Origin of the sequence: Roseibium marinum (genome assembly GCF_002906165.1) — a bacterium.
In the GTDB taxonomy this organism is placed as follows: domain Bacteria; phylum Pseudomonadota; class Alphaproteobacteria; order Rhizobiales; family Stappiaceae; genus Roseibium; species Roseibium marinum.
The window spans coordinates 346,029-400,076 of the sequence record NZ_PPCN01000003.1; the positions used below are offsets into that span (position 1 = coordinate 346,029).

The 54,048-nt window shown below is 60.0% G+C and carries 53 protein-coding genes and 1 tRNA gene (1 of these 54 cut by a window edge); 21 read left to right on the top strand and 33 right to left on the bottom strand.

Annotated features, from left to right (window positions below):
- Positions 1-573 carry the 5' portion of a nitrile hydratase subunit beta gene (gene nthB / locus CLV41_RS10650; protein ID WP_103222295.1) on the bottom strand. 87 nt of this gene lie to the left of the window's left edge, so only the first 573 of its 660 coding nucleotides appear in the window; it begins with the start codon at positions 571-573; the stop codon falls past the left edge of the window.
- Positions 570-1,190 (bottom strand): nitrile hydratase subunit alpha, encoded by a 621-nt coding sequence (nthA, locus tag CLV41_RS10655; RefSeq protein WP_103222296.1) that lies wholly within the window; start codon positions 1,188-1,190, stop codon positions 570-572. The genes nthB and nthA overlap by 4 nt, the downstream gene beginning before the upstream one ends.
- Before the next feature lie 156 nt (positions 1,191-1,346).
- Between nthA and CLV41_RS10660 the strand changes: the two genes are divergently transcribed.
- The gene (locus tag CLV41_RS10660; RefSeq protein WP_103222297.1) at positions 1,347-1,862 is read left to right on the top strand and encodes a peptide-methionine (S)-S-oxide reductase; all 516 of its coding nucleotides are present in this window, start codon (positions 1,347-1,349) and stop codon (positions 1,860-1,862) included.
- 231 nt (positions 1,863-2,093) lie between these two features.
- Here the strand turns inward: CLV41_RS10660 and CLV41_RS10665 are convergent, their stop codons facing one another.
- Genes CLV41_RS10665 through CLV41_RS10690 form a run of 6 tightly spaced genes read right to left on the bottom strand, consistent with a single transcriptional unit; the run spans position 2,094 to position 8,003 of the window.
- Positions 2,094-2,402 (bottom strand): DUF3088 domain-containing protein, encoded by a 309-nt coding sequence (locus CLV41_RS10665; RefSeq protein WP_103222298.1) that lies wholly within the window; start codon positions 2,400-2,402, stop codon positions 2,094-2,096.
- Positions 2,403-2,437: 35 nt separating this feature from the next.
- Positions 2,438-3,205, bottom strand: a complete 768-nt coding sequence (locus tag CLV41_RS10670) for a polysaccharide deacetylase family protein (protein WP_103222299.1) — start codon at positions 3,203-3,205, stop codon at positions 2,438-2,440.
- Positions 3,202-4,356: a glycosyltransferase family protein gene (locus CLV41_RS10675; RefSeq protein ID WP_103222300.1), complete on the bottom strand. Its 1,155-nt coding sequence runs from the start codon at positions 4,354-4,356 to the stop codon at positions 3,202-3,204. Before CLV41_RS10675 ends, CLV41_RS10670 begins: the two co-directional genes overlap by 4 nt.
- The gene (locus tag CLV41_RS10680; protein WP_103222301.1) at positions 4,353-5,480 is read right to left on the bottom strand and encodes a glycosyltransferase family 4 protein; all 1,128 of its coding nucleotides are present in this window, start codon (positions 5,478-5,480) and stop codon (positions 4,353-4,355) included. The genes CLV41_RS10675 and CLV41_RS10680 overlap by 4 nt, the downstream gene beginning before the upstream one ends.
- A 39-nt stretch (positions 5,481-5,519) precedes the next feature.
- The gene (locus CLV41_RS10685; protein WP_103222302.1) at positions 5,520-6,740 is read right to left on the bottom strand and encodes a glycosyltransferase family 4 protein; all 1,221 of its coding nucleotides are present in this window, start codon (positions 6,738-6,740) and stop codon (positions 5,520-5,522) included.
- A 45-nt stretch (positions 6,741-6,785) separates the two neighbouring features.
- Positions 6,786-8,003: a glycosyltransferase family protein gene (locus CLV41_RS10690; protein WP_103222303.1), complete on the bottom strand. Its 1,218-nt coding sequence runs from the start codon at positions 8,001-8,003 to the stop codon at positions 6,786-6,788.
- Between the two features lie 555 nt (positions 8,004-8,558).
- Between CLV41_RS10690 and CLV41_RS10695 the strand changes: the two genes are divergently transcribed.
- From CLV41_RS10695 to CLV41_RS10705, 3 genes are all read left to right on the top strand, one after another.
- Complete coding sequence (locus CLV41_RS10695; protein WP_208987430.1) at positions 8,559-11,078, top strand: ATP-binding cassette domain-containing protein; 2,520 nt, start codon at positions 8,559-8,561, stop codon at positions 11,076-11,078.
- Between the two features lie 102 nt (positions 11,079-11,180).
- Complete coding sequence (locus CLV41_RS10700) at positions 11,181-11,639, top strand: cyclic nucleotide-binding domain-containing protein (protein ID WP_068419492.1); 459 nt, start codon at positions 11,181-11,183, stop codon at positions 11,637-11,639.
- A 10-nt stretch (positions 11,640-11,649) separates the two neighbouring features.
- Positions 11,650-12,474, top strand: a complete 825-nt coding sequence (locus CLV41_RS10705; protein ID WP_235867106.1) for an MBL fold metallo-hydrolase — start codon at positions 11,650-11,652, stop codon at positions 12,472-12,474.
- A 38-nt stretch (positions 12,475-12,512) separates the two neighbouring features.
- On the opposite strand, the gene CLV41_RS10710 is transcribed toward CLV41_RS10705, so the two are convergent.
- The 3 genes from CLV41_RS10710 to CLV41_RS10720 are packed head-to-tail and all read right to left on the bottom strand — an operon-like array spanning position 12,513 to position 16,869.
- Positions 12,513-14,432 carry a GMC oxidoreductase gene (locus CLV41_RS10710; RefSeq protein ID WP_103222305.1) on the bottom strand — a complete coding sequence of 640 codons (1,920 nt, stop codon included), beginning with the start codon at positions 14,430-14,432 and terminating at the stop codon, positions 12,513-12,515.
- 36 nt (positions 14,433-14,468) lie between these two features.
- The gene (locus CLV41_RS10715; protein ID WP_103222306.1) at positions 14,469-15,092 is read right to left on the bottom strand and encodes a hypothetical protein; all 624 of its coding nucleotides are present in this window, start codon (positions 15,090-15,092) and stop codon (positions 14,469-14,471) included.
- Positions 15,093-15,138: 46 nt separating this feature from the next.
- Complete coding sequence (locus tag CLV41_RS10720) at positions 15,139-16,869, bottom strand: hypothetical protein (RefSeq protein ID WP_103222307.1); 1,731 nt, start codon at positions 16,867-16,869, stop codon at positions 15,139-15,141.
- Between the two features lie 295 nt (positions 16,870-17,164).
- On the opposite strand from CLV41_RS10720, the gene fdxA reads away from it, so the two are divergent.
- Positions 17,165-17,512 carry a ferredoxin gene (gene fdxA / locus CLV41_RS10725; RefSeq protein ID WP_103222378.1) on the top strand — a complete coding sequence of 116 codons (348 nt, stop codon included), beginning with the start codon at positions 17,165-17,167 and terminating at the stop codon, positions 17,510-17,512.
- Between the two features lie 13 nt (positions 17,513-17,525).
- A complete protein-coding gene (locus tag CLV41_RS10730; RefSeq protein ID WP_103222308.1) occupies positions 17,526-18,392 on the top strand; it encodes a dihydrodipicolinate synthase family protein in 867 nt (288 codons plus the stop codon).
- A gap of 86 nt (positions 18,393-18,478) precedes the next feature.
- On the opposite strand, the gene CLV41_RS10735 is transcribed toward CLV41_RS10730, so the two are convergent.
- Genes CLV41_RS10735 through CLV41_RS10770 form a run of 8 tightly spaced genes read right to left on the bottom strand, consistent with a single transcriptional unit; the run spans position 18,479 to position 26,841 of the window.
- On the bottom strand, positions 18,479-19,882 hold the full coding sequence (locus CLV41_RS10735) for an amidohydrolase family protein (protein ID WP_103222309.1): 1,404 nt from the start codon (positions 19,880-19,882) through the stop codon (positions 18,479-18,481).
- Positions 19,867-20,808: a LysR family transcriptional regulator gene (locus CLV41_RS10740; protein ID WP_103222310.1), complete on the bottom strand. Its 942-nt coding sequence runs from the start codon at positions 20,806-20,808 to the stop codon at positions 19,867-19,869. The genes CLV41_RS10735 and CLV41_RS10740 overlap by 16 nt, the downstream gene beginning before the upstream one ends.
- A gap of 43 nt (positions 20,809-20,851) precedes the next feature.
- Positions 20,852-21,625 carry an enoyl-CoA hydratase-related protein gene (locus CLV41_RS10745; RefSeq protein WP_103222311.1) on the bottom strand — a complete coding sequence of 258 codons (774 nt, stop codon included), beginning with the start codon at positions 21,623-21,625 and terminating at the stop codon, positions 20,852-20,854.
- Positions 21,622-22,782, bottom strand: coding sequence for a CaiB/BaiF CoA transferase family protein (locus CLV41_RS10750; RefSeq protein WP_103222312.1), 1,161 nt, complete (start codon positions 22,780-22,782; stop codon positions 21,622-21,624). Before CLV41_RS10750 ends, CLV41_RS10745 begins: the two co-directional genes overlap by 4 nt.
- Entirely contained in the window at positions 22,779-24,140 is a 1,362-nt protein-coding gene (locus tag CLV41_RS10755; protein WP_103222313.1) for an FAD-dependent oxidoreductase, read from the bottom strand. The genes CLV41_RS10750 and CLV41_RS10755 overlap by 4 nt, the downstream gene beginning before the upstream one ends.
- A 30-nt stretch (positions 24,141-24,170) precedes the next feature.
- Positions 24,171-24,986 (bottom strand): ABC transporter permease, encoded by an 816-nt coding sequence (locus CLV41_RS10760; protein ID WP_408013773.1) that lies wholly within the window; start codon positions 24,984-24,986, stop codon positions 24,171-24,173.
- A complete protein-coding gene (locus tag CLV41_RS10765) occupies positions 24,983-25,756 on the bottom strand; it encodes an ABC transporter ATP-binding protein (RefSeq protein WP_235867109.1) in 774 nt (257 codons plus the stop codon). Before CLV41_RS10765 ends, CLV41_RS10760 begins: the two co-directional genes overlap by 4 nt.
- Before the next feature lie 47 nt (positions 25,757-25,803).
- Positions 25,804-26,841: an ABC transporter substrate-binding protein gene (locus CLV41_RS10770; protein ID WP_103222316.1), complete on the bottom strand. Its 1,038-nt coding sequence runs from the start codon at positions 26,839-26,841 to the stop codon at positions 25,804-25,806.
- Between the two features lie 635 nt (positions 26,842-27,476).
- On the opposite strand from CLV41_RS10770, the gene CLV41_RS10775 reads away from it, so the two are divergent.
- From CLV41_RS10775 to CLV41_RS10785, 3 genes are all read left to right on the top strand, one after another.
- Positions 27,477-28,571 carry a helix-turn-helix transcriptional regulator gene (locus CLV41_RS10775; protein ID WP_103222317.1) on the top strand — a complete coding sequence of 365 codons (1,095 nt, stop codon included), beginning with the start codon at positions 27,477-27,479 and terminating at the stop codon, positions 28,569-28,571.
- 183 nt (positions 28,572-28,754) lie between these two features.
- Positions 28,755-30,110 (top strand): adenylate/guanylate cyclase domain-containing protein, encoded by a 1,356-nt coding sequence (locus CLV41_RS10780; RefSeq protein WP_103222318.1) that lies wholly within the window; start codon positions 28,755-28,757, stop codon positions 30,108-30,110.
- A 157-nt stretch (positions 30,111-30,267) separates the two neighbouring features.
- A complete protein-coding gene (locus CLV41_RS10785) occupies positions 30,268-31,035 on the top strand; it encodes an SDR family NAD(P)-dependent oxidoreductase (protein WP_103222319.1) in 768 nt (255 codons plus the stop codon).
- Between the two features lie 66 nt (positions 31,036-31,101).
- Here CLV41_RS10785 and CLV41_RS10790 read toward each other — a convergent pair whose 3' ends face one another.
- Positions 31,102-31,491: a VOC family protein gene (locus CLV41_RS10790; protein ID WP_103222320.1), complete on the bottom strand. Its 390-nt coding sequence runs from the start codon at positions 31,489-31,491 to the stop codon at positions 31,102-31,104.
- A gap of 86 nt (positions 31,492-31,577) precedes the next feature.
- Here CLV41_RS10790 and soxR point away from each other — a divergent pair, with 86 nt between their 5' ends.
- The gene (gene soxR / locus CLV41_RS10795; protein WP_208987431.1) at positions 31,578-32,105 is read left to right on the top strand and encodes a redox-sensitive transcriptional activator SoxR; all 528 of its coding nucleotides are present in this window, start codon (positions 31,578-31,580) and stop codon (positions 32,103-32,105) included.
- 64 nt (positions 32,106-32,169) lie between these two features.
- On the opposite strand, the gene CLV41_RS10800 is transcribed toward soxR, so the two are convergent.
- The gene (locus CLV41_RS10800) at positions 32,170-32,427 is read right to left on the bottom strand and encodes a YjhX family toxin (RefSeq protein ID WP_103222321.1); all 258 of its coding nucleotides are present in this window, start codon (positions 32,425-32,427) and stop codon (positions 32,170-32,172) included.
- 234 nt (positions 32,428-32,661) lie between these two features.
- Positions 32,662-32,916 carry a hypothetical protein gene (locus CLV41_RS27525; RefSeq protein WP_146048551.1) on the bottom strand — a complete coding sequence of 85 codons (255 nt, stop codon included), beginning with the start codon at positions 32,914-32,916 and terminating at the stop codon, positions 32,662-32,664.
- A gap of 303 nt (positions 32,917-33,219) precedes the next feature.
- Here CLV41_RS27525 and CLV41_RS10805 point away from each other — a divergent pair, with 303 nt between their 5' ends.
- A complete protein-coding gene (locus CLV41_RS10805) occupies positions 33,220-33,531 on the top strand; it encodes a hypothetical protein (protein WP_208987432.1) in 312 nt (103 codons plus the stop codon).
- Positions 33,532-33,564: 33 nt separating this feature from the next.
- On the opposite strand, the gene CLV41_RS10810 is transcribed toward CLV41_RS10805, so the two are convergent.
- Positions 33,565-33,807, bottom strand: coding sequence for a DUF6455 family protein (locus CLV41_RS10810; protein ID WP_103222323.1), 243 nt, complete (start codon positions 33,805-33,807; stop codon positions 33,565-33,567).
- Positions 33,808-34,079: 272 nt separating this feature from the next.
- On the opposite strand from CLV41_RS10810, the gene CLV41_RS10815 reads away from it, so the two are divergent.
- The 6 genes from CLV41_RS10815 to CLV41_RS10840 all read left to right on the top strand — a co-directional run bounded on the left by CLV41_RS10815 (position 34,080) and on the right by CLV41_RS10840 (position 41,178).
- A complete protein-coding gene (locus tag CLV41_RS10815; protein WP_103222324.1) occupies positions 34,080-36,290 on the top strand; it encodes a flagellar hook-length control protein FliK in 2,211 nt (736 codons plus the stop codon).
- Between the two features lie 13 nt (positions 36,291-36,303).
- On the top strand, positions 36,304-36,609 hold the full coding sequence (locus CLV41_RS10820) for an EscU/YscU/HrcU family type III secretion system export apparatus switch protein (protein ID WP_103222325.1): 306 nt from the start codon (positions 36,304-36,306) through the stop codon (positions 36,607-36,609).
- Between the two features lie 261 nt (positions 36,610-36,870).
- Positions 36,871-38,352, top strand: coding sequence for an Asp-tRNA(Asn)/Glu-tRNA(Gln) amidotransferase subunit GatB (gene gatB, locus CLV41_RS10825; RefSeq protein WP_103222326.1), 1,482 nt, complete (start codon positions 36,871-36,873; stop codon positions 38,350-38,352).
- Between the two features lie 77 nt (positions 38,353-38,429).
- Positions 38,430-39,050: a LysE family translocator gene (locus tag CLV41_RS10830; RefSeq protein WP_103222327.1), complete on the top strand. Its 621-nt coding sequence runs from the start codon at positions 38,430-38,432 to the stop codon at positions 39,048-39,050.
- Positions 39,051-39,114: 64 nt separating this feature from the next.
- Positions 39,115-40,656 carry an ArnT family glycosyltransferase gene (locus CLV41_RS10835; RefSeq protein ID WP_103222328.1) on the top strand — a complete coding sequence of 514 codons (1,542 nt, stop codon included), beginning with the start codon at positions 39,115-39,117 and terminating at the stop codon, positions 40,654-40,656.
- Positions 40,657-40,713: 57 nt separating this feature from the next.
- On the top strand, positions 40,714-41,178 hold the full coding sequence (locus CLV41_RS10840) for a GNAT family N-acetyltransferase (protein WP_103222329.1): 465 nt from the start codon (positions 40,714-40,716) through the stop codon (positions 41,176-41,178).
- A 43-nt stretch (positions 41,179-41,221) separates the two neighbouring features.
- Here CLV41_RS10840 and CLV41_RS10845 read toward each other — a convergent pair whose 3' ends face one another.
- The 4 genes from CLV41_RS10845 to CLV41_RS10860 all read right to left on the bottom strand — a co-directional run bounded on the left by CLV41_RS10845 (position 41,222) and on the right by CLV41_RS10860 (position 44,909).
- Complete coding sequence (locus CLV41_RS10845; RefSeq protein ID WP_103222330.1) at positions 41,222-41,782, bottom strand: OsmC family protein; 561 nt, start codon at positions 41,780-41,782, stop codon at positions 41,222-41,224.
- 14 nt (positions 41,783-41,796) lie between these two features.
- Positions 41,797-43,035 (bottom strand): NAD(P)-binding domain-containing protein, encoded by a 1,239-nt coding sequence (locus CLV41_RS10850; RefSeq protein ID WP_103222331.1) that lies wholly within the window; start codon positions 43,033-43,035, stop codon positions 41,797-41,799.
- Between the two features lie 30 nt (positions 43,036-43,065).
- The gene (locus tag CLV41_RS10855) at positions 43,066-43,632 is read right to left on the bottom strand and encodes an OsmC family protein (protein WP_103222332.1); all 567 of its coding nucleotides are present in this window, start codon (positions 43,630-43,632) and stop codon (positions 43,066-43,068) included.
- A gap of 377 nt (positions 43,633-44,009) precedes the next feature.
- A complete protein-coding gene (locus CLV41_RS10860; RefSeq protein ID WP_103222380.1) occupies positions 44,010-44,909 on the bottom strand; it encodes a class I SAM-dependent methyltransferase in 900 nt (299 codons plus the stop codon).
- A gap of 184 nt (positions 44,910-45,093) precedes the next feature.
- On the opposite strand from CLV41_RS10860, the gene CLV41_RS10865 reads away from it, so the two are divergent.
- Complete coding sequence (locus CLV41_RS10865; protein WP_103222333.1) at positions 45,094-45,780, top strand: winged helix-turn-helix transcriptional regulator; 687 nt, start codon at positions 45,094-45,096, stop codon at positions 45,778-45,780.
- A 65-nt stretch (positions 45,781-45,845) separates the two neighbouring features.
- On the opposite strand, the gene CLV41_RS10870 is transcribed toward CLV41_RS10865, so the two are convergent.
- Positions 45,846-46,319: a DUF2147 domain-containing protein gene (locus tag CLV41_RS10870; protein WP_103222334.1), complete on the bottom strand. Its 474-nt coding sequence runs from the start codon at positions 46,317-46,319 to the stop codon at positions 45,846-45,848.
- A 553-nt stretch (positions 46,320-46,872) separates the two neighbouring features.
- Between CLV41_RS10870 and CLV41_RS10875 the strand changes: the two genes are divergently transcribed.
- Positions 46,873-47,112: a hypothetical protein gene (locus CLV41_RS10875; RefSeq protein ID WP_103222381.1), complete on the top strand. Its 240-nt coding sequence runs from the start codon at positions 46,873-46,875 to the stop codon at positions 47,110-47,112.
- Between the two features lie 129 nt (positions 47,113-47,241).
- On the opposite strand, the gene CLV41_RS10880 is transcribed toward CLV41_RS10875, so the two are convergent.
- A complete protein-coding gene (locus CLV41_RS10880) occupies positions 47,242-47,961 on the bottom strand; it encodes a DUF930 domain-containing protein (RefSeq protein WP_103222335.1) in 720 nt (239 codons plus the stop codon).
- A gap of 438 nt (positions 47,962-48,399) precedes the next feature.
- On the opposite strand from CLV41_RS10880, the gene CLV41_RS10885 reads away from it, so the two are divergent.
- Complete coding sequence (locus CLV41_RS10885; RefSeq protein ID WP_146048552.1) at positions 48,400-49,110, top strand: hypothetical protein; 711 nt, start codon at positions 48,400-48,402, stop codon at positions 49,108-49,110.
- Here the strand turns inward: CLV41_RS10885 and CLV41_RS27530 are convergent.
- Together CLV41_RS27530 and CLV41_RS10895 are read right to left on the bottom strand one after the other, a co-directional pair.
- Positions 49,031-49,543, bottom strand: a complete 513-nt coding sequence (locus CLV41_RS27530) for a hypothetical protein (protein WP_146048553.1) — start codon at positions 49,541-49,543, stop codon at positions 49,031-49,033. The two genes, CLV41_RS10885 and CLV41_RS27530, sit on opposite strands and share 80 nt — an antisense overlap.
- Positions 49,544-50,207: 664 nt before the next feature.
- Positions 50,208-51,011, bottom strand: coding sequence for a DNA/RNA non-specific endonuclease (locus CLV41_RS10895; protein ID WP_103222338.1), 804 nt, complete (start codon positions 51,009-51,011; stop codon positions 50,208-50,210).
- Positions 51,012-51,532: 521 nt separating this feature from the next.
- Between CLV41_RS10895 and CLV41_RS10900 the strand changes: the two genes are divergently transcribed.
- Positions 51,533-51,622 (top strand) — tRNA-Ser (locus tag CLV41_RS10900).
- A 164-nt stretch (positions 51,623-51,786) separates the two neighbouring features.
- Here CLV41_RS10900 and CLV41_RS10905 read toward each other — a convergent pair.
- The gene (locus CLV41_RS10905) at positions 51,787-53,058 is read right to left on the bottom strand and encodes a Hint domain-containing protein (protein ID WP_146048554.1); all 1,272 of its coding nucleotides are present in this window, start codon (positions 53,056-53,058) and stop codon (positions 51,787-51,789) included.
- Positions 53,059-53,197: 139 nt separating this feature from the next.
- On the bottom strand, positions 53,198-53,737 hold the full coding sequence (locus tag CLV41_RS10910) for a hypothetical protein (RefSeq protein ID WP_170107162.1): 540 nt from the start codon (positions 53,735-53,737) through the stop codon (positions 53,198-53,200).
- Between the last annotated feature and the right edge of the window lie 311 nt (positions 53,738-54,048).

The following is a 54,048-nucleotide window of genomic DNA, read 5'->3' on the forward strand; positions in this document are numbered from 1 at the left end:
GAAGGCGATGCCGTAGAGCCAGGCGGGCTGTTCGCCCTTGTCGTGGGCGTTGGCGTCGGGAAAGACATGGACGCCGTGGATGACTTCGATCCGCCCGGCAACGTCGCGGGCATAGCGGGGCAGACGGGTATGCGTTACCGGATGCATGCGCTTGGTGTGCACCCTGTCGCCCACCCGGTATCTGGCCGCCTGCTGCCTGGGCCGGTCAACCGGCGCACCTTTCGCCAGTACATCTGCAACGTCTTCCACCTTCAGCACCCGCTTGATGGGTTTGGCCGGCACCAGGACCTTTGCCTGCTTCAACTCCTCGTCGGTCGCCAGGCCGTGGGTAACCACCAGCCTCTCCAGGCCTTTGGTCCAGATCTCGTAATAGCTTGAGGACAGATAGTCGGCCGGATGCAGCGCTTCGCGGGCATGGCGCGAGGCATCGAGTGTCCATGTGCCCGTCGCGCCCATGGCAAGGGTGATGGCAAAGGCGCGTTCTTCCCATCCGGCGTGGAAATTCAGCTCGTCCTTTTCCGTTTCGATCGGCCCGAAGCCCATCTGGCCGCCAAGATCCTGGGCACCGTTCATGCGGTCGGCTCCTTGTGCAGCGGATCTATCGCCAGACCCGTGCCGATCATGCTGTCGCGGGTGACAAGCGCGGCAAGGCCGTCTTCGCTCCAGCCGTCGGTTCCAAGCGGCCTTTGCGGGATGACCAGATAGCGGACCTCCGCGGTCGAGTCCCACACCCGGATATGCTTGCCTTGCGGCAGACGGACGCCGAATTCCTCCAGAACCCCGCGCGGATCGCTCACGGCGCGCGACCGGTAGGGCGCGGATTTGTACCACACCGGCGGAAGGCCAAGCACGGACCACGGGTAGCAGGAGCACAGCGTGCAGACGACCATGTTGTGGGTTTCGTCGGTGTTCTCGACCGCCACCATATGTTCGCCCTGGCGCCCGGTGAAGCCGAACTCGGCAATCGCCGCCGTGGCATCCTCCAGCAGCCTGTCCCGGTACTCCGGGTCCACCCAGGTCCTGGCGACGACCGTCGCGCCGTTCTTCGGGCCGATCTTCGTCTCGTAGGTCTCGATCAGCGCCTCCAGAGCGGGCGGATCGATATAGCCCTTCTCGGTGAGCAGCGTCTCCAGTGCCCTGACCCGCAGCTCGATATCGGAAAGGTCTGAATGGTCGTGATCGTGTGACATGGGAACTCCATTGGCGATCCTGTAGTTGATCCTAGAATGACATGGAGACAGCGCCAAGGGGCGTGTGGCCGCAATCGGAAAATTTGCTCTGGGGGAATCTCCGCCAAGGCATTTTGCAATCGGCGCGGACACCGGCACACTTGCAAGAGAAGAAGAATGACCTCGGAGGCAATGGTGAAAATCGGGCTGGGCGGCGGGTGCCATTGGTGCACCGAAGCCGTCTTTCAGGCAGTTGCGGGCATTTCCAGGGTGGAACAGGGCTTCATCAGCTCCGATCCGCCTGAAGACAGCTGGTCGGAAGCCGTCATCGTCACCTTCGATCCGGCGGCGCTGCCTCTCGAGGTGCTGATCGAGATCCACCTGCGCACCCATTCCAGCACCTCTCACCACAAGATGCGCGGCAAGTACCGCAGCGCGGTCTATGTCTATGACGCTGGAACCGGCGTGAAAGTCGGTCGTGTGCTGCGCGCCCTGCAACGCGGCTTCGACGCCCCGCTGGCGACGAAGGTCCTGACCCTGACGGCCTTCAAGTCCTCCGACGAGCGTTTCCGCAATTACTACCTGAACGGCCCGGAGCGGCCTTTCTGCAAGACCTATATCGATCCCAAGCTGGCGCTGCTGAGGAAGGATTATTGCAGGGTTTTGCGGCATCAGGTCGAGGCGGCGGAATAACGCGTGATGCGGGGATGTTTGTTTCTTTGGCGTCGTTCTGACCTCGACGTCATTCCGGACCAGTGAGGCCGAGCCGAACGCAGATCCGGAATCCAGACATATTTCGCGCTGAAAGCGCGGCTTGTTGAAAGAATTGAGTTCGCTGCGCTCACGCCGACATCTGGATTCCGGATTTGCGTGCACCTTGGGTGCACTTGTCAGGAATGACGGGGGTCATTTATGCGCGGCGGCTCACGGATGCGGGTGGGGAAAGCCGTGGCGCGTGCTCAGGGCCTCCAGGATACCGTCCTTGTCATCGATGAACCCGCCCTCGGCCAAGACAAGGACCGGCAGGGACTGGTTTTCCTCGCCAAGAAGGTCGGCGATTTCGCGACGCGGTCTCGGCCAGGAGATCCGCCGGACTTCGATCCCGGCGGCAAGGCCAGGGAAGGAGGCGAGCACCCCTTCCAGCAGGGCGCAATGCCAGCAGTAGAAAGACTTGCCGGGATATGCCGGATCCTCGAAACCCGGCGCGAGGAGATAGAGTGTATCTTTCATTATGCTCCCAACTCCCCGTAAATAGCTGCGATATGCGATCAGGCCAGACCGGCAAACAACCCTCTCACTCCCGGCCAGTCCGCCCCTTCATGATGCGCGGCGATGGCCAGAAACTCTTCCAGGAATTCAAAACAGCCCTCGTCATGGGCGAGATGATGCGTCAGCAGCCCCAGCGGCTCAGGCCCCGTGTTGCGGCGGCGGGTGAGCTGCAGGTCGAAGCGCAGGCGGGCGCTTTCCCAACCGATGAAACGCACGTTCTTTTTCCATTTCAGAATGTCGACATGCGACTGGACCTGATGGGCACGCGGAAAATTGTGCCAGGTGAAGGTGGAAAGACCCGGCAGGCCGATCTCCGGCAGACGGCGGGAGATTTCCGCATCGATCCAGTTCCACGGCGGAACCATGGCGGGAATGAACTTGTCGCCGAACAGGGCTCCCAGCCGCGCCTTGCCATCTTTCAACTGTTCCATCAGCTCCTGTGGATCGCGGCGCGAACCGAGTTCGGCGGCCTTTTCACCGAGGTCCTTGCGCTGAAAGTTCCTGTGCTGCCAGCCGTGCTGCAGAACATGGGCATGCGGCTCGTTGCAAAGCCGGTCGGCCAGCGCTTGGGTGGCGTCCTTCGGGATGACCGCAAGGGCGATATCGACACCGTGCCGGCTGGCAAGGCCGAGCATGCGCTCAAGCGCCGGGGTCGGCTCAACCGCATCGTCGTCCCGCCACCAGAAGCGGACCTTGCGGTTTCGGTCCGCGAACCAGTCCAGATGGGCGGTCAGCTCGTCCCTGAAGCGTTCCAGTTCAATCGTCATCCCTTGCGGGCCTCCAGATCTTCCAGAAGGATATCGGCGCTCTTTTCCGCCCCGCCAAGCATCACCCGGTGGTGGCTGCGAGGCAGGGCGAGCGCGTCGTCGATGGCGGCCGCCAGCCTCTCCGGGGTGAGGCCCGCTTCCGGCACGACGATAGCGCGGCCATGGCTTGCCAGCGCCTGCGCCCGCTGGCTCTGTTCCGTCTCGTTGGCCTGGGCAAACGGCACGAACACTGCCGGAACACCGGCAATCAGGATATCGAGCACGGTATTGTAGCCGGCCTGGCTCACAGAAAGCCGCGCGCGTTTCAGCAGCTCGGGAAAATCCCCGCGGGCACGCTGCACGATCACGCCTTCGCCGGCGCTTCGTTGATAGATCGCAAAGGCGTCCGGCGACACATCGTGACCGATCAGGACCCGCCAGGGTGTGTCCTCCGCGCGTCTTGACAGCGGACGGGCGTCCAGGGCGGCCGACAGCAATCCTTCGGCGACCGCGCCTCCGCCGCAGGAGATGATCACCTCATCCTCGCCATCGCTTCCCTCCACAGCGGGGCGGGCGCCGCCGCCGACATAGCCGGTGTAGCGCACGAGAGGCGCGACCCGGTCCGCGAAGGGAAAACTATCGGCGAGCTGAATGAAATCCGGATCGGAATGGATCAGGATGCGGTCGTAGTATTTGAGCGCCTGATCCGCCATCCAGGCCTCTTTCCACAGTTCCTTCTTGCGCACGAGAATGTCGCGGATGGAGGTGGAGATATGCGGCGGCCTCGCACGGGCCCTGGCGCTTTCCAGAAGGGGTGTCAGCTCGAAATCCAGCTGGCGGCGGCCGAAGGGGTAGGTCTCCGTCAGCAGCAGATCGAAGTCCTTTGCTTCGAACGCTTGAATCGATGCTTTAACGCGGGCGGATTTCCAAGTTGCGTCAATAACTTCATTGTCCAAAGTAACAAGACGCTTGAAGGCCGCGTCCGGGCTCTTGCAGGCCGGAAGCTCGACGATTGCAAGTGGCCCCGTATCCAGCGTGGGCGGGATCCTGTTGCCGCTGGCGAGCGTCACCTCGACGCCTCTGGCGGCAAGCGCCTTGCCGATGCTTGCCGCCCGGACCACATGGCCGGTGCCCAGGAGATGCTGCACATGGATGAAGGCCTTGAAGCTCATGGAACGGCAGTCTCCGCGCGCGCTTCGTAGGTTTGCACGGCCTTGCGGACAAAGGCATCGAGCCGCGCGGCACCGGCCTCAAGCGAATGGCGGCTCTCGATATGCCGGCTGGCGGCATGCCCCAGGCGGTCGGCCAGGGAGGGGTCGTCAAGCACCCGCTCCAGATTGGCCGCGAAGCCGTCCGCATCGCCTTCCGCCGACAGGAGGCTGGTTTCTCCGTCGATGACGATATCGGGCACGCCGAACGTGTTCCCGGCGACAATGCCGATACCCGCGGCCTGGGCTTCCAGAAGGACAAGACCGTAGGCCTCGCGGATGGCGGGCCAGACGAGCAGGTCATGGCGGGCGTAGTGGACGGCAATCCGGTCCTCGGGCAGAGCGCCCAGCCAGGCGACCTTTTCCGGCGGGAACAGCTTCAGAACATGATCGCTGTTGGGCCCGTCGCCGATGATCGTCAATTGCCAGGACCTGTCCCGCAATTGCGCCAGCGCCTCGGCCAGAACTTCGTAGGATCTGGTCTTGTCACCTTCGCGCATCATGCCGACAGCCAGCAGCTTCAAGGGGAGTGCCGCCAGCGGCTTGGCGACCTCGGAGGCACGCCGGTAAGGAGCCGTATCCAGAAACGGCAGAAGCACCTCCAGACGATCGTCCGGAACGGCCGCGCTCAGGCACTGCGCGTCCGCGTTGTGGATCGCCGCAACCGCGTCGGCCCGCCGCAGCGCGGCATCGGCGGCGGCGAAACCGAAGGCCCAGTCGCCTTTTTTGCGCTTCGGGGCGCGGCTTGCCTCGACAATCGCATAGGGCAGGCCGAACCGGTCGGCCAGGGCAGGGCCGATCCAGTCCGGCGCCTTGTGATAGAGGTGATAGGTCAGAAACAGGTCCGGCCTGTAGCCGGTCCGTTGCCAGTCGCCGGCGATCCGCTCCGCGTCCCGCAGGGCGTCCGCCTTCACGGCTCCCTGAATGTCGTCGCTCCCGTCCTTGCGCCAGGAGCGGAAAGTGCTGGCGACGGTGACCTCATGCCCGGCCGCCTCCAGCGCCTTGACCATCAGGCGTCCCATCGTCCGGTCCCCGGAGGGCACGGGATGGTCCAGCGGTTTCATCGGAGCGGTAAAGGCGATCTTCATGAGGATCCTTGTTGGAGCTTAACGTGTTAAAACGGCACCTCAGAGCACCTTACGGAATTTTTCCGCCAGACGGTCAAGCCCGGGATCGGTGGCAAAATCCTCACGGACCAGCCGGGAGGCCGCAAGGCCGAGCGCGTTGCGGCGCGCCGGGTCGCGGATGAGGCCCTCCATGGCCGCCGCAAGTTCCCCCGGCGCACCGGGGGCCACAAGCACGCCGGTCTCACCGTCCCTGATGAGTTCCGGAATGGCCGATACGCGTGTCGACAGACAGCAAAGGCCCATGGACTGGGCTTCCATCAGGACGTTGGGCAGCCCGTCCCGGTCACCTGATTTTGCCAGTTTGGACGGCAGGACGAAGAGATCGGCCCCCTGGCAGGTGGATATCACTTCCTCGCGCGGCTGCGCGCCGCGCCATGAGATGTTTTCAGACAGGCCCAGTCTGTCGGCTTCGGCTTTCAGGATATCCGACAGTTCACCACCGCCGATATGGGTGAAGTGCCAGTTGAGTTCGCCCGGCAGACGGGCGAGCGCTGCGAGAAGATCGTCATAGCCTTTCTTTTCCACCGCCCGGCCGACGGAAACGAGCCGGACCGGCTCCCCCGTGCCGTCCCGGCGGGACGGCGTTTGGGCGGGAAGCGGAAAGCCCGAAAAATCAAGGCCATGATAAAGCAGCTCGACCTTTTCCGGGTCGTCCGACAGGCTGTTCAGATGTTCGACGTTGACGCGCGTGCAGGTGACGCCCCAGGCCGCATCGTTGATCTTCGTTTTCAGATCCCATTCCGGACTGGTCCAGATATCCTTCGCATGCGCGGAAAAGGACCAGCCGCGCCCGGAAAGATGGGCCGCATAACGGGCGGCCGAGCAGGGTGTGTGCAGGTAATGGGTATAGATCCAGGAAATGTCGTCCGGAAGTTCGTGAGCGAAAACGCAGCCCTGCGCCCAGCGGCGGCGGCGGTCCGCGTTGGGCTGACGGGCAAGGTCCGCATCGAACAGCGTCCTGGCGGCTTCATAGGTCGGCTGTCTTTCGGCCCAGCGCCGGGCCCGCGCGACACGGGCCGGATCGTCCTTCACATATTCCGGCAGATACATTACCTCGGCGGAAATCTGCCGGTGCAACTCGTGAATGAAAGGGTCGTAGGGCTTGCGCAGGGCGACGATCAGAATGCCGATGCCCCGCCGTTCCAGGCCGAGGATCTCCTGGGCAATGAAGGTCTCGGACAGGCGCGGGTAGCCTTTGACCACAACGGCGATACGGGACATCGATGGGCTCTTGACGCGGGAGTGTGAAGCGGCTGGTGCCGCCGGTTAGAAATTAACCAGTTTGCGGCCGTCAACGGCCAACTGTTCTTCGAAAATCTCGCCCACACGGGTGGTGATGACCTCAAGCCCGCCGAGAAGATTGTCGACGCCGGCGGAGGAGGGGGCTGCCATTCCGGGCAGTTCCGACAATGCCGTCGCCATCAGATCCGGTTCCGGGTAGCGATCGATCGGCAGGACCTTGAGCAGGCCGCTTTTTTCGGCCCGTTCGGCGCGGATAGCCTGTTCCCTGCGCGGGATCACGCGGGGCACCATCAGCGTCGGCTTGTCGAAGGACAGGATCTCGCAGAAGGTATTGTAGCCCCCCATGCCGACAATCGCTGTGGCATGGGCGAGGTACGGTTCGATCTGCGGCGTGAAGCGGATGATCTCGACGTCGCGCAAATGTTCCGCCCGCTCGCTGAACTGGGCCGTCGCGGCCGCCGGCATGAACGGACCGAGCACGATCAGAGCCGGAAACAGCGGTCTTTGCCGGGTTTCATAGGCGCGCATCACCCAGTCCACCATTTCAACGCCGTCGCCCCCTCCACCGGGGGTGACCAGAACATAGGGCTCTTCTCCGAAAGGCGTCGGCGGCGGGTCGTTCTTGACCGCATTCGGCAGGTCGCGCCGCAGGTAACCTGTGTAGCGCAGCTTGTCCGCGACGTTGTCGGGCAGGCTTATGCCTTCCAGTGGATTGCAAATGTCTTGCGGCCCGTAGATCCAGATATCGTCGTAAAGATCCTTGAGCGCGGGGTAGACGTTCTTGCGGTCCCATTCTTCCTTGAGAACCGCGGGGTCGTCCATCACGTCGCGCAGACCGAGCACCAGCCGCGTGTCGGTCTCCTTGAGCGCCTCGAGCGTGCGCAGCACCTCGCCGCGCAGGCCAAGCGGCTCCTTGTCGACGATGAAGATGTCGGGCTCGAAGACTTTTGCCGTGTGTTCGATAATCGACGAGCGGATCGCCAGCGTCTGATCGATGTTGATATGCAGGGAAAGCGGCGTGTATTCGCCGTTGCGCAGCTTGATGACGCCGGGAATGCGGACGAAATCGACGCGGGACCGGAACTCGAAACTGCCGATGATCGGCGAGCCTGAAAGGATCAGCACGGACAGCGTATCGAAATCCCCGACAAGGGAATGAGCAATCGCGCGGCATCGCCGGAGATGGCCAAGTCCGAAGGAATCGTGGCTGTAGATCAGGATCTTCGGCGTCTTGGAACTCATACTGCCCCTGGAATTGTAAAGCTTCCCCAAGCCACATACTTATTAGACAGGTCGAAAAGGTGCAACAAACGACGACGCGCCGTCTGAACCGGAGCGCCATGCGGGCTCTTTTCGCTCAGGCGCAATGAGCTCGCGGGCCACGATGGTTTCCGCGCTTTGACGGAGGGGAGGTATCGCCCGGCGGGGATGCGGTAATGTTTCGGAATCCGCAAGGTACCCTGCCTTCTTGCGCTTCTTGTCCGGACGAAATCATTCATGTCGATTCAGCCTGCATTCGTAGGGATTGGCCGAAGGCCTTATGTCTCAAGTGATTGGCCTTTGTCACGTCCCGTTATGGCTTGACACGAAACTTTCGACAGGGAACGGTCTAATGACACTATCAAAGTGCTTGTGGCAAATGCTAATCCAGGCTGGCACATCGAATTGGGATCGTTAATATACCGGATATGATCTGCTTGCACATATTTGATCCATGTCTGTTTGGATGACCTGATGGAAAAAAGCCTTTTTAGCTTTATTTGGAAGTATAGCGCCCGGCAACAGATCTTTATCCTCATGGTCACCGTTCTGTCCTATCCGGTGGTCTATGTTTTGCTGGAACTGCCGAAACTGATCGTGAATGACGCGGTTCAGGGGGATAATTTTCCGCGGACGATACTGGGTCTTGACTTCGATCAGGTGCCATATCTGCTTCTGCTGTGTTTTGCTTTTCTCGGTCTCGTGGTCGTCTCCAACGGGCTGAAATTCTATCTGAACGTTTTCAAGGGACGTTTGGGCGAGCGCATGCTGCGGCGCCTGCGCTTCGAACTCTTCCAGCGCGTGCTGCGCTTCCAGCTGCCGCATTTTCGCAAAGTCAGCTCCGGCGAAATCATTCCGATGATCACGTCGGAAGTGGAGGATGTCGGCGGTTTTATCGGTGAAGCCTTCGCGCTTCCCGCCTATCAGGGCGGCATGCTGGTGGTTCAGATCGGGTTTATCTTCATGCAGGACCCGCTGCTGGGCCTGGCCGCGATCAGCTCCTATCCCATTCAGGGGTATGTCATTCCTTATCTGCAAAAGCGGGTCGTCATTCTGTCGCGCCAGCGGGTCCGCAATATCCGCGTGATCGCCGACAAGGTGGGCGAGAGCATTACCGGTGTGGCGGAGATCCACGCCAACGACGCGGCCGCCTGGCATTCGGCTGATATTTCCGAACGTCTGTATGAGAATTTCAGGATCCGCTACGAAATCTTCAACCGGAAATTCCTGATCAAGTTCCTGAACAACTTCATGAACCAGCTGACGCCGTTCTTCTTCTATCTGATCGGCGGCTATCTGGTGATCGAGGGCAACTTGAGCATCGGCGCGCTGCTGGCGGTGGTCGCGGCCTACAAGGATCTGGCCGGCCCGTGGAAGGAACTTTTGTCCTACTACCAGATGACGGCCGATGTCAGCGTCAAGTATCAGACGGTTGTCGAGAATTTCGATCCGCCGGACATTCACGATATCGAACGGCTGACGAGGGATGAGAAGGCCGAGCTGAGCGGTGATCTGAAGTTCGACAATGTGAGTTTCTCGGGAGGCGCCGCCGGCCAGGAGGTCATGGAAATATCCTTGACCGTGCCCGCGGGAACTGCCTGCGCGATTGCCGGGCCCGACGGCTCCGGCCGCTCGGAAGTGCTGCAACTGGCGGCTGGGCTGGTGTCGCCTTCGTCGGGCAAGATCTGCATTGGAGATCACGATCTGGACAAGCTGACGGATTCGACGCTTGGACGTGAGATCGCCTATGTCGGCGGAGCCGTCCATGTATGGACCGGCACCATCCGCGACAATCTTTATTACGGTCTGCGCCACAGGCCGCTGATTCTGCCGGAACGCGAAGGCGAAGCCCTCAAGGAGTATAAACGGCGGGTCAGTGAAGCGAAGGAAACCCGCAACCCGCTCTACGATATCGAGGCCGTCTGGGACGATCTGGAAGCGGCGGGTGCCGACAGCATCCATACGCTCGACGAGAAGGCGCTGCAGCTTCTGGAAGCCGTTGGGCTCGACAAGGACATCTACCGCCTCGGGCTGCAGTCGCGGTTCGATCCATCGATGGATGACACATTCGCCGGCAAGATCCTGAACGTGCGCAAGAATCTCGCGGACCGCATCGTGCATGAACCCGCTTTGGAAGGCCTCGTCGAGCTCTGGCATCCCGATCGCTTCAATGCCAGTGCGAACCTTGCGGACAACCTTTTCTTCGCCGTTCCGGCCGATCCTGAAATTACCATGGATCAGGTGCCGGAAATGGAGGAGGTGAGAGCCTTTCTTACCGAGACCGGGCTTGACGAAAAGTTGCAGAAAGTCGGCTTGAAGATCGCCGAAACCATGCTGGAACTGTTTTCGAACGTCTCCGGCGACAGCGGACTTCTGGGCGCTTATTCCTTCATCACCCAGGATGAAATCCCCGAGTTCGAGAGGATCGTGCGGATCGGCAAATCCGAACAGCAGCGGCCCGGGCTGAGCGACGCGGACAGGTCCAGGCTCAGGGGCCTGGCCTTCAAGCTGGTGCCTGCCCGCCATCGTCTGGGAATCATGACCGATGAGCTTCGCGATAAGGTCATCGCGGCCCGCAAGACGTTCCTGGACACCGTGGTCAAGGACAATCCGGGCTTCGTCGCCTTCGACCCGGACGTTTATCTGCCGCCGCTGACGATCGAGGACAACCTTCTTTTCGGTCGGGCTAGGGTCGACCGGCGGGATGCGCGCCGGCGCATCGACGACGTTATCCGCACGATCGTGGAAGAGACCGGCTTGCGGCGTCCGATCATCTATGCGGGCTTCGGATATCATGTCGGCGTGTCCGGGTCCCGGCTGTCGGCGGGCCAGCGGCGGCGTATTGCACTTGTCAGAGGTCTTCTGAAAAATGCAAAAATCACCATATTGGATGATATCGCCACAGGAACGACCGAAGACGACAAAGCATTGCGCCGTGGTCTTCAGGAAATATTGTCTGGAAAGACTTTCCTGTTCGGGACGTCCAATGCCGATATAGCGGCCGAATTCGATCAGCGGTTCGTTCTGGACCAGGGGCGTATTTCAGATAAAGGGTAGCGATATGGCGGCGAATACTGGAGCGCGGCGGGTCTACAGACCCCTGTCTGATGCCAAAATGCGAATAGGCCGGGATATGTACGATCTGTCCGGGAGAAGAAAATGACACTGGAAACCGAAGTAGAAGCCCTGCGCAAGGTTCCGCTGTTCCACGGTATCGATGAAACCAAATTGCGTCTTCTGGCATTTATCAGTGACAGGACGGAATATCCGGCGGGCGAACGCCTTTGTTCCCAGGGAGAAGAGGGCGACTGCGCGTTTATCATTCTCGCGGGCGATGCGGATGTTCTGGTTCACACGCCGGAAGGGGAGAAGAAAGTCGCCCAGGTCTCGGAGAATTCCATTGTCGGCGAAATAGCCATTCTTTGCGATGTCCCGAGGACCGCCACACTGGTTGCCGCGAATAACATGGACGTTCTAACGGTTTCGAAAGATGATTTTCTGAAACTGCTGAAAGAATTTCCGGATATTTCGCTGGAAGTCATGCGGACCCTGGCGCTGAGGCTTGAGCGGACGACCCGTGATCTGGCCGATGCGCGCCGGGGAGCGGCCGGCGGTTAGGGAGTTACACGTGTCTGATGAATTTTCGCTTCGCTGTTGGGGCGTCAGGGGCTCGACCCCGACACCCGGGTCGAGCACATTGCGGTACGGAGGAGAAACCGCCTGTTTCGAGATTCGGGCAGGCGACGCACTCGTACTTGTCGATTGCGGCTCCGGCGCGCGAAATCTCGGCATGGAACTGTGTGGATGCAGGCCTCGTTCGTTCGATCTGCTGTTCACCCACACGCACCTCGATCACATTTGCGGACTGCCTTTCTTCAAGCCGGCTTACGATCCGAATTTCGAGGTTACCGCCTGGGCGGGACACTTTCAGGACGATACCAGTCTGGTCGATATCGTCAGCCGCATCATGTCGCCGCCGATCTTTCCGGTCGCGGCCAAAACCCTGAAAGCGGTCGAGTTCAAATCCTTCACCGCGGGCGAACTCATTCCCCGCACGGACGATCTGGTGATCAGGACAACCCGCCTCAATCATCCCGGTGGAGCCTGCGGCTACCGCTTCGACTATCACGGCAAGTCGATCTGCATCATTACCGACCATGAACACGGAGACCCGGAGATCGATGCCGCCCTGCCGGAATTCGTCAGGGATGCGGATGTGATGATCTACGACGCCATGTTCACGGACGAGGAATATAGGATCTTCAAGGGGTGGGGACATTCCACCTGGCAAAAGGCCGTAGAGCTCTCCAAAGCCGGAAACGTCAAGACCCCTGTTCTCTTCCATCACGACCCGCGCCGCTCGGACGATGAGCTTGATGAAATCGGCCTTGCCGCCCAGAAAGCCTATCCGGGCATGCTGGTCGCAAAAGAGGGCATGATCCTGCGGCCCTGAGCGCGAAGGCTTGCCGATCGATTTTAGGTGACCTAGCCCTACGCCGTCCCGATCTGCGTCACCGAACGGCAGGCGAGCGCCAGCATGGTCAGGGTCGGGTTTTCCGTTCCGATCGAGGGCATCGATCCGCAGCCGCACAGATAGAGATTGTTGTGGTCCCAGGACTTCTGGAAGGAATCGACCACGGAATCCGCCGGGCTTGTTCCCATGACATGTGTGCCGCAGATATGGCCCGCTCCCTGATAGTTGTAGTCCAGGCCGCCATAGTTGAACTGTGCCGCGGACGTGTTGTCGAACGCGGTGTATTCCGTGCCGCCGAGCAGGGTTTCAATCAATTTGGTTGCCGCCAGTCTGGCTTCATTAAATCCCGCCATGGTGTAATCGTCGAGAACGTAAGTCAGCTCGGGCCTGGGGATGCCGAGATTGTCGGTATAGGTCTCCGACAGGACCATGCGGTTCTGTGCGGAGGCGGGCTGTTCGACCAGGAAGGCAACCCGGAACTGCCGGGTCAGTATGTCGTTGAGGCGCGTCAGATATTGAGCGTTGCCCATCACCGTATCCGGGCCGGTATTGGTTCCGGCCTTGTTGATCCCGTAGAGATAATCCATGCCGGACGTGTAGGGGTCGCCGGTTGGCCAGTTCCAGGCCTCGTTGCCGATCTCTATACGCCAGGGCGCCCGCGTGGACCGGAAGACACCCGTCCGCAGGTTTTCAATGCCGGAGGTGGAAAGCGGGCCACGATACCCATAGGCCGGTTTGCCCTGCGCCATCAGCCCCCAGGCCAGATAGGTCGGGTGGTCCATCAGGTTGCACCCGACGAGACCCGACGAATTGGCGATCGGCTTGCCGGTCACACGGCTTGAATTGAGCAGGATTTTAGCCGATTCGATCGCATGGGCGGCGATCACCACACTGGTCGAAGCATCGATTGACAAGGTGTAATCGCCCGTCGCGCCTGATGTTGCCGGGACGGCATTGGACTCATAGGTGATGTAATGGATGGTGTTGACGTTTCCATCCGCGTCGACATCGATCCAGTCGACAACCGATTGCGAGATCATGTCGACATTGCCCGTATCCATCGCCAGGCTGAGCGTGAACTGCGGGTCGTATTTCGCCTGGATCGGGCAGATCGGCGTGCAGTTGGTGTTCCCGTGGCAGACCCGCCGGTTCATATAGGGTTCGGAATTCCGCCCGGCCGGCGTCTGGGAGACGAGCGCGGTGTTCGGGTTGTCGTCGGTCAGCGTCTGTCCGGTCACCGCATCGGCGATCATGCCGTCGAGATGGCTCGGGGTGATCGGCCGCATGGGATAGGCGTAACCTGAAGTGAACTGCGAGTCGTCGGGCCATTCGGATCCGACCGCCGTGTCCTGCTGGCTCACATCGGCGGAAACACCGATCAGCCCCTCGGCCTGATTGTAGAAATCCGTCAGATCGTTGTAGTCGATCGGCCAGTCGCGCCCGACACCGTATTCCGTCTGGATTTTCAGGTCCTCCGGCGACATGCGAAGGCAGGTCCCCATCCAGTGGTTGCCGGTGCCGCCCGCGACCCGTTCATAGGTGCTTGCGAACGGCATCGAATTGGCGGTGTAGGTCAGATAGGACTTTTCCGGCAGGTTCTGGTACTTGCCGACGGTATCGACCGCCCAGCCGTTGACGAGGTCCTGGACCGTCGCGCGCGGTGTGTTCACCTGCTCCGGCGGCACGTCCATAAAGGTGGCGTTGTTGTTGGGCGGATAGGGGGAGGAGGGCGACTTGAAGGTGTTCAGGTAGAAGTTCTCCATATAGTCTTCGCGGCTGCGCTGGATGCCCTGGCCCGATTCGATGATCAGCACCTTCTTGTTGTAAGGAGACGAGCCGAGCAGATACGCCATGTTCGCGCCGGCAAACCCCGATCCGACAATGATGACGTCATATGTGGTGGCTGCGACTTTTTCGTGTGGAATGTCATACCCCATGGCAGGTCTCCGGAATTGAACGGGCGAGGTGGCGGATTAACTCTGCACGGTGAGATAATCGGACAGCTCCGGAGGTTCTGAGCCCCAGGAACCGTAGTTGAAATGGCTGAAGCCCATCGGGTGGGCCTGGGCGATGCGCCAGATCCAGCCATTCTTGTAGGCACGCGATGAAACGATGAAGTCGGCCTGATAGTCCGCCGCGATATAGCTGGCTGACCCGGGAATGTTGGTTATCTCGGTGCCGCCATACCAGACGCCGAAAAGCCACATCATCATTGTCAGTCGCGAGGCAACGCCGTAATCGGCTATCTGCGGTTCTGTGGTGCTTTTGTCCATTCGCAAAAGCGTGTTGGCGATGGTTTGCGGCGGGTTCGAACTCAGTGAGCTGTATTGCGACAACATGCTCGCAACGGCGCCCGGCATTCCGGCTTCGGCGACGGAATAATAAAGATCGCCAAGCGAGATGCCGTCCTGCTTGAGTGGCGGCGTGAGCGCTGTGGCGCTGATACCGACAAGCGCGGAGGACGCCGCCACGAAATCCGGTGGTGCGGCGGCCTGCGGTGTCTCGTGGGCAAGGGCCCACATCGGCAGGTTGGGAGCAAGCAATCCTGCGCCCAGGGCTCCGGCGCTCTTGATCACGAATCGTCTGGTCTGCGTCATTCCCGGCTCTCCCGTTCGAGGAACTGCATGGACAGTGGGTGTGTGATTACTGGGTCGCCGCGCCTTTCAGGCGCGATTGTCCGGTGTCGGCGGGCGATTTGGCGCGGCTGAGCGAGAAGACGAAGCTGGACGAGGTCCCGTTGGTCATCGCCGCGTCGCCGTGACAGCCGAGACAGCTTGAAGTGTTGCGCTGCGCGCCGCCGCTTACGCCGTATCCTCCCCAGTAGGACCAGGGGTCGACGTTACTGCCCTGCGTGGTGGTGTTGACCCGCTGCATCGTGTCTGACAGGGGAACGTCGTTGCCATTGGACGTCACGTCGCCTTCCATGAAGCCCTGGATATAGGTTTCGATCAGCGAATTGGAGAGGAAGGTCGGCGTGGGCAGGCCGTCGGGATAGGCGGGATTGATCTCCCGGATGTCGCTGGTGCCAGCGAGCGTATTGGTGGGAAACTGCACATCGACCAGAAAGTAATTCTCCCAGACCGTGTTGCCGCTGCCATATCCGTTATAAAGCGCAACCCGCGTGTTGTAGTTGGACAGAAGGGCATGGAAGCCCGGCACGCCGAGGCGAACCACTTGCGTGGGATCGAGACCGGTGCGTCCCGGATCCCAGGGATGATCGGGCAGCATGTTGATCTCGCAACCCGGTTTTCCGCCGCTGGCCGGACAGGTCGCAGGGTCGAAGAAACTGTAGGATCCAGACGGCGTGCCCTGCTGGAAATCGGTATACCAGGGAGCATTGTCGATATGCTCGAAGGTGGACCAGATCCATTGGGGCCCGCTGTTGGAGCGGTGGACGATGTGGAACCCGACCAGTGCGACCGTTTCCAGGCTGCAGCTTTCCTCGACCGTCGGCTCCTGTCCGAATGCTCCGCCCGCGGCGTTGTGGACATAAGCCGAAATGCGGTGGAAACGGGTGGGATCGTCGGTGCCGCCAAGGATCTTCCAAGCCGCCTTGACCATGATCGAGCCGATATCGTCTTCCACGACATCCTCGCTATAGGCGCCGCGCGGCCACTGCAGCGGTGATCCGCTATGGTCGGGGTCATTGGTGTCGAAGGCCTCCTGGCCTTCCGGCGTATAGAGGGTGTTGTCGACCACATAGTCGTACATTGTTTCGTTGAAATTGAGCGCGAAGCGGGCATATTGGCCGTTCTGATCGACCACGGGTCCCATGCGGTTTGCCTGAATATATTCGTCAAGCACATCGCTGCCGCTTGTCGTCCGCCCCTTCGCGATGGGCGAAACCATGACTTTCACGCCCTCCTTGCCCTCTTTCCTGGCCTGTTCGAGGCAGATATCGGGCACGCTATGGCCTGAGCCGAAGGCCGGAGGCGCGGAACCGTCATCCTGAAAGAGGTCGCGCGCCTCGATATAGGTTTCCCAGACAGTAGTGTATTCGCCGCCATTGTAGTTGAGCCCGTTGGTGCTGCTCGGCTCGGGCGTGGGAGCGCCGTCGGAACCGATTGCGGCCGGGAAATTGAGGGCAAGAAAGTCCTGCCAGGCATAGGCGGCATAGGCGTAGTACATTGAATCCATCCCGGTCCCGATAAGGGAAGGATCGATGTCGCCGATGGAATAGCAGTTGTAAGGCGCCGGACCGAAGCAGTTCTGCGGTTGGCCATCCTCGGCGGCGCCTGGCCCGGCAGCCAGAAGGAGGCCTGAAATGACAGCCAGGAGAAAATGGAGGATCTTCAAGTGGATGTAGAAGAATTTACCAGACGCGATGTTGCTTTTCTTTTCGCGAGACCGCCGCGTCCGCAGAAATTCAATCATGCCCTTGTCTCCCGAAGGTGATTTGAATTCCGTGGAAGTCTGACAGTTGAGGGAATGAAGTCAACTTCAGAAATTCGATTTGCGTAGTGTATTTTTGGCAACGGCTGGTTGTGAAAATAATTCACAGAATCGGTTTTCATCGATTGGAGGTGGTGGGGCTGGTTTGAAAAACTGTGACCGCTGGGTATTCGAAGAGGTATGCCGAATTGGCAACGCGTTGCCCGAAAATCGCTTCTTCTTTGCAACGCTGCCGGTGGGCTATCTATCGTTATGCTGAGGAGGGATGGTCGGCACCGTGACTTACGTGATCACAGAACCCTGTATCGACGTCAAGGATGGCGACTGCACGCTCGCCTGTCCGGCCGACTGCATCTACGAAGGCGGAAGGATGTTTTACATCCATCCCGAAGAATGCATAAACTGTGGATTGTGCCTGTCCATCTGCCCTGTCGATGCCATCTTCTGGGACGGCGAGATCACTCAGGAGCAGAAACCGTTCGAGACGATCAACCGGGAGTATTTCGGCGCAGCGGTGACGGGGCTCGGGTCTCCGGGCGGATGGGACGAGAAGAGCACGACGGACAAGGATCACCCCGCAATCGCCGCCTATCCGAAACGGGCGGGCGCGGGGGACGCGGGATAAGGAAGGTCCGACATTGGCCAATTTGCAACTCACCGGCATACTTGCCGCCGTACCCACTCCCATTGATGGCAGCGGCAGTCCGGATGCGGAGCGTTTTCTCGTGCATGCGCGCTGGGCGCTGGACAATGGCTGCGACGGGCTCAACGTGCTGGGCACGACGGGGGAGGCCAATTCGTTCTCCTTCGCGCAGCGTGTGCGGCTCATGGAAGCGGCGGCCGGCGGTCTTGAAAGCTCCCGCCTTATGGTCGGTACGGGAACGCCCGACGCGCCCACGACCATCGACCTGACGCGGGCGGCGGAAGATCTCGGTTTCGCGGCGGTGCTTGTTCTGCCGCCTTATTATTACAAGGGCGTCACCGATGAGGGGTTGTTCCGCTGGTTTGCGGACGTGTTGGATGCGACAGGATCGATTGCGACCTATCTCTATAATTTCCCCCAGATGTCGGGCATCAGCCTCTCACCCGAGCTTGTCCGCCGGCTGGCGGAAAGCTATCCGGAGCGGATCTCCGGCGCCAAGGACAGCTCCGGCGATCTTGCCTATGCCAGGGAACTCGCCGCCATCGGCGGTCTGAACGTTTTCCCGAGCGATGAAACCGCGTTGGCTGCCGCGGACCGGGACGGCTTTGCCGGCTGCATTTCGGGATCCGTCAACGTCACCGCCCCGCTTGCCGCTGCGCTCTGGCAGAATCAGTCCGATCAGGCGCTGGCGGAAAAGGTTCGCGCCGCACGGCAGAAAATCACCGCGCTGCCGATTATCCCGGCCGTCAAATACCTCGTCAGCCGCCTGCATTCGGATATCGGATTTGAACGGCTGCTGCCGCCGCACCTGCCGTTGAACAAGGATCAGAAGGCGATGCTGGCGGACTTCGAAGCCTTTTGACGCCGCTTACAGGTTCCGCTGTAAAACGGCATGAGCACTGGAACAACTTCGGTGAACCGGACACCGTCCTGTCAGGCAAAACAGCGTCACGGCCCCCCGTCGCGGTAAAACCGGCGGACCGCCTCGCCAAGACGGCGGGCGAATTGGCGTTCCTCTTGCTTTTCGGGTGCGGAGGCGCGGGCCTGGCCGACCAGTTCCTTTAGCGCCGCTTCGAAATCGAAACCCGTGAGACGGCCGTCCGCAACGACGGTTTTGCCTGAAATGACGAGATCCTTCACATAGCGCCCGCTCATGCGGGTGAGGATTGCTTCCGCTTCGTCGACATCATCGAACATCCGCTCGGACATCATGGCGCCGTAGTCGATAACCACAAGGTCGCCATCCGTGCGCTGGTTGATGACGGCGGCGCCGTTGATCGTCGCCGCATCGAAGATTTCACCGGCCTGGATGGCTGGGTCGATCGACGTGCCGCCCTGAAGCAGCCGCAGCAGCCGCATCTCCTGCCAGATGTCCTGATCGTCGGAAAATCCGGTGCCGTCGAGACCAAGCGCAAACCGCAAACCGGCTGATCTGTAAGCCGAAACGGGCGCGACCCCCGAGCGCAGACGCAGGTTGGCGGCCGGATTGGACGCAACGACGACGCCCCTTTCAGCCAGCAGTTCGCATTCCCCGGGTGTCAGGTGTACCCCGTGGGCGACGGCCAGGCGCGGCGACAGGAACCCGATGCTGTCCAGATACCGCACGATGCCGTCCGGGAAGCGTTTATCCAGCCAGTGCCTTTGGCGCCTGGTTTCCAGCAGATGCATGTGGATCCGGCAATCGAGGGTCCTGGAGGTTTCCGCAATCGCCTCCAGCAACGCGTCACTGCACCATTGCGGCCCGATCGGACCGAACTGGACATCGACCATCGGGCCGGACTGGGTCCTGACGATGTCGCTGACAACAGCGATCTGTTCCTCGATCGATGCATAGGCCGGCCGTCTTTTTTCGAACGCTTGCCAATCGTCCTTACCCACATGGGCGCGCAACGCATCGGCGCCCGCATAGGTCCATGGCGCCGTATCGAGCAGCGGGCAGGAGAGCGCGAGCCTGATGCCGCAGTCGCGGGCCGCCCGGATGACCATAGCGGCTTCATCGGCCAACCCGTCGATCCTGAGCGAGTTGTGGCAGTGCATCGTCGCGCCGCAACCGTTCAGCGCCAGGCGGCCGAAGGCGACCAGCGCCTCCAGGTAGGGATCCGTGGGGGGACGCAGGCGAAGGCCCGCGATCCAGGGTTCGAGGGCATCGTCCGGACAGCCGAAATCCAGAGTGCGGATGCCGTAACCATGGTCATGCGCGTTAACGGGGGCGGGCATGGCAAGCCGGCCGTCCGCATCCGGCGGAGCACCTTCCGTGACGGCGACACCATGCGGCCCGGCGGTAAGCCGGACATCGCGGATTGCCGGCCCGCGCCCCGGATGCGGCAGATACCGCCCTACGCTGATTTCCATCGCGCTTTCCAGGAAGGAGAGTTCCAGGTGACATCGAGGTCTTTCAGCGCCTGGCCAAGCTGGTCGATCATCGCTTCGGCCGCATGGGTCAGGCGGCGGCGGCGCGGCACGAGAATTCCGAGCCGCAGCGAATCGAGCTTGGAGCCCCGCAAGGGAATGCCGACGATGGTTCCCGCCCGCATCTCGTCGATCATGCCGATGGGTGTGTAGAAGGCGATGCCCGCGTCCATCAGCACCATCGATCGCAGCATGTTGAGGCTGTTCGACGTGACCAGCGTGCGCCCGGTGCGCTCGAACACCGACAGTTCAACATCGATGAGGAACCGCGTGGGCGTGCTGTCCATATGCAGGAGCAGATTGTAATCGGCGCAATCGGTCAGAGACACGGATTCCTTTTTCCCCAGCGGGTGGTCGGCCGCGACCATGGCCATCAGCGGCATGGGGACGTCGTGCACGAATTCGGTGTCTTCGGGAAAATCCAGGCCGAAAGTCGCGGCGAAATCCGCTTCGCCGTTGGCGACCAGGTCGGTAACGCGGATATGCGAGCCGCCATGGACGCGAAAATCGACGTCCGGATTCTGCTGGTGAAAGGCCATCACCTGCTCGGGCAGAAAATGGACAAGCAGGCTGTCGAGTGCGGCGATTTTCACCGTACCCGTGTTCTTGCCGCCGAGAGCGCCTATCTCGCTTTTGAGAAACTCGAAGTCCTCGAGTGTCGCCTTGGCGTGGCGCAATGTAACGATACCGGCCTGGGTCAGCCGCAATCCGTTCGGCAGGCGTTCGAACAGCGGCGTGCCGAGCTCATCCTCAAGTTTCTGGATTTGGCGGCTGACGGCGGAACTCGCCACGTGCAGTTCTTCCGACGCCTTGCGGATGGATCCGGCCCGGGCGACGACGACGAAATATCGCAATACGGCGGCATGCATGTCCGTGTTCCTCGTGCCAATGGTTGCCGCCGTTCGGTTTTCTTTACCTGCCTTGCCAGACCGGCGCCCGTTTTTCCTGAAATGCCTTCACACCTTCGATCCCGTCCTCGCTGGTCAGCGCCGCGATGAGTGCGGGTAGCTTCAGCGCCTGTGCCTCCGCGGGCGCAAGATGCGCGGTGCGGTTGACCGTCTGCTTGATAGCCCGCAACGATAATGGCGCACAGGCGAGGATGTCCGCAACCCACCTTTCGACGGTTGCGTCGAGATCGTCCGGTGCGCAAACCTCGTTGACGAGGCCCCAGCGGTGGAGTTCACCGGCGGGGACTTGCCGTCCGGTCATCAGCATGCCCATCGCCAGGTTGTGCGGGATCTTCCTGGGCAGCATCACCATGCCGCCATCGAGCGGCATGCGTCCGACCCGCCCCTCGGGAAGCGAAAACCGCGCGGTCTCGGCGGCAACAACGATATCGCAGCCGAGCACCATCTCGAAGCCGCCGCCAAGCGCATAACCATTGACGCGCGCAATCACGGGGATGTCGAGCGTGCGCCGGAAGGCGATGCCGCCGAAGCCGTTCGGGCGGGGATCGGCCCAGTAGTCAACGCCCTGCTTGCCGGTGTCCTTCAGGTCGGCGCCAGCGCAGAAGGCCTTTTCTCCCGCTCCCGTCAGCACGATGCACGAGATGTCGTCTCGGCTTTCGAGGTCCGACCAGATTCGTTCCAGTTCGGTGTCCGCGTCGGCATCGACCGCATTCAGCCGCGCCGGACGGTCTATGGTGACGCGCGCGATGCGGCCTTCGGTTTCGTATCTGACCGTCACGCCACGTCCACCTTCTGGCGTGCCGGAGCGGGGTTCAGATACTCGTCATTGTGCTCGCCAAGCCTGGGTGGCTTTTGCCGTACGGTGACGACCGCCGCCGACATGTCGATCGGGCTGCCGATGAGACGGACCGGTCCCGCCTCGGTGCGTCCGGCCTCGATGATCATGCGGTTGACCAGCGTCTGCTCGTCTTCGAGCGCTTCCCCCAGGGTCTTGACCGGCGCGCACAGGATATCGACCTCTTCGAGACGTCCGATCCAGTAAGCGCTGGTGTTCTTTGCGAAATGCTCACGGAAGATCGCCTGAAGGTCGGGCCTGTGTTCCATCTGGCGGTCGAAATCGCTGTAGCGCGGGTCTGTCGACATGTCGTCGATCTCAAGCGCCTGGCAGATGTCGCGCAGCGGATTTTCCTTGAAGGCGCCGACCATGACGATCGGCCGGTCGGTCGTGTCGAAGACGCCCGAAAGCGGAAAGGCCGCCCAGTTGAGGTCCTTGTTGCGCATCATCAGCGCGGCGGCTTCCTGCATCTGCATGGCCAGCATGGAATTATAGAGGCTGACGCTGACCGTCTGTCCTTCACCGGTCTTCTGTCGCTGCAAAAGAGCCAGGAGAATACCCTGAACGAGGTGCATTCCGGCCGAATAGTCGCACAGCGCCGTCGGATAGATCGAGGTCGGCAGCGCCGGATCCTGCTTGCGGTTCATCACGCCGGTCATCGCCTGGGCGAGAATGTCCTGGCCGCCCTTGTGGACATAGGGGCCCTTGAGGCCAAAGCCGGTGCCGATGGCGAAGATGACACCGGGATTGGTTTTCCTCAAGTCCTCGAAGCCGAAGCCCATCCGTTCCATGACGCCGGGTCGGAAATTGCTGACGACGACATCCGCGGAATCGATCAATTCGTGTATCCGCTGCCGCGTCTCGTCCGACTTCAGGTTGGCCGCGACGCTCTTTTTGTTGCGGTTCAGCGAGCAGAATACCGGATTGTTCAGTCCGTCCGGATCGCTGCCGAGCGACCAGCGCGACAGATCGCCGATCTTCTCCTTTTCGATCTTGATCACCTCGGCGCCGTAGTCGGCCAGCACCTGGGTACACGATGGGCCGAGCATAACCTGGGTGAAATCGATCACCCGGATACCGTCAAGTGGCAGACAGGTCATTCGGCTGCCTCCAGCATGTTGGCGTTGGCCGAGGGCACATCGCCCGGATCGGCGCCCTGGGCGCGCATCTGTTTCTGGATGGCGGCGACATCGGCATCGCGTACCGGCACACCGGCATTGAGCGCGACGGTCGCGGCGATGCCGGCGGCCTCGCCCATCGCCATGCAGGGCGGGATCTCCCTGCTGGATTTCTGCGCCTGCGGCGTTGCCGAATAATGGCGGCCGGCGACCAGCAGCTGATCGACATCGCGCGGGACCATGGCCCGGTATGGGGTATAGTAGTCTCTGCCCCGGCAGACCGAGTCGGTAAAGTGGCGGCGGTTCATCACGTCGTCCTTGGTCACGACGTATTCGCCGACAAGCTGGCGGGTCTGGCGCACACCGGTCTGCGGCGCGAAATCGACCACGTAAGCCTTTTCGAAGCCGGGCAGGTTGGCGCGGGCGAATTCCATCAGCCGCTGCATGCGTTCGCGCCCGTCCAGTTCGGCCGCCGTCAGGTCGGCGACCCGGATCCCGGAATATTTCGGCATATGCGGGCAATTGAGCCAGATGATGCCGGGCAGGGGGGTCTTCAGCCACCAGAAGTTCCAGCAGCCGCCGATGATGCGCTTGGCCTGATGATCGAGTTCGGCGAATTTCTCGGGCTCGGAAAACTGGAATTCTTCCGCCGCGTCCGTGTCGACACCTCCCCAGCGCGACACGGTGGTCAGGATGAAGGAGCTTTCCTCGAAGCGGGCGCCGGCGCTCGCGGCCACGTCCAGGTCGCCTGAGGTGTCGATGACAACATCTCCGAGGATGGCCTGACGGCCCTCCTTGGTCTCGCAGATAACACCCTTGATCACCCCGTCCTCGACGATTGACGAGGAGAACCAGCTGTGCAGCCGCAGCTTGACATTGGCGCCGGCGGTCAGCGCGTAGGAGGAGCGCTTGAAGGCGTCGGGATCGAAGGCGGCAGCGAAGCAAATCGGATGCGGCATCGAATTCGTGTGGAAGTCGAACAGTCCCCAGCGGGCCCATTTGCGCCACATCTGATCCGTTTCACGGGTGATCGGCATGCGGTCCTGCATGGGCGGGACAACGCACAGGCCCCAGGAACGCATCTGTTCGATCATCTCAAGACAGATGCCTTTCACCGTGATCTCGGTGTTGTTGTGCATGTCGTCGAGAATGAGAACCATGCCGCCCGAGGCGAGACCGCCGAGATAGGGATATCGCTCCAGCAGCGTGACCGAGGCGCCGTTGCGGGCGGCCGAGACGGCGGCTGCAATGCCGGCGGGGCCGCCGCCGACCACGACGACATCCGTTTTGTCGACGATTTTCGCTTCGCGGGAAGCTTCGTGGATGGTCGGCGTGGTCATGGGTTCCTCCGTTTATTTCCGATTGTGCGTTCAGTGCGCGTCGGGTGTTTTCCAGTGGATCAGCCGCGCTTCGGCGAAACTGACGAGAGAAAAGAGCGTCACGGCGAGAAGCGCCGCGGTGAACACCGTCGCGTAAAGCAACGGCGCGCGAAAATTGTAGGTCGCCTCGATAATCAGGGCGCCGAGGCCGAAATTCGAGCCGATCCATTCCGCCACGATGGCGCCGATGACGCAGGTGGTGCTGGCGATTTTCAGGGCGGCGAACAGGAAGGGCAGGGAACTCTGGAGGCGGACCTTCCAGAAGACTTCGCCATTCGACGCCGACAGGATACGCATCAGGTCGAGGGTCGCCGGCGAAACCGCTTTCAGGCCGCGCACCATGTTGACCAGGGTCGGGAAGAAACAGATCAGGGCCGCGATGATGATCTTCGGCGCAAGCCCGTTGCCGAAGATCAGCACGAGGATGGGGGCAACGGCGATGATCGGGATCGTGTTGATGAATACGGCGATCGGATAGAAGGCCCGTTCCGCGAGCCTCGAATGGACGAACCAGACGGCCAGAAGGATCGCCACCGCATTGCCGAAAATAAAGCCGAGCAGAGCCTCATAGAGTGTCGGCCAGAAGTTGCTGAACAGCATCCAGCCATTGGATCTGAAGGCGCCCACAACGTCGATCGGGCTCGGCGCCATGTAGGTGGGAATGGAAAAAAACCACACGATGAACTGCCAGGCGGCCAGCAGGCCGACTACGGCGGCAACCACCGGCAGGCGGTACCTGACCCGTTCGGCGAATTCGAACAGGCCGGCCGGACGGACGTTTGAATCCTGCGACACCACGCTCATCAGCATTCTTCCAGCAGTCGGCGCAAATGCGCCGAGATTTCAACAAACGCCAGCGTGTCACGGTCGGTCAGCCTGCGCGGATAGGGCAGGTCGACGGCCATGAACTCCTTCACCCGACCCGGATGCGAGGCAAGAACCAGCACCTGCTGACCGAGAAAGGCGGCTTCGGGAATGGAGTGGGTGACGAATACGATCGTCGTCCCCGTTTCCTGCCAGATGCGCAGAAGTTCCTCATTCAGCTTGTCGCGGGTGATCTCGTCGAGCGCCCCGAAAGGCTCGTCCATCAGCAGGATCTTCGGCTTGGTGACGAGGGCGCGGGCGATCGCCACGCGCTGGCGCATACCACCGGAGAGTTCCGAAGGCAGCGCGTTCTCGCGGCCCGCCAGACCGACAACCTCCAGCAGCCGGGCCGGTTCGCCATCATCCACGGTACCGCCGCCGCCCACTTCCAGCGGCAGGCGGACGTTGTCGATGGCCGAACGCCACGGAAGAAGGGTCGCCTCCTGGAAGACGAAGGAAAAGTTTCTGTCGCGGCGGGCATCGGCCGGCGTGTGCCCGAGAACGACGATTTCTCCCTCGCTCGCGGGCACAAGATCGGCAATCGCGCGCAACAGCGTGGATTTTCCGCATCCGGAGGGACCGATCATCGTGACGAACGATCCCGCCTTTATCTCCACGGACACATCGGACAGGGCGGTGACGGCGTTTTCGCCGTCACCGAACCGGACATCCAGATTGCGGACCGAAACCGCGGCCTGGTCGGGGGAAGTCATCCCGTCGGGGCTGACGCCGGACGGGATCACCGCCGCCGCCTGCCCGATCATCCCGCAACCTCTTTGCGGATGCCGGTTGTGGCATCGAGGATCGCGGTCGTCATGACGTCGTCCACGGTCGGTACGGTTCCCTTGAACTGGTCAAGCGAGGCGTAGGTATCGATCTGGGCCGCCCAGTTTTCGCGGTTCATGGTGGCCCAGCCGTTTTGATAGGTCGTCTCGTCGAAACTGAAATCGAGCACCGATCCGACCGCTTCCAGCTCGCTCGCCTTGTCGAGATTCGGATAGGTCTCCACGAGAAGCGAGACCGCCTCTTCGGGATTCTGTCTGGCATAACCCCAGCCGCGCGCCGAGCCACGCAGGAAACCGGACAGGACTTCCGGGGTCTCGTTCAGCGTTTCGTCGGTGGCGAAATAGACATTGGCGTAGAGCTGAATGCCCGTGTCCCACAGCATCATGTCGACCCGGTCATCGCCGAGGATCTTCAGGGCATTGGTGTTTGTCAGCCAACCCGTGACCGCCTGTGCCTGTCCGGTCAACAGCTGGTTCATGTCCGAACCCATGTTGACCGCATTAACCTGATCTTCGCTGATATTGTTCTTTGCAAGCAGCGCGCGCAGCAAAATCATGGCGGTCGGTTGTGTCGCGATCGTCTTGCCGATCATGTCCTTGGGAGTGCGGATCGGATCGCCCGTCAAGGAGTAGTAAGTGAAGGGATGTTTCTGATATCCGGCGGCGAAGGCCTTGATCGGGATGCCGGCGGAACGCGCGAGCATGACGGACGGGCTGGAAGAGGTCTGGCCAAGTGTCTGATGACCGGCTGCGACCCCGCCGACACCGTCGACATTCGGTCCGCCCGGCGTGATTTCGAGATCCACGCCTTCCTCGGTGTAAAAACCCTTCTTGGCGGCGACGACCTCACCGAGGATGCCGTTGGATGCAAGCCAGCCAAGCTGCATCTTCACTTTCGCGGCGGACTGTGCACCGGCCGGCAGCACGCTTATCAAGCTGCTTCCGGCGGCAAGACCCGCTAATGTTGCTGTATTTTTGAGAAAATCGCGTCTTTTTACCTCAAATTCCGGCATTCGTACCTCCATTAGACGGGTTAGGACATGCCTTGCGGTGTGCCATCGTCGGATGAAGATTTAAGAATGTGCAAATTTACCGTTCGAATAAAGAAGAATGATTCGGACTAAACATTGCCAAAAAAGCAACGCTGTCACCGGAGCGGGCTGGTTGCCGCTGCGGATACAAGCAATTTTGCGAACGCCGCGCACCGGGACAAAAGACCTTCCCGGACCAAATCAGGTGGTACGAAATAGCCCGGCCGCAAGTTTCCACAGTGCCTCTTCTGGTTCAGTCGATAGAAAAAAAGGGCGGCCCAAACGGCCGCCCAAAAAAAACACTACAGCTAAAAAGTTGATCGAATGCCGGTTGCAGGAATGCGGGAATCCCTTAAACGCAACCGGAAAACTGCCCGCCGAAACTTGAAAAGAATGCCCCGATCAACAGTCCAATACGATCAATAGTTGTTTACAGGGTGTATACATTAGGTGCATGGTCCATTTGGGCTATGCAGTAATAAAACCGTCAACTGAAGGATTGGTGTCAAGCCATCTGAGTCCGTGACCCGGGATATTTAACATCGGGCCTTGGGGGTATCGTGGGCGTTGCCGCGGAAAAATATTTACACCTCTCGAATCTTGCCGTTGCAGCGGCGATGGATCCGGACTGCTGGCAGCAGCTTCTTGACGAAATGGGACAGGCCATCGGTACGCACGTTTGTACCCAGCTCATCGGCTATGACCAGCTTACCAAGGCAGCGCCGCTTGCCTATACCTCGGGCTACGATCCGGATCTTTTGAAGCTTTACGAGGCCCACTACGCCGACAAGAACCCGTTCGCGGCCAATTTCGGAAAATGCGCGGTCGGTGGGGCCATTGCCGCCGACCAGCTCTGCACGCCGGAGCGATTGAAGAAAACCGGGTTCTACGCGGATATCATCCGTCCGCATGAGGATATCTACGGCGGCGGCGGCTCAATGCTCGCCCGCGATTCAAGCCGGATGGTCCTGATAGGTGGAAATCTGCGGGCGAAGGACCGCGACAAATACGAGCGCGAATGGCTCCGTCTTTGCGAAACATTGACGCCGATTATCCGCCAGTCGCTGGAAATCAGCCGCGCGATCTCCGGACTTTCCTTTGAGAAATGGGCGGCCGAGCAGCATATGCTCGGTGCGGATACGGCGATATTTGTCGTGGATCCAGCCATGACGATCCACCATGCTTGCCGCGAGGCGCAAAAGATGCTGGACAAGGGAACCCCGGTGGGCAGCGGGTTCAATCGCCGTCTTCGGTTCTGTTTCGATGAGGACCAAAGGCAGTTCGCAACTCTGTGCCGGCTCCAGCTCAAGGGAAATCAGAATATCTTCAAAAGCTGGCGCGTCACCGACGGCAGCGGACAGGGTTGGACCTGTCGGCTTATGGGCCTGCGCATGGGTGAACTGGACTGGTCTCCCTTCGCGGGCTTTTTGACAAAATCGATCACGACCATCCTGCTGGCGATCAAGAAGGATGTCAGCCCCATATCCATTCAGGAAAAAATGCAGACGGCTTTCGGCTTCAGTCAGGCCGAAGCCCAGGCGGCACTGCTGCTGGCGGACGGTCTGACACTCGCGGAAATCGCGCGAACCCGCCAGGTCAGCATTTATACAGTACGGAACCAGATCAAGGCTGCCCTGTCGAAATCCGGATGCCGGCGCCAAAGCGAACTCGTCCGGAAAACCGAGCAAATGCGGCTGCAGGGCGGCTGGTAGGAACAGCATAGCCGCTCGATCCGGCCGTCAATGTGCAATGCCATCGTCGTGCCGGCGATTTCACGCAATGGTCAATTTCCCGTTCCGCTTGTTGCACATTCCGGTTTGAAAGTTGAAACTCAAGATCTTCATTCAGATCCAACCGCGTTCATCTGAACGCTGGATGCTCCATACCGGATACGCATGAGCTCTTTTCGCGATACCTTGTACTACATTTTCCGGGGCGGCCCGCCGGACGCCGGAATTCCTGGAAGGGTGCGGGCGGAAATCCGGTCCAGCGAAGCGACTTCGGAGCGGCTGATCGGCTGGGTCCAGCTGGGGCTGGTGCTTTTCTTTTCGACCCTTTATGCGATTGCCCCGAGGGCGGAGGGCTCGGCCGGGTTCAATTTTGTCCCCATCGCTCTTGGTATCTATTTCCTTTTCACTGTGCTGCGGCTGTTCCTGTCCTACAGGTTCGAACTGCCGAACTGGTATCTGCTGGTCTCGATCGGCGTCGATATGGCGCTTCTGGTCGGGCTGATATTTTCCTTCCACATTCAGTATGGCCAGCACCCGACATTTTATCTCAAGACGCCGACCCTGATGTATGTGTTCATATTTATCGCCTTGCGGGCTCTCAGGTTTGACCCGCGCTTTGTTCTGACCACGGGCCTCGCCGCGGTCGCGGGCTGGCTCGGGTTGGTTTTTTATGCGGTTCTGGCGGACATGGACCACATGCGGGTGACCCGCAACTACGTGGAGTATCTGACCGGGAACACCATCCTGATCGGGGCGGAACTCGACAAGACAATGGTCATCTTCGCGGTGACGGTCATTCTCTCCGTCGCGCTCTATCGCGGGCGTTCGATGCTCTTCGAGGCCACCCGCGACCATGCGGCGGCAATGGATCTGCGCAGGTTTTTCGCTCCCGAGGTCGCCGCGTCGATCACCGGAGCGGATACGCAACTTCAGGCCGGAGAGGGCAGTCTGCGGGAAGCCGCGATCCTCTATGCCGACATTCGGGCCTTTACCGCCACATCCGCCGGTTTGCCACCGGAGGCTGTTCTGGCGGTCCTCGCGGAGTATCAGAACCTCGCGGTTGACGTGATCAATCAGGAGGGTGGGCGTGTCGACAAGTTTCTGGGGGACGGCATCCTGGCGACCTTCGGCGCCATTCAGCCATCGACGACCTTCGCCGCCGACGCGCTGCGGGCAGCCACACGCCTGATTGAAACTGTCGACGCGAGCCAGCAACGGTTTTCGGCGGCCGGCTGGCCCGGCTCCCTGAGGGTCGGCACGGCGGTCGCCGCCGGAAAGGTCACCGCCGGGGTGATCGGATCGAAGTCCAGGCTGGAATTCACCGTCATCGGCGATGCGGTCAACCGGGCTGCGAAGCTGGAAGACGCCAACAAGGTGCAGAACACGAAGGGTTTGACCGACAAAGCCACCTGGGATCTGGCTCGCGCGCAAGGCTTGCGGATGCCTCTGATCGAGGAGCGGCCCGGCGCCGATGTGCCGGGCCTGACGCAACCGCTCGATCTGGTCGTCCTGTACCGCTGATCCGCAGCCGCGTTGTAACCGCCGCCGCGAAGGGGGCTGACGACGAAGCAAACAAGCTTGACCGGGACGTCAATCTCGGTCACCTTGCGCGCAGTTTGACTTAACCGTCAATAGGATGGATTTAATCCACTGTTTTCAATGGATTGTGGAGGTTAAAATGAAGCTGGATTCGACTCTCTCGGCCATCGTGACCGGAGGTGCGTCAGGCCTTGGCGCCGCAACGGCCCGCATGCTTGCCTCCGAAGGTGTCAAGGTGACCCTTTTTGACCGCAATGCCGAACAGGGGGAGACGGTTGCCGCCGACATCGGCGGGCTGTTCGCCGATGTCGACGTGACCGATCAGGCCAGCGTGGAAGCCGGCTTTGAAAAGGCGCGCGCCACCCATGGCCAGGAACGTATTCTGGTCAATTGCGCCGGGATCGCGCCGGTCGCAAAAACGACGTCCCGGGGTGAAGCGCATCCGATGGATATGTTCGAGAAGGTGATCGCGGTCAATCTGGTCGGCTCTTTCCGCTGCCTGTCGATCGCGGCGACGGGCATGGTGGAACTTGAGCCGTGTACCGCTGACGGCGGACGGGGCGTGATCGTATCGACTGCTTCGGTTGCCGCCTTTGACGGTCAGGTCGGCCAGGTCGCTTATGCGGCTTCCAAGGCAGGGATCGCCGGAATGACATTGCCGGTTGCGCGGGATCTTTCCAGATCCGGCATCCGGGTGATGACCATCGCCCCCGGCATTTTCGAAACGCCGATGCTGCTCGGACTTTCGCAGGAGGTGCAGGATTCACTGGGCCAACAGGTGCCGTTTCCCTCCCGTCTCGGCAAGGCGTCTGAATACGCGCAGCTCGTCAGAAGCATTTGTGAAAACGATATGCTGAATGGCGAAACCATCCGCCTGGACGGCGCCATCCGCATGGCCCCCAGGTAAAAAGCGACCGGCGGTGCGCACGTGCCGCGCCGCCGGGGACCGCAAGACCTTTTAAGCAGGCCGGTTTCAGGTCCTGTAGCTCACCACTTCGAATTCGATGCCGTCGTCATCGTGGAAATAGAACCGCCGACCGGGTTCGTAATCGCCGTGATTGACCGTCTCATAGCCACCGGCCTTGATGCGCGTTTCCGTTTCGTCCAGATCGTCGACGACCACCGCGATGTGATTGAGCCCGCCGTGCTGGCTGTAGCTGTCTCCCGCCACCCGCGTGGTTGCATCGGGTGGCGAATAGGCGGCGACATAGCTGCTGTCATTGCCGATATGATAGGTCGTCCCGCCGCCGAGGCTGGCGCCTTTCCAGCGGATCTTCCAGCCGAACCAGTCTTCCAGCCGTTTCGCGGTCGCCGCGGGATCGCTCACCGTGACGTTCACATGTTCCAGGAATGCGGTGCTCATGAGGTGTCCTTTCAAGGTTTGACTCAAACAGGACACCTGAGATAATACCTCAAGTTAAGTTGAGGTCAAGAGGGGAGGCCGGAATTTTGAAGAAGCCCATCAGGGCCGGCGATCTCACCATTGGCGACCTGGCGGATCGCACCGGCCTTTCCGTGTCCGCCATCCGGTTCTACGAAGAAAAGGGCCTCGTCCATCCGACCCGCAATTCCGGTGGCCAGCGCCGTTTCATGCGTGCGGATATCCGCCGCCTTTCCTTTGTCCTTGTGGCGCAGGAATTCGGGTTTTCCATCGCCGAAATCGCCGAGCAACTGAAATTGCTTCCGGACGGCAGGGCTCCGACAAAGGCGGACTGGACACGCATCAGCAGGCAGTTCCGCACGCATCTGGACCGGCGGATCGACCGCATGAAGGCGCTCAGGGACAAGCTGGACGCCTGTATCGGCTGTGGGTGTCTGTCTTTGAAAAGCTGCCGGCTGTACAACGCCGGTGACGCAGCCGCCCGGCACGGCCGGGGCCCGCGATATCTGCTGGGCGATCGGTCCGACTATATCGAGCCGGAGGGAGAAGAAGGTGCCGAAAGCAGGAATTTGAGCGGGAAACGCTCTGGAGCGTAAGGAAATATATGCGCGCCGGAAACCCGGCGCGCATTTTCCGTTTTGGTAGCGTGATCCCGTCAGCTCACCGGTTATCCGGTTGTGATCGTACCCGTCTCAGACCCAGTTCGGTGATCTTGTAGGGGCCGCTGTTTCTGGACGCGATCAGACGATTGTATTTCAGTTTGCGGAACAGGCGCACGGAGCAGCCTCCCCAGTACCATCCGTCCCGCGTGACGGTGTCTTGTTTGACGATGCGGCCGTTCTCGTCCTTTTCCACGAGAATGCAGCCGCCTTGAGCCAGCAGGTGCAGGACCCGCTGTTCGGCTTTGGAAATGTCCATTGAATTTTGAGAAGTCCGATTTCGAATGCAGATCGGCAGTCACCGCAGCAAGTCGCATGCGGTGCTGATGTGCATCGCCCGGCTGTGTTCAGCCGGGTATTACCGGGTCTCGCGTGATCCGCGCATAAAGCCTCTCAAATGGGTGAGATGCCTCTACCATGCACAAGGGGGGTAGGCAATGCGGCAAAATGTGAATTGGACATGGGGAAGGTCACAGCGTGACAATTGCACCGGTCAGCTGCACTCCGCCGGCCAGTAGCCGTTTCCGGGATTGCGGGAGACGGCGATCGCGTTGACATCGCTTGACCCGCAGGTGCCGCAGGTGAGGGTCTTGCTCAACGCTGAAACCTTCTTGTCACCGGAAAATCTGGAGGCGTTCATATATCGGAACCGGCCGCAGCAGTCGCAAAGGATCGCAAGTCTGCGATCGGATTTACTCAAAGCTTCCACGGTGGGGTCGTCGGCTTCAATAGATGTAAGTAATGACATATGTATTAAATCTTATCTAATAGATAAAGAGTTCGCTGAAAGCAGATCTTATTATTTGCTTTCCAAGGAGAGAGTAACACAAGGATGCGGAAAATAAAATGACAATATTAAGGTGAGTACCTATTCATGTTGTTGAATATGCGTATATATTTTCAGGGTTTTTTCCGGATGATGTAGTATTTTGACCTATTGGTCCAAGATAAACGCGAAAATACTGTAACAATTTGTCGCGCCCCCCGTATGTGTCCTGAGGCGAAAGGCCTCGCTTTTTCATGTGGCCGATTGTAAGAGGAGTCCATGACGATGCTCTCTGACACTTGGCTCGATCTCTTTGGACTATCGGGTCTTTTCAATCCGTTTGCACTTCTTATCGGCGCATATCTTGGTTGGCGCGCGGATCAGCCGCAAAAGCTCTGGATTGCCGGCTTTGCCGCGGCCGCTTTGTCCCTGATACTTGAAGCCGCCGTTGGAATGCTGCAGTTGCCGCTGCCGATCTCGCAGGATGCTGGCGCCCTGGCAATGTTTCCGTTCAGGTTTACGGGCGGCCTGCTGGCCGGCGGGCTGGCCTATTGGGTCCACAGCAAAAAGAAACGGGCCTCCTCTGACCGCGGTTGATATCGTCATACGGCCTGATGGCCCGTTACCAGGCTAATCGTCGGTCCAGCTGTTGAAAAGGGACGCGTTCGGGCAATTGGGCAATGCCTTGTCAGCCCCTTCCGGGTGATCGTTCAGCCACTTCTTGCAGGTCTCCGTCTCCGTGCAGTATATGCAGCGGTAGGCTGCGGACCGCAGGGCCTGGTCGGCTTGCATTCCCACAGGAACATGCTTCATCGCCCCGATGGTTTCGAGCATTCTTCCCATCAGTTCGGCGCGTTCGTTGAGGCGCTTCATCCAGTTCACGTTCGCTCTCCTCTGCCGGACGGATATGAAGGTGAATCCGTTGGATCAACCCGCATTCGCATTGAGCCACGGGAACGCAGTGCGCGCGCGGCCTTCTGTTGGTTCGACCGGCGGCATCCGGCCTTTCCCGGTTGAAAGCCGAACTCTGCATGATCCGCCCGGCCGAAGCCTTGATCAGCGTCAAGTCTGGGCAAGCAATCCCAAACCGGCCATACTCGCCATTCTCGAATCTCTGACTGTGCGAAACACCCGGGAATGGTGTGATGGTTGAAACGGTGACTGCGCTGCCGATAGCTCAGGGAACCGGAGGCAGCGCCTCCGCCCAGGGGCTGGAGCCGGGAACGGAAGTGAAGGCCAGGGTGGAGGCTAATCTGCCCGGCGGTGTCATCCGGCTGGCAACAGCGGATGCCCGGATCGACCTGCGTGCGTCCGCTCCACTTCCCCCCGGTGCGGACGTCACCGTCACGGTGTCGGGCAGCAAACAGCAGCCGGAAATCCGCATTACGCTGGCGAACGCCTCCGGCAAGGCACCCCAGCCCGACCAGCTTCTTCGGACGCTGCCGGGATTTCAGCCGGGTGCGGCGGGCCAGCCATCGGCCGGAAATCCGCAAGCCGTGGGAAGCAATACGGTCTTGCGCACCGATCCGACCCTGACGCATCTGGTTCAGACCTTTTCCGCTCCGGATCGGACCGGTGCAACCGGCTCCGCTTCCCCACGTCCCGTACAGGCTCCAGGCGTCCAGCCGGCACCTCCCGCGCCTCCCGCAGGCTCACAGGCCGCAGCGCCTCTTCAAGGTGGAGCTGCGGCAGGCGTCCAGCCACAGGCTCCGGCGGTACCCGCCCCACAAGGCGGTGCGGTCGCTTCAACGAGCGGAAATTCCCCGATTTCTCCATCCGCGCCCGTGGTCTCCGGACAGGGACCGGCGGCCCCAACGCCGCCGGTTCCGGCTCAACAAGTCCCACAGGCTACGGGAAGCGGCGGACAGACTGCCTCGGTTCCCGGAAATCCCGGGCTTCCTCAAACGGCAGGTCAGGCCACTCCGCCTGGACAAGCACCCGCCGGGACCGTGGCGGCGCCTCCTTCAGGTACGCAGGTCCCGCAGGCATCGGCGGCGGCACAGCAAACCGGCAATTTTCAGGGGCCGGGCAGCCAGACCGGTCTGCCGGTGCAATCTTCTGCCGGGACCGCGGCCGGCACGCCGGTCTCAGGGACCGTTCCCTCTGCCGCGCCGTCGGCTACCGGCGTGAAACCTGATGGCGCGCGGACTGTGCAAGGCGGGGCGGGGAGCCAGGGAACCGCCCCGGCGGCTACGGAAAACCTTGCTTCCGCATCCAGCCGAGGTCAGGCGCAACCGCCGACTGCTGCGCGCGCACCCGAAACGCAGGCCACGGCTCAACCGGGACTTCCGGCCGGTGCCGCCGTCCGGGGAGCACTGCCCGATACGCCGCTTTCGCGCGCCATACCCGCGCAGCCTTATCCCGCCGCCAGCGGGGTCTCGATGCAGGCCAATACGGCAGGAGAGGCTGTTTCAGCCGGGCGGAACGTGTTGCAGCAGGCCGCCGCCGTGGTGCGCCAGCCGCTGGCCGAGCAGCAAGCGGGCCTCGGGGGCATGTTTGCGCAAGTGGGGGCACTGATGAGCGCGCAGGCGGCCGGCAAGGTTGCTCTCCCGGATACGGTCGCAAAGGCCATGCAGCAAATTCTTGGATTGAGATTGAATCCGGCCAACTCCGCCGGCAAGGATCTTCAGCAGGCGGTGCGCCTGTCCGGTCAATTCAGTGAGGCGCAGGCAATGCGGCCGAGCAGTGGACCGCAACCTCTTCCGGATCTGAAATCCGCGCTGCTTTCGCTCAAGACCCTGCTGCAGCAGTTGGGCGCCGAGGCTCAGGTGACGCGTCCTGCGGGGCAGCCGGCCGTGCCGTCCAGACACGCGGCGCCGCGGGGACAGGCGCAACAGGGCGCAAGCGGTTATTGGTCCGGGAACGCACCGCAGAACCTCCAGTCCCTGCTTCAGGAGGTGGATTCAGCACTTGCCCGCATGCGATTGACGCAACTGGTCAATTCGGGTCTGGCGGGGGACGATCGACCGCAATCGGCGGGGCGCCCGATGGAGCTTGTGCTTGAACTTCCCCTGGCGCTCGGTCAGGAGACCGCGGTGATGCAGATGCAGATCGGCCGCGACGGCGGCGGCCAGGACGGCGAGGAGGAGGCGGAACCCGCATGGCGACTGCGTTTTGCCCTCGATCTGACGGCGACCGGTCCGCTCGAGGCGGCGATCAGCCTGCGCGGCGGCGGCACTTACACCAGTGTGTGGATCGACCGCAGGGAGACCTTCGACAAACTGAATGCCCTTCGCGAAACCATGGAAGCGGCTTTCGCGGACGCCGGCCTGGATTTGCAGGAGCTCAGGCTGATCCGCGGCCTGCCGCCCGCAACGGCCGCCAGATACGGCGCATTGATCGACCGGCAATCCTGACGGGGGAAAACGCGTGACGAAAAAAGACAATCCCGGCAAGAAACTCGCCGTTGCCCTTCAATACGACAATGAGGGCACACCGCTGGTCACCGCCAAGGGTGAAGGCACGATTGCCGAACAGATCGAGGAGATCGCGCGCAAGGCCGGAGTTCCCATAGAAGAGAACCCGATGATGGCCGAGGCCCTGTCGCAGATCGAGATAGACCAGGAAATTCCGGTCGAACTGTATCAGGCCGTGGCCGTCCTTATCGGCTTCATCATGCGCACGGGCAGGGCGCAGCATCCGTCATCTCCCAAGGTGACGTCCGAAGGGGACTGAAATACCCATGGTGGTCCCTGAGGCCTTGTGAGGATGACCGTAAATCTCGGCAAACCTGCTCGTCCGCGCAAGGAAAACCTTGCAGGCAGGGCAATTCCCGACTAGATCAACAGACCTCCGATCGGAAACGATTGGAGGTCTAAAAGTTGATCGATTTTAGAGTGGTAGAGCATCACTCGGCTGGTAAAGCGCGCCGCAGCAATGCTTCCCCCCGCTGCCGGCACAGGCGCGGACAAGACTAGAACAGGATTTTTGACGAACATGACGCTTGTCGACGTACGCACACCCGATCCGAAGAAATTCATCAAGGGCGCGACCGGCGATTGGGAAATCGTGATCGGCATGGAGGTTCATGCCCAGGTGACGTCCCAGGCCAAGCTCTTTTCCGGTGCCTCGACCGAATTCGGCAAGGATCCGAACGACAACGTCAGCCTTGTGGACGCGGCCATGCCCGGCATGCTCCCGGTCATCAACGAGGAATGCGTGCGCCAGGCGATCCGCACCGGTCTTGGCCTGAAATCGGAGATCAATCTCAAGTCGGTCTTCGAACGCAAGAACTATTTCTTTCCCGACCTGCCGCAGGGCTACCAGATCTCCCAGTTCAAGCAGCCGATTGTCGGCGAAGGCAAGATCCTGCTCGACATGCCGGACGAGCAGGTCGAGATCGGTGTCGAACGCCTGCATCTGGAGCAGGACGCCGGCAAGTCGATGCACGACCAGCATCCATCCATGTCTTATATCGACTTGAACCGCTCCGGCGTCGCGCTGATGGAAATCGTCTCCAAGCCGGACATCCGCTCCTCGGATGAGGCAAAGGCCTACTTCACCAAGCTGCGCATCATCCTGCGCTATCTCGGCACCTGCGACGGCAACATGGACCAGGGCTCCATGCGGGCGGACGTCAACGTCTCCGTGCGCCGTCCGGGCGGCGAGTTCGGCACGCGCTGCGAGATCAAGAACGTCAACTCCATCCGTTTCGTCGGACAGGCGATCGAATATGAAGCCCGCCGCCAGGTCGCTATCCTGGAAGATGGCGGCAAGATCAATCAGGAAACCCGCCTGTTCGATGCGGTGAAAGGCGAAACCCGCTCCATGCGTTCCAAGGAAGAAGCGCATGATTACCGCTATTTTCCGGATCCGGACCTGCTGCCGCTCGAGTTTACTCAGGCCTATGTCGACGAACTGGCCCGGGACCTGCCGGAACTGCCGGACGACAAGAAGAACCGCTTCATCAAGGATCACGGCCTGTCCGCCTATGACGCCGACATCCTGGTGGCTGAAAAGGCTTCCGCCGATTTCTTCGAGGACGTCGCGAAGGGGCGGGACGCCAAGCTCGCCGCCAACTGGGTGATCAACGAATTCTTCGGCCGCCTCAACAAGGAAGGACAGGATCTTTCCGAAAGTCCGGTTTCCGCCGAGCAGCTCGGGGCCATCGTCGATCTCATCAAGGAAGGCGTTATCTCCGGCAAGATCGCCAAGGACCTCTTCGAGATTGTCTGGACCGAGGGTGGTGACCCGTCAAAGATCGTCGAAGAGCGCGGCATGAAGCAGGTGACCGATCTAGGCGCCATCGAGACGATCGTCGATACGATCATCGCCGCAAACCCGGAAAAGGTCGAGCAGGCGAAGGACAAGCCGGGCCTTCTGGGCTGGTTCGTCGGACAGGTGATGAAACAGTCTCAAGGCAAGGCCAACCCGCAGGCTGTCAGCGACATGCTGAAGCAGAAGATCGGTCTGGAGTAACAGCGGCTCTTTTTCCCTTCCTTGCTTTGGAGGGAGGCGGGTGTTCCGAGAGGGTCTGCAAACGGGAGGGATCTGAGATGTCCGAAGATCTGGCGAGCCTGTTTCTGGCGCTCGGGATATTCCTGGTCGGTTTCGTCAGCATCGGGCCGAACATTCTTGCCATCGTCGGTACGTCCATGGAAAGAGGCCGGCATTCGGGTATGCGGCTCGCGCTGGGCGTCGGTACCGGGTCCGGCCTCTGGGCGATCCTGACCGTTTCCGGACTGACCGCGCTGGTCAGCGCCTATGCTCAGGCGGTCACGGTCCTGAAGGTGTTCGGTGCGTTTTATCTGCTCTGGCTGGCGGTCAAGGCCTTCCGCTCGGCCGCGAGACCCGGTGAGGTTGTGACAGCCCGGTCCGCCAAGGGAAACAATCTGTTTTTACAGGGCCTGGCCATCCAGATGACCAATCCGAAAGCGGCTCTCCACTGGATCGCGATTGTCGGCATCGGACTGGGCGCGGACGCGCCTTTATGGACCGGGGCAACGCTCATCCTCTCCTGCAGCGCCCTGTCCGTTCTCGGATATATGGCTTATGCCGTGACATTTTCCACGCAGCCGGTCATCGCGTTTTACCGTCGCGGCAGACGCTGGATCGAAGCCGGACTGGGCGTGTTTTTCACCTTCGCGGCCTACAAGCTCGCGACTTACCGCAGTTGATAGCTGGGAATTTCGATCCGAATAAGCTAAACGGCAGTCAGACAAGACATCACGCCTGAGCCGAATGACAATCTCCACCGAAATGCGATCCGCCGATACGCCTTTTTATACAACGCCACTCGGCGTCTGGAGCATTGCCGCCGCGTGGGGATTGGCGCATCTGCTGTTGCGCGCGCTTTCGACACCTGTTCTCGGCACGGACGACATGTTCGAGAACGTGCTCGTGCAGACGCTCGACCCCGGCTACATGCTGCGTCAGCCGCCGCTATATGAATGGCTGCTCTGGTCGGCGCAGCGGATATTCGGACCGACGGTTCAGGCCGCGCTCGCCGTCAAATACGGGCTGATCTCGTTCGCCGCCCTGTTCCTGTTTCTGATCGCCCGCAAAGCCATCGCCGATCCGCGTCTCGCGGCGCTTTGCGCCTTCTCCTATTCGCTTTATTACCAGTTTGGCTGGAACCTGCATGAAGGCGTCACCCACACGGTGGTGCTGACCGCCGCCTGCGCGGCGAGCGCCTTTTTCTTCGTTAAGGCCCTGGAGACGGGCAGGCTGGGTTTTTACGTGCTCTTCGGTCTGACCGCCGGCGCCGGCCTGCTCGGCAAACATTCCTATCCCCTCTTCGCGCTGGCCCTTATTCTGGCCGCCTTGAGCGACGGTCAATGGCGTCCGCGGTTTCGCTTTGCAGGACTTCTGCTTGTGCCGCTGGCGGCGTCGCTCGTCTACAGCCCCTACGCGTGGTGGATCGCAAGCGAAGGTCTGACGCTGCTGTCGTCGGTTTCCCAGACCATGGGCGTCACGGCGCAAACCTCTCACATCGCAAGGGTGGGCGAGGGGCTCGGCAAACTTGGATTTGGGCTGATTGGATTTTCCGTGCCGCTGCTGCCGCTGCTGCTGCTTCTCTTCTGGCCGCGCTATCTGGGGCGCAAAAACCCGGTCGAACCGGCAGTCAACGATGTTGCCCGGCTGTGCGGGCGCACGGTCCTGTTCATGATCGCCCTGACGGCACTGCTGATCCTTGTGACCGGTGCGACTCATGTGAAGGAACGGCATATGCACCCGCTACTGCTGCTGCTGCCGGTCTTTCTGTTCGCCGATCTTGAGCGTTTCGGTTTTCACAGGCAGTGGCGCTGGCTTGGTGGCAGTGTCGCGGTCGTTGTGGCCGTCGCCTTTCTGGCCCGTGTCCCCGGGTTGGTGGCACCGGACAAGTTCTGGTGCGGCGGAAAATGCCGGCACATGAAACCCTATGCGGACCTGAAAGCGCCTCTCGGCGAACTCGGAGCCGCGAACGCGACGCTGATTGCCGACGACGGCTACACGGGCGGAAATTTGCGTGTTCTCTTCCCGGACGCCAGGATCGTCACCAAGGCAATCGCGGCCAGAACCGCGCCGCGCGACAAATGTTTCTTTGTCTGGGAAGACGGCGAGAGCGAGCCGGATGAGATCGCGGAGATCCGCTTCCCGAAGGCGGCGTTCTGGCAGACAAGCGACCCGGTTGCCGTCCGCTATCTGAGCGGTTCCTGGCCGCATCTTTGGAAGCCCGAGGGCTGGCGAACCACCTGGTGGGGGGTTGCGGAGCTGGACCCGTCCAGCCCGATATGCCGGTAGGGACAAGCGCCGGTCATTTTCAATCCAGCCTCCAGGGGCTTCAGAAGTCGGATCAGCATGTCGCAGACAATCAGGATCGAAAAAGCCCGCCCCGAACATCTTCGCGAGATCGTCGCGGTTATCAATACAGGCGCCACGAGCGTGCGCCGGGACAGGGAACATTCGGATTGGCGGGCATACCGCCCGGCCTTCGACGCCCTGTGCGCCGCGCCGGAAGCCGATATCTATGTGGCCGTGAATGAGGACGGCGAAGTGATCGGCACTTTTCAGATCCATTTCCTGAAGGGGATCGCTTTTCAGGGCCGCCCGCGGGTGGAACTGGAGAGCGTGCATGTACGCCAAGACCAGCGCGGAACCGGTATCGGCCGCCTGATGATGGACAAGGCCGAGGAGCTCGCCAGGCAGGCGGATGCGTGTCTGCTGCAGCTCACGTCCAACCGGGAACGCGAGGGCTCGCATCTCTTCTACAAACGCCTTGGTTACGACCAGAGCCATCTGGGCTACAAGAAGATGCTGGTCTGAAGGAAGGACGCGGTGACAGGCCCGTCAATCCAGACCGCGGTCTCTACGTCCCGGCTGAATCAGGCCGAACCGAAACCTTGGACACCACATGTTGCGGATCGCGCAAGGCAAGAAACCAGGGATCTATCTTCAGGACTCTTTTGACAAGGTTTTGTACCTCTTCTTCGGGGACCTGCGTATCGATGACAATGCCGATACGGGTTTCGAGAGGCGCGGCGCTGCTCGAGCCGAGTTCGAATAGAGCAGCGTCGTCGAAGTCGGTTTCCACGGTGACCTCCAGTGCATCAAACACCAGGCCCTCGCGCGCTGCCAGCATCTTGATGCCCATCGCGACACAGCCCGAAATTGCCGCCCGCGCGAAGAAACCCGGTGACGGGCCGGTGGACTCGCCGCCCATGCCCGGGCCGAAATCCATGCGCGTTTCAAACTTGCCCTGACGAACGGAACAAGCCAATCCGGCATCGATGCGCCCGGTGGTGGCGATCGTGCTGCGCGCCTTTTCGGGATCGGCCCGCATACGGGCGATCACCTTGTTTTGCGCCTTGCGGATGCGGGCGTCCTTCTCGCGGTGTGTTTCAATTGTCGCTTCGGTGGCGAAGGTCATGTTTGTCTTCCCTTTCAAGCTACTCTGAGGCCGCTGGTTCGCATGATGTGGTCGGCATGGGCGCCCGCATCAGCGCCGACGCCGTCGATCAGCGCCGATTTACGGCGGCGCATGAAGGGCAGCCCGAGCGCGTATATGCCCGGCGCAACGCGGCCTTCGTGGTGGATCAATTGCCCCTTTCCGTTGAAAACGGGCAGCCGCAGCCAACTGAAATCCGGCTCAAAACCGGTGGCCCAGACGACGGTGCGGATGCGGCCGCCGGTCAGATCACAGCTCAGCCGCGGGGAGGCCGGAACAAGTGTGGGTCCAAAACGTTCGGGGACGCCGAGATTGCCGGCTTCGTCCTGTCGCTCGGCCCATTTGTCGAACTCCGCCAGCAGGCGGTTCATCTTGAGGTCGGACAGGGCGCAGTTGTTGGCGAGCGCGCCGGAAAACAATGCAACGCCATCGCGAATGCCGGCCAGCTTGCCGGTGACTTCGACACCGGCCGCGCCAAGAGCATTGAGATCGTGGAACTGTATCCGGTGGTCGCCGATCAATTGCAGCGAGGGCACGCGGCGCGCCCTGACGATGTCGTCGACCTCACGCGTTGTCATGTCGAGAACGCCTGTCGTGTCCATCCACCACTGAATGTCGCGACCGCGATAATGACGCGGCACGCGGACATGCTGTCCGGCGGCAAGAAGCACTTCGTGACCCGCCGCGGCGATCTCTGCGGCCAGCTGTACGCCGGAGGCGGAAGCGCCGACAACCAGAACGCCGCCTTTGGGCAATTGCGCAGGATTTTTGTAGCCGAGTGGCGTGATCTGTAAAATATCTTCAGGCAGAGCGGCGGCAAAACCGGGTATCCTGGCGCGGTTGCAGGCACCGGAGGCCAGAACCACGTTGCGGCAAAGCCAATCGCCCTTGTCGGTGGCAACCCTGTAGTTCCGGTCCACGCCGGTGACCGACAGGACCGTGGTGCCCGTTTCGACCGGTGCGCGGGAAATTTCCGCATAGGCTTTCAAATGCCCCGTGATCCCGTCCATGTTCATGAACCCATCGGGATTTGGTCCGGAATAGACAAAGCCGGGAAGCCGGCTTTGCCAGTTCGGTGTGAGGAGCCTGAGACTGTCCCAGCGCTCCGAGCGCCAGGAGTTAGCCACCTCACCGCGTTCGATAACCACGTGGCGGATCGAACGGTCCGAAAGGCACCGGCTCATGGCAAGCCCTGCCTGCCCGGCACCGATGATGACTGAATGAATATGTCTCACTTCAGTTTCTCCTTTCGGACCCGCTCGCGGTCAGGCGACGCTGACGGCGACGTTTGTGGGGTTGGTCAGGATGTCGAACACCGCGGAGCGCTTCTGCGACTGGGCGACCAGAGCGTTGATGTCGTCGGCGCTCGCATCCGCATCGATTTCGAACCGCACACGAATGGCGGAGAAGCCGTTGCGGATGTCCGGGTCCATGCCGAGGATACCCTGGACGTCGATATCGCCTTCGACCACGGCGCGGACCGAACGCAGCTGAATACCGCGATGCTGGGCGACCGAAGCCACACCGCCTGTCAGGCAGCTCGCCAGAGCCGAGAGCACAATTTCGGGTGGGGTCGGTGCGCGATCGTCGGCGGCGAAAACTTCCGGGTGATCGGCTTCGATCGTGAAAGTCCGCTTGCGCTCGTGGTTCTGGCCAAGGCCGAAATAGCTGTTGATCGTGTTGCGGTTAAAGGTGCCTTCAATCCAGTCACAGGTGCTGTGGAACGTGAACTGAGCGGCTTCGGGTGTCTGTTCGAACGCGCCACGGGCGCCGATCAGGGCTTCTGTGTTGACGCCGTTGGAAACGGTGGTGCTCTGGGTCGAGATGGTCATTTTGCTGGTCCTTTGATTTGAGGTTCTTGAGTACGGTGCGACCGGATTATCCAGCCGCACCGGGTATGTGCTCATTGATGGATGAGCAGGTGAGCGGGCAGCACGTGCCACGCTGAATTCCGGCCGGGCGGGGTACTGCCCAAAGCTGGAAATTTCTGGATTGCAGGTCACAAGTTCCTTCCTGGCGAGGAAGGGGGAACCTGTTCCATTCGTTCGCGGCGACGCGGCGCGCAGTCCGCGCATCGTTCAGCGGCCAGGCCACGGCCGCCCGGATCCCGCCTGCGGCCTTTGCCAGGCTGCGGGTAACGGGACCGCCAGGAATGAGGGCAATGCAGGTCATCGTTTAAGGTTCTTTGACTGAATGGCAGTGGCTGGGATTAGATTGCCGGGTTCCGGGCGGTGATGAGCCAGGACGAACTGTCCATCCAGAGCCCGCCTTCGCGTGCCTCGACTTCGCGGAAGAGTTCGCTTAGAGCCGCCACGATTTCCGGGCGTCTTTGTTCGGCCAACGCTCCGGCTTCCCGGAAGGTCTCGCCAGCAGGTCCGATGGCCAGCTGGAAGTTGACGGCGTCCTCGATGTCGCGGCCGACAAGAACCTTGGCGTCGACGCGCTTGAAGGCGATGTCGGTGAAACCCGCGATTTCCATCCGGGTCCGCGTCGTCTCCTCATCCGCCATGGAAAAGGGGCCGGGGCCGCAGGTCAGGGCGTCCGCGCCGGGCGCCGGCAGGAACTGGCGCACAATGTCGCGGGCCGCGATGAGCCAGGGATTGTCAGCGCGCTGGCGCCAGACGATATGTGCCAGTTCACCACCGGGCTTGAGGCAGACACGCATGGCGCGCAGTCCCGCAACCGGGTTGGAGAAGAACATGGTACCGAAACGGGCGAACACGAAATCGAAGAGGCCTTCGTCCATGCCCTGCTCGATGTCGCCTTCGGCGAAACGAACATTGTGAATGCGATGCTGTTCGGCGAGGTCGCGACCGAAATCGAGGAAAGCGTTGCAGCAGTCGATTCCGACGACTTCACCCGACGGTCCGGTGCGTCCGGCCAGATAGGCTGCGGTGTCGCCGAACCCGCAGCCCACGTCCAGGATGCGGCTGCCGCTTTCAATATCGAGTTGCGGCAGGACCGCCTCGCTGTGGCGGGACAAACCGCCCACGAGGACATGCCGGTAGCGAATGAACTTCGGGGCCAGAATCTGGTTCCAGAAGTCGACCAGCGGGCTCGGCTGGTCAACCGGAGACGCCAGCAAATTTGTGTTCATGGAAATGGTCATTTTGGTTTCCACCTGGTTTTGGATCTGGCGGGAGGGTTGATCCATCCGCCGTTGTGGAAACCAATACGGGAATGCCAGGGCGCAAAATACTTCACGTCCGATAGCAAACCGCTACAAAAAGCAGAGTAACGTGCTACATTATGTGAAGTTAGCGGCTGATTTCAGTGCTGCGAGAGAGGCGTGGATGAATTATAATCAATTTTGTCCGATCGCTAAGGCGAGTGAAATTTTAGGCGAACGCTGGACGATCCTGATCCTGCGGGAATTGCTGATGGGCGCGCGGCGCTTTAATGTCCTGCAAAGAGGGCTGGGTGATATTTCTCCAGCGCTCCTGACCAAAAGGCTGCAGGCTCTTGAAGAGCAGAACATGTTGATCCGCCGCAAAATCCAGGGTCAGAAAGGTTATGAATATTACCCAACGGAAGTCTGCGAGGCTTTGTTGCCGGTGTTGTTTGCACTGGGGGAATGGGGCATCGTCTGGGCACGCGGCACTATTCTCGATCAGGATTTCGATGTGGAATTCCTGATGCTCTATTTGGAGCGGAGCATTGATCGTGAGAAGATCAAGGGCAGCGAGACGATCATCAAGTTCAAGTTCTCGGATCTTACCGAGCAGGCGGACTGGTGGCTTATCGTCAATCCGGATCGCGCCGAAGTGTGCCTAAAGGATCCCGGCAAGGACATTGATGTGTATTTCAATTGTTCGGTGCGCACCTTGTCCGAGGTGTGGATGGGTGATCGCACCTACCGGGACGCCATAAATGCGGGCGATTTGTCTATTGAAGGCGATAGAAATCTGACCCGCACGGTTTCGCATTGGTTGCGGCCGAGCATTTTCGCGGATTCGCCGCGCGAACCCAAGCGCGCCTGATGCTCCAAGGTCTGAAAAGCCTTCGCCGCCATCGACGGTCGCGGGCCGCCGCAACATCACCCTGCTCAGTTCACCTTCCGCCAGATTTCCTTTTCGCAGACATTGAACACCACGCGGACACAGCCCTGGACTTCCAGCTCTGAGCCACCCGTCTTGCGGATGGTGGCATTTGCGCTGAAACCGCGCCGCGGATCGTAGACCCGGCCGTTCCAGCTGTTGCTTTCCGGTTTCATGCGCCAGAGCACCGTCAGCCCGAGAACCTTCCGGTTGCGTTTGGAGGTGTCCTTGTTGTTGGCGTCGCGCGTCGATTGGATCGTATGGCCCTTGGGTGGTTTGAAATCGACGATCTTTCCGCAAGGGACCTTGCCGCAATCGGCGATCCGGATCACCGCGCCTTCCGGTGTCCGCCAGGAGCCGGTTATATCCGGAGCCGCGCAGGCGGACCCGCCCGCGAAAAGCATTCCGGAAGCGATCAGGCCGGCCTGGACCAGCTTTCCGACAGGACCGGTAGGCGAAAGACAAGAAGAAAGAAAGAGCATGAAATCACCCCGGTGCTGTGCAGGTAGGAATTGCGCCACAATTTCTTACCGGCAATTGCGACGGAGCGATGGCCAAATCGCAAGGATCTGGCGGTGAGCGGCGAAATCCAGAGTTTATTGCATCCGGGTCCAGGTCTCTCCCTTGCCGATGAGCCCGCCCAGGAGGCTGCCTTGCGGTTTCAGCCCTCCGTGCCTGTCGGCGCGATGAAGCCGGCCCGGCATCGCAATTGACGGAAAGCCGGGCATTTTTGTGAGGAAACGAATCCATGGTGAACGAAACCTTGATCGCACCTGTCGATTTTTCGGATAATCGCACTGATTTATAAGGGAAAATCGAATTCACATGCTTACCGTAATGTGAATTTCAGACTTATTTAAAATTTTGTTCTCATTACGTTAAACTTACATCTTAACCAGTCATTTAAACGCAACTGATCAAGTAGTTGTCAAGAAACGACAGGGAAAGCTTCGCAAAAGCTTGCGTTTCTAGGGAAGTCTAACAGAGATTGAAAAGGGGAGCGTTATGGCTCGTTTTGAAATGCATTCGGCCGATATGGCCATCATGGGCGAAAAGCTGGTTACCGCCGACATCCTGTTCCAGATGGGTCTGGACAGCGCCTGCGGCCGTCACGGCAGCACGGACCTCGTCACCGCGCACAAATGGTTCAATATCGCGGCCTTGAAGGGCAACGGCGATGCTGCCCGTTACCGCAAGGAAATCTCCGGCGAAATGAGCCCGGGCGAGATTGCAGAAGCTCAGCGCTCCGCCCGTGAATGGCTTTCGATGCATTGAGGCCGGTAAAGGCCGCCTGCCTTACGGTTTCTAAATTGCCCTATCTGTTCTGACGCAGCGGTTGGTTCGCCCCGCCGCGTCAGGATTTCGGAAGTTTTTATTGAAGCGTTCCGCCAGTCAGTGGCCCGGTCAGTGGATAGCGGCAAGGCCAAGCTCGTCCCAGAGCGCGCGTACGATCGGCGCGCCGAGCGCATATTCGAAACCGATGATCGCCGAACCGCTGGCATCCAGCCGGCACTTATAGGCTATTTCGTACCAGATCCGATTGCTCCGCAGTGCGCCTGCCGGTGCGAACACCGCGTCGTCCTTCCGGAACGAATTGCGCCTTGCATGCGGCATGAGCCGCGTCGGGCGGAAATCGGGCAGAGCGTGGCGGACCTGTTCCATGGCTTCGAGCGCGCAAAGCTGCTCGACCCTGTCGTCCTCCGTCACCGACGTCAGCGCCTGCCGGGCCTGCGACGACCGCGGATCGCTCAACACATCGCTCGCATAATATCCGGTCGCGGTCACCCAGCCGGTTTCAGGCGTTTTTTCCTGCGGTTCGGCCGGCGCCGTTTCCGGGCTGAGAGTGCCCGGCGTGAGGGCCGCCTGTTGTTCCGGTTCCGGCAACACCGATGCCGCATTATCCGTCTCAAGCCTGCCGGAAGCCGGAGGCTCCGCCGTTGGGAAAAGGGGGGGCTGAACGACTATTTCGACGGAAATAGGCTCGGGCGCGGGGCGCACGGTCCGGTCTCGCGCTGCCTGGCCTGTCAGAACCGCGAAGAACAGGAGGTGAAGCCAGATCGCGCACATCCAGGCAAACCGGTCTGCGGTCAGATGGTTGATATTTGCACGTTCTGCAAATCCCACCGATGCCCCCTGTTTCCGGCAGTCTCCATAAGGATTCCAAGCCGAACACTGTGTCGGATTTATGGTTCGCGGGTGTCCCGGGGATGCATCTTGCGGTCCCTGCAAGCCAAGGCTGGTTGACCCCGCTTCCGGGCGCCGTCAGCTTGCGAAGGCACTTCCGGCAGCCGATTCGGGCCTTCACCGGCCAACTGCCGGTGATCTCCTCATGGTTGAAGCGCCGATCCCATTCACCTCGCCCGAGGCCACACCGGCAGGGCAGGGCAATTCAAATTTTCCCGGTTCCGCTGAGAAAATTGCAATAATTTTGTAGCCGGAATGGCGCGCGGATCGTCTTGAGCCTGATTCCGCGGGGGGCTTCGTTTGGCAAAGTTATCTTTGTCATTTCTAAACGCCCGCAATTATACCAACCTGTGACATACAGATTCGAGGGGACTTTCCTTGGGGCCGGAAGACATTGCGACATTGATAAATGCCTATTCTGCCTGTCGTTCGCGGCTTCTGGCGCTTGGTTGTTCGGTCCAGGTGCTCAATGATTTCGAGGAAGTGGAACTGCTGCTGACGAACGCCGGCAAGGATGTCACGCCGTTTTTCCAAAGCCGGTTTTTCGATTTCAACAAGCATAACGGCTTTTGTCATGTGGCTCTGGCGGACGGCAATCCGGTCTCGTTTTATTGCAGCCAGCTCTTCGACACGGGCGGCATGGACTACCTGAACTATCACCGGACTCAGCTTGCGCGGATCTATGGCAGCGAGTTCCCGGTCGACCCGTCATGGGAATGTCCACCGATGCTGAAGATCAAGGGGAAGGTGATCTATTCCGGCGATGCGTTGAACGTGCCGGGATACGCCTCGGCGCGAAAGTCCCTCGAACGCCTGGCGCTTATCTCCAGGATGAACCTCTATCTGGGCTTCGTGACCTGGCGGGGGGCGATTGCCAGTGTGGGACTGGCGCGGGCGGACAGGGTGGGCAAATCGCTGGGCGAGGTCTATGGCGCGCTGCACACATACCCTTACGCGACAAGGTGGCTCAATCTTCCGCCCGACAGGCGCCAGAATGACATGTTCCTGTTCAATTCGGCCAGAGATGTGCTCTATCTTGCAAGAATTGAAGTTCGTGAAACTGGGTTAATGTCGGAAGAGTCAGATTGACGAGCACGGGGCTGGGCGCGCCCAGCCAGAGACGGTCGATGAACCGGTAATAGCTGACCGGAATGCCCTTGAGCGCGCCGGGCGGAGTGACTTCCATCTCCACCAGCTCGCAAACGCGGTGACCCTGGGCGGCGCGGGCGAATCCGCCAGCCACGGCAGCATCGAAACGCGGATCCTGATTGCGGATCGCGGACGCGAAATCGGCGCCGAACTGGCCGGACATCACATCCTGAATGTAGCTTCCCTTGCCCACATAGCCGATTTTCGGGATATGATCACCGTCCGCGCGCGTTGATGTAAACACCACACGGTCGAACAGCGGCATGCCGGGACGCAGAACGCCGGACGTGTGTTTGAGGAACGCTTCGAGTTCCTGAATATACTGACCGGACAGGCCCTTCATGTTGGCCGGGTCGATGCGCTTGATGTGCACTTATATACCCTCCGCATCCTGCAGAAGCTTTGTTGTCAATTGAAAACGCATGCGGGTTTCTTTTCCCACTTCACGTTCGATGGCCCGCCGTCCGGCTTTCCACGCACAGGCCTCGGGCGGGGATGGGAAAAAAGTATTCAAGAGAGAGCCTTCCTCAGGATCCTGAGCGCTCTCATCCGGGCAGGCATGGTACTCTCCATCAGGAATGTCTCGTCTTTAGTCTTCAGCATGTCGTCCGGTTTGCCGCAAAGACCGGCGAACGTTCGCCCGCCGCTCCGCAATGCCGCTATGAATTCAACCACCCATCGCTAATTTACCAACAAAGTGGTTTATTATTGGTTCCATCGGTGGAACGGGTATCCGTGCGGGTCCCTCTCGCAGCAGTCTCCCGCATGCGCATAACAGCAACGCTGCGTTCTTATTCCGGCAACGCAATCAGCTCGAAGTGGTGCATGCCGTGCGTGATAAGCCTGTGAAAATTGCCGTCTTGTCGGGGGCTTGCGCGGTGGAAACTTTCCCTATCGTGAAGGAAGCCTGGAGAAAACTCTCCGGATTTTAATCAAAGGTCATACCGCGACCCTGCGGGTGGCGCCGGCATGAAAGCGCTGATGCGCCCGACATCGCCAGCGTACCGAGGTTCCGCGACAATCCTTCACGATCCGTCTCAGTCGCTCATATCCGAGGAATCGGAATAGCTGGAGCCTTCGGAATCATCGTCATTGAGGCTGTTCAGGAAATCGAAGCCGCTCATGCTGTTTCTGCGTTGAATGATTACCGGTTGAGCTCCGGGAAAGCTGGGGCTTGGGGAGAGGGGGGGACGCGTGTCCTCGGAAATGTCGGAATCGCTATCTTTCAACTCCAACTCGTCCGCGACGCGTTGGAACATCATGTCGTCAACGGAGCTGTGGGTGTTGTCGATCGTGTAGCTTTTGTGCAACCCGCCGGTATCGTTCAGACTTAAATCGACCTGAAACCTCGACGGACACAGCCAGCGCGTGTGCGATTGAGAATTCGTGTAAAACAGGGAGACGGTCATTTTCACGAGATTGTCCTGCTCTTCCTGATCTTGTGCGATCTTGTGAATCTCGACCTCCATTCGGCGCCACTCTCCATTGCGCTGGAATTGGGACCATTGAGGACAGATGTTATACGAAACATCAGGGCCGCCCAGTTCCAGGGCAATTATGTGACCCTTGTCCATGTCCACCGTTCCGGTGTTGCGGGGGCTGATCAGCTTGGCCTTCTTGGGAATGCGCTTGGTCATGCCGATCCGGTAGCTCGGAGGCTCCGGTGCCGACTTGCGACCCGAAGTGGTATCCAGAGGATAGACGTATCCGTAAACGGCCGTTTGCCGTTCATACTGACGTGATGTCCCGGGGAACAGGATTTCGCTCAAAACTGTTACCGAGCCATATTCATTTGGACGTTTGGTCCCGTCGTACAAGGTGTTGTAGGTATATACTGGCATCGCGCGGATCCTTCCAACTCGCACTCAATACCGACTTTTACGGGTGAGAGAATTGCGTGGGTAGGTATTTATATATCAACTGTCGATGGTGAGATAGCGCAATACAATCACGTTGCCTTGGTTGAATTGCCCCTGCTGCGCAACCTGGCCTGAGCAACGACGATAATCTGGCCGTCGCAGCCACGGGGAACCCGCTTTGCGAACAGGCGTTTGACCGGGAGGCCTTTTCGATGCCGGCCGATGCTCAAAGGCTACAGGAAGCCGGAAACATTCCCGAAATTCCGGAGTGAATTGATAATATTGCATTTTTGAGATCCAACAGGATCCAGAGCCAGGACAACGAGGCCTGCAGGGTGAGAAGATCGACCGCCGGATGAATTCGTCCCGCGTTTGTTGGGGCGGGCCGCAAAACTCGGCTCCCGCCACCGCGAAATGTCGACGGTTCGCTGTCCGTGGAAAAATCGGCGAACTCCAAAAAACGCCTTGAACTCCGAGGCTTTTGTTCGTAAACGGGCTTTACCGGAGAGGTGGCCGAGTGGTCGAAGGCGCTCCCCTGCTAAGGGAGTAGGCCCGGAAGGGTCTCGAGGGTTCGAATCCCTTCCTCTCCGCCATTTTCCATAAAACTGCGGTGTTACCGGGGCTGATTGCAGCCCCAGAGGTGCGTCTCCTACTGTTTTCGCCACTCTTAGAATCTTGTCCAAAAAGCATCGGGCGGATGTCGGGCGTTATCGGCTTGGCAGTTTCTGCTGCAGTACCAAGTCAATTCAAACGGGCTTCAGTGCGCTGTTCTCGCCATGCGCTTGGCCTGCTTTCTTTGCTTGGCCTCATGGGCGCGGCGCTGCTTCCGGCTCATGGTCGGCTGGTTGGCAGCCCCCCGCATGGAGACCGGAATATTAGGCGGTCGATTGTCCTCGCCACCGGGCGCTAGGAGGCCGCCGTTGATGCTCACGAACGATGGCCCGGCCTCACCCCGGTACGGTGGCGGAACCTGAGGCGCAACGGCTTCCCATTCATCCGCCTCGTAAATGTCCGCCAATGTCACCTGACTGCGTTGCAGGACGAAGTCTTCCGGCTTCGGCAAGCGGTTGGTAAAGGTCCAGATGAACGGGGTCTTGGTAAACCCGTCCGACAGGACGACATAACCGTCGTCGGTCAGAGTACCGCCTGTCCGCCGGATGATCTCCAGAACCGTTATGTCCGCACCAGTAGGGTGCATGAAGCGAGTCCCGAGCCGGATCCGTCCGCTCTTGATAACGCGAACACTGTCGGTCCCCGGAACATCCTCCGTGACGATGGTATGGACAAAGCGGTCTTCGACGGACCCAACGGCAAAATTCGTCGCGGCGCGTTTCATGGACCCGTCTTCCAGGACCAGCGCTCCATCGGACCGCAAGATATCTATCATCGGTACATGCTGGCCTTCGAACTCGCCGTCGCCGCACAGGGTGACGTGTCCGGGCGTCAACATCAGCCCGAAAACATCCAGAATGTGCTTGACCCGGTTCTCCTTGGTCTTCGAAACACGACCCGGAACCAGTTTGCCGTGTTTGTCGTATGAGGTTACAACATCGCCCGGCTTGACAAACTCAATCGGCTTTTCCGTGCCGTCCCACATGGAAATGGGAGTGCCAGCGAGGAAGCAACGTTCAATTCCAAAGTGATCATTGAAGTCCGCTGCTGACTGGAGAATCTCTTCAGGTATTAATTTCTCAAAGTCTTCGATGTTGTAACCATTGTAGTTCCCGCCTAATCTTTGAGCCAAGAAATAGTGGCTCATGATTTGCGCCTGTTGCTCAATGTTTAATGAATTGAAATCCGAAACAGAACCCAAGTCGCCATAGTCGTAATAGTCACCACCTCCACCCATGAAAGGGTTTCTTTCAAAGAACAGATTTTTGAATGGGCCTAATGCACTACTACTCTGATATTGCTGGACATGCATCATCTCATGCACGAAATGCGCTTGTAAGCCAAGATTAGTTTTTGAAAAATCTGAACTATAATTGGGGGAGTATTCGTGAAAATATATGTTTCCATTCGGCGCCATCGTTACATTCTCTGACTGAAAAGGAACGTACCTTTCATGATAATATTTACTTTATCATAGTTTATCGTATATCCATAAACTGTACTCGCAAGATCTACTTCGCCTTGTGTCAAATTTCTATAATCCACGATCACCCCCACTAACGTCTAAAGGATTTACATTTTGGTTGATCAGAAGAAACTTGTTCTTCCTCGACTTCTGAAACAAACTCTTCAAAACTCGGGATTAACTTTGCTTTTACCGCTTCATCCACGCATCGAGAGCGCTTTTCATCGTTTTCCAAGCACAGCGCGACTTTCTCTCCGGCTGGTTGCGCCAATAAATCTGACTTAAGCAGTTTAAGCAATTCAAGACCAGCTAAGTTGCTTTTGGCACTGTATCCATTTACTGCCAAAAATAGATATGTTCGCTTCCACCCCAGATCATCCTCGGGAAGCCCGGGCGGATTGAGCCCAAGTGCGACTAAGCTCTCCGCTAATAGGGTGAAGGCTTGCGCATTTTGTGCCTTTGCTTGTGGCCAGAGTATTCTCCAAGCCGCTGGACAATCTCCCGTTCTCAGAAGCGCTACCGACTTTTGGAAAGCATCACCTTGCGTTGCTCGCTCAGCGGAATATGCAAAGTTCACCAAAACACTGCCAAAAATGCCAGCAGCCAAAACAACAAGTTTGCCACCAGTCATCATTCTTTTCCCAAGTTTATGAGTACGAGTACGATACCTCTATTAGCATTTAACACTGGAAATTTCACCAGTGTTTACACTCTCAAATTTATTGAGGCCAAATAGAAATGCCGCTGTTTCGAATCGATTGCGGTGCGCATGTCAAGGCTCCCCTCGCTTTCCCCACGTCGATGCTTCACACACGGTGCGACCAGCGTATCTGGCGGGCCACGGGTCAGAGGTGGCTCGGGAAATCTGAACAGCCAGGATAAGTGGAATTTCTGCCTGACTTTGGCTTAGATGCCGGAAACAGGAGAGACCATGACGAGACG

Excerpts from the sequence above, each read along its gene's own strand:
- nthA (WP_103222296.1), bottom strand. The coding sequence starts at position 1,190 with ATGTCACACGATCACGACCATTCAGACCTTTCCGATATCGAGCTGCGG.
- CLV41_RS10660 (WP_103222297.1), top strand. The coding sequence starts at position 1,347 with ATGACCTCGGAGGCAATGGTGAAAATCGGGCTGGGCGGCGGGTGCCAT.
- CLV41_RS10670 (WP_103222299.1), bottom strand. The coding sequence starts at position 3,205 with ATGACGATTGAACTGGAACGCTTCAGGGACGAGCTGACCGCCCATCTG.
- CLV41_RS10675 (WP_103222300.1), bottom strand. The coding sequence starts at position 4,356 with ATGAGCTTCAAGGCCTTCATCCATGTGCAGCATCTCCTGGGCACCGGC.
- CLV41_RS10680 (WP_103222301.1), bottom strand. The coding sequence starts at position 5,480 with ATGAAGATCGCCTTTACCGCTCCGATGAAACCGCTGGACCATCCCGTG.
- CLV41_RS10685 (WP_103222302.1), bottom strand. The coding sequence starts at position 6,740 with ATGTCCCGTATCGCCGTTGTGGTCAAAGGCTACCCGCGCCTGTCCGAG.
- CLV41_RS10690 (WP_103222303.1), bottom strand. The coding sequence starts at position 8,003 with ATGAGTTCCAAGACGCCGAAGATCCTGATCTACAGCCACGATTCCTTC.
- CLV41_RS10695 (WP_208987430.1), top strand. The coding sequence starts at position 8,559 with ATGGTCACCGTTCTGTCCTATCCGGTGGTCTATGTTTTGCTGGAACTG.
- CLV41_RS10700 (WP_068419492.1), top strand. The coding sequence starts at position 11,181 with ATGACACTGGAAACCGAAGTAGAAGCCCTGCGCAAGGTTCCGCTGTTC.
- CLV41_RS10710 (WP_103222305.1), bottom strand. The coding sequence starts at position 14,432 with ATGGGGTATGACATTCCACACGAAAAAGTCGCAGCCACCACATATGAC.
- CLV41_RS10715 (WP_103222306.1), bottom strand. The coding sequence starts at position 15,092 with ATGACGCAGACCAGACGATTCGTGATCAAGAGCGCCGGAGCCCTGGGC.
- CLV41_RS10720 (WP_103222307.1), bottom strand. The coding sequence starts at position 16,869 with ATGATTGAATTTCTGCGGACGCGGCGGTCTCGCGAAAAGAAAAGCAAC.
- CLV41_RS10735 (WP_103222309.1), bottom strand. The coding sequence starts at position 19,882 with ATGGAAATCAGCGTAGGGCGGTATCTGCCGCATCCGGGGCGCGGGCCG.
- CLV41_RS10740 (WP_103222310.1), bottom strand. The coding sequence starts at position 20,808 with ATGCATGCCGCCGTATTGCGATATTTCGTCGTCGTCGCCCGGGCCGGA.
- CLV41_RS10750 (WP_103222312.1), bottom strand. The coding sequence starts at position 22,782 with ATGACCTGTCTGCCACTTGACGGTATCCGGGTGATCGATTTCACCCAG.
- CLV41_RS10755 (WP_103222313.1), bottom strand. The coding sequence starts at position 24,140 with ATGACCACGCCGACCATCCACGAAGCTTCCCGCGAAGCGAAAATCGTC.
- CLV41_RS10765 (WP_235867109.1), bottom strand. The coding sequence starts at position 25,756 with ATGACTTCCCCCGACCAGGCCGCGGTTTCGGTCCGCAATCTGGATGTC.
- CLV41_RS10770 (WP_103222316.1), bottom strand. The coding sequence starts at position 26,841 with ATGCCGGAATTTGAGGTAAAAAGACGCGATTTTCTCAAAAATACAGCA.
- CLV41_RS10775 (WP_103222317.1), top strand. The coding sequence starts at position 27,477 with ATGGATCCGGACTGCTGGCAGCAGCTTCTTGACGAAATGGGACAGGCC.
- CLV41_RS10780 (WP_103222318.1), top strand. The coding sequence starts at position 28,755 with ATGAGCTCTTTTCGCGATACCTTGTACTACATTTTCCGGGGCGGCCCG.
- CLV41_RS10785 (WP_103222319.1), top strand. The coding sequence starts at position 30,268 with ATGAAGCTGGATTCGACTCTCTCGGCCATCGTGACCGGAGGTGCGTCA.
- CLV41_RS10790 (WP_103222320.1), bottom strand. The coding sequence starts at position 31,491 with ATGAGCACCGCATTCCTGGAACATGTGAACGTCACGGTGAGCGATCCC.
- CLV41_RS10800 (WP_103222321.1), bottom strand. The coding sequence starts at position 32,427 with ATGGACATTTCCAAAGCCGAACAGCGGGTCCTGCACCTGCTGGCTCAA.
- CLV41_RS27525 (WP_146048551.1), bottom strand. The coding sequence starts at position 32,916 with ATGTCATTACTTACATCTATTGAAGCCGACGACCCCACCGTGGAAGCT.
- CLV41_RS10805 (WP_208987432.1), top strand. The coding sequence starts at position 33,220 with ATGCTCTCTGACACTTGGCTCGATCTCTTTGGACTATCGGGTCTTTTC.
- CLV41_RS10810 (WP_103222323.1), bottom strand. The coding sequence starts at position 33,807 with ATGAAGCGCCTCAACGAACGCGCCGAACTGATGGGAAGAATGCTCGAA.
- CLV41_RS10815 (WP_103222324.1), top strand. The coding sequence starts at position 34,080 with ATGGTTGAAACGGTGACTGCGCTGCCGATAGCTCAGGGAACCGGAGGC.
- gatB (WP_103222326.1), top strand. The coding sequence starts at position 36,871 with ATGACGCTTGTCGACGTACGCACACCCGATCCGAAGAAATTCATCAAG.
- CLV41_RS10830 (WP_103222327.1), top strand. The coding sequence starts at position 38,430 with ATGTCCGAAGATCTGGCGAGCCTGTTTCTGGCGCTCGGGATATTCCTG.
- CLV41_RS10835 (WP_103222328.1), top strand. The coding sequence starts at position 39,115 with ATGACAATCTCCACCGAAATGCGATCCGCCGATACGCCTTTTTATACA.
- CLV41_RS10840 (WP_103222329.1), top strand. The coding sequence starts at position 40,714 with ATGTCGCAGACAATCAGGATCGAAAAAGCCCGCCCCGAACATCTTCGC.
- CLV41_RS10845 (WP_103222330.1), bottom strand. The coding sequence starts at position 41,782 with ATGACCTTCGCCACCGAAGCGACAATTGAAACACACCGCGAGAAGGAC.
- CLV41_RS10855 (WP_103222332.1), bottom strand. The coding sequence starts at position 43,632 with ATGACCATCTCGACCCAGAGCACCACCGTTTCCAACGGCGTCAACACA.
- CLV41_RS10860 (WP_103222380.1), bottom strand. The coding sequence starts at position 44,909 with ATGACCATTTCCATGAACACAAATTTGCTGGCGTCTCCGGTTGACCAG.
- CLV41_RS10865 (WP_103222333.1), top strand. The coding sequence starts at position 45,094 with ATGAATTATAATCAATTTTGTCCGATCGCTAAGGCGAGTGAAATTTTA.
- CLV41_RS10870 (WP_103222334.1), bottom strand. The coding sequence starts at position 46,319 with ATGCTCTTTCTTTCTTCTTGTCTTTCGCCTACCGGTCCTGTCGGAAAG.
- CLV41_RS10875 (WP_103222381.1), top strand. The coding sequence starts at position 46,873 with ATGGCCATCATGGGCGAAAAGCTGGTTACCGCCGACATCCTGTTCCAG.
- CLV41_RS10895 (WP_103222338.1), bottom strand. The coding sequence starts at position 51,011 with ATGCCAGTATATACCTACAACACCTTGTACGACGGGACCAAACGTCCA.
- CLV41_RS10905 (WP_146048554.1), bottom strand. The coding sequence starts at position 53,058 with ATGGCGCCGAATGGAAACATATATTTTCACGAATACTCCCCCAATTAT.
- CLV41_RS10910 (WP_170107162.1), bottom strand. The coding sequence starts at position 53,737 with ATGACTGGTGGCAAACTTGTTGTTTTGGCTGCTGGCATTTTTGGCAGT.